We start from the raw sequence: 56,030 nt of genomic DNA on the forward strand, positions 1-56,030 counted from the left end.
GTCGCAAAGCGCAATGAAGACTGGGGAGCAGCCGGCGTGGCCGAGCGCCTCGCCGCGGCCTGGTCGCCCTTCGCGGAGGCGGCGGCCGGCTGGCTCACCGTGCGGCGTGAGCATGGCCCGGACGGTGTGACCGGGGCCTACCGGAGGCTGCTCGAAAACCGCGCCGACCCCGCCGAAGGACTCATCCTGTCGCTCTAGGAGACCATCGCATGAAGCCGCTCAATCGCCGTACCTTCACCCGGGGCCTCGCCACCGCCGGTATTACCGCTGCGGCGGGTCCGGGTCTTGCCGCCGCCAGCCGGGGAAAGGCAGATCTCGTCGTCCTCGGCGGCCGCATCTACAGCATGGACCCGGCGCAGCCGCAGCCGGAAGCCTTTGCCGTGCGCGGCAACCGCATCCTGGCGACAGGCAGCGCGGATGAGATTCGAAGTCTCGCGGGCCCGGCAACGGAGGTCATCGATGCCCGCGGCCTCACGGTGACGCCCGGCTTCATCGACGCCCACAGCCACCCGCTGGCTGCCAACGAGGTGGTCAGCGCCAACGTCGACCTGCGCAGCATCGCCGCCATCCAGGATGCGCTCCGCGAGCGGGCCCTGCGGACGCCGGCGGGCACCTGGGTGCTGGGACACATGTACGACGACACCAAGCTCGCCGAGGGCCGGCCGCTCAGCCGCCGCGACCTCGATGCCGTTTCCACCGATCACCCGATCTTCGTGAAGCACCGCGGCGGGCATACCGCCGTGGTGAACAGCCGCGCGTTTGACATCGCCGGTGTCACGCCGGCCACCCCGGACCCGGAAGGCGGCAGGTTCTACCGCGAGGACGGCGCTTTAACCGGCAAGGTGGCCGAGCACGCCGTCGACGTGTTCGAGGCCGTGGGCGACTGGCCGACGGTGGCCCGCGCGGGCCACGCCGAGAACGCGGCGCTCATCACCCGGCGCATGGCCGCGTCCGGGCTCACGTCCACGACCGATGCCTGGGGCGATGCCACGGGCTGGCAGGCTTACAACGACGCCTGTCGCGACGGCACCCTCGCACTCCGGGTTAGCTTCATGCCGGGCGGCAGGAACGAGATCTACCGCGCCATGAAGGCCGCCGGGCTGTATTCGGGCTTCGGTAATGCCATGCTGCGGGTCGGTGCCGTGAAATACGGCGCCGACGGCTCAGCCTCGGAACGCACCATGGCCATGAGCACGCCCTACCAGGGGCGGCCGGACGACTACGGTATCCTGACTATGAGCATGGAGGAGATCGACGCGGCGGTGGACGACGCGGTGGCCAACGGTTTCCGCATCGGCATCCATGCCAACGGCGACGTCGCGATCGACCGCGTGCTGAGGGCCTACGAACGCGTCCTGGACGGCTGGGAAGGGCAGAACCCGCGCTTCCGGATCGAGCACTGCTCCCTGGTCACGCCGTCCCTGCTCGAGCGTATCAAGGCGACCGGGTCCGTGCCGACGCCGTTTTATACCTATGCCCATTACCACGGCAACAAGTGGGGCGACTACGGTGAGGAAAAAATGCAGCGCATGTTCGCGCACCGCTCGTTCCTTGATTACGGCATTCCCGTGGCGCCGGCCTCCGATTTCACGCCCGGGCCCTATCAGCCGCTCATGGCGATCCAGAGCATGGTCACGCGCAAGGATTTCCAGGGGCGGGTGTGGGGCCCGTCGCAGCGCATCTCCGTGGCGGAGGCGTTGCGCATCTGTACCGTGAACGGCGCCTACGCGTCCTTCGAGGAAGAGCTCAAGGGTTCGATCTCGCCCGGCAAGCTGGCGGACTTCGTGCTGCTGGGCCAGGATCCGCACGAGGCGGAACCGGACCGGATCAAGGATATCCCCGTGCTGCGCACGGTGATGGATGGCCGCACTACCTTCGATGCCTGACCCGGGGCCTGCTCAGTCGCCCAGGCGGCTCCGTGCGAGGGCGCCCATGAGCCGGCGACGCAGCCAGCGGGGAAGATTGTCTGCCAGCAGGGTGCTGGCCCGGTTGAGCACACCGGGCACCACGATCGGGTCGCCGCGAAGCAGGCCGCGTACGCCGGCGCGGGCGACGTCCTCCGCGGTGCCGATGACCACCCGCGGCAGCTCCCCGAAGCCCGGTGCGTCGTCGGCCGCATGGGCGATCATGCTGGTGTCCGTGATGCCCGGGCAGAGCGTGGTGACGGTGACGCCGGAGCCGCGCAGCTCCTCGCCCAGCGCCTCGCCGAGGGAGAGGACGTAGGCCTTGGTGGCCGCGTAGGCGGCGAGGCCGACCACAGGCTGGAAAGCGGCAATGGAGGCCACGTTCAACACCCGGCCGCTGCCGCGCTTGCGCATGGCGGGCAGAAACTGCGCGGTGAGGTCAGTCAGCGTGCCGGTATTGAGCTGCACCATCCGCTGGAGTGCCTCCGGGTCCATGGCCATAAAATAGCCCGCCTCCAGCAGTCCCGCGTTGTTCACCAGCACGTCCACCGCCAGCCCCTCGCGCTCCAGGCGCCGGGCCAGGCGGGCGGCTGCACCGGCCTCCAGCAGGTCCGTGGTGCGCACATGGGCCTCGATGCCGTACTTTTCCTGCAGGCGCTTTGCCACGCTGCGCAGCTTCCCGGTGCGCCGGGCGACCAGCACCAGGTCGTGCCCGCTGGCGGCGAGTTCGGCAGCGATGGCTTCGCCGATGCCGGCGGAGGCACCGGTGACCAGCGCCAGGTGTCGTTCCTTGCTCATGCGGTTGTCTCCCGTTGCAGGCCCTGCTCAGGGCGAGAGGGCGAGGTACTCCACATCGATGCGCCGGCCTTCGTCCGGGTCGTAGCGGAACAGGCCGCGCACCGCGAGGCGCCGGCCGAGGTAGGGAGCGAGGTCGTCGCCCCAGGCGAGCTCGACGCGGTTGTAGCCGTCGTCCTCGATCCAGTAGTGCTCCGGGTCCGGGTGACTGCGCAGTGTGCCCACGGCGACGACCGTGCGACCGTCCCAGGCCGCCTGCTGGGTCACGAGCTGGTCGAGCGAGACCTCCACGGCCTCCCGGCCATTGCAGGCGGCCAGGGCCGCGAGGGTAAGGGCAAGCAGCAGCCGTTGCATGCGTCGCTCCCGCAGGAAGTTGGGTTCATTGTAGGAGGTCTGCGCTCGCAAGTCCCGGGGTCGTCACCGGTGACAGGGGACCGGGTGCCCCTTGCCCCGGGCCATCACGCCATGGATTCGCAGGCGACCGGCTACCTCGCTAGCCGGATGAGCTTACCCCGCTTTCGCCGTAGTCGACCGACGCTGCGTAACGTAAAGTCATGCCGGTGAGCTACTACGACCGCAACGCCGATGCCCTCAGCGAGCGCTACCTGGCCCTGGCGCCGGATGAGATCCATGCCAGCTGGGCAGGCGCCGTGCTGGCCGGCCGTGCGCCGGGGTTTGCCTGTGATGTCGGCGCGGGCAGCGGCCGGGATTCGAACTGGCTGGCGGGGCAGGGCTGGAAGGTCATTGCCGTCGAGCCCAGCCGGGGCATGCGGGAACGCGCCCGGCAGCGCAGTCATGCCCGCGTCAGCTGGCTCGATGACCGCCTGCCTGCGCTCCCCCGCCTGCGCGGCCTGGGTCACCGCTTCGACCTCATCCTCGTTTCTGCGGTATGGATGCACCTCCCGCCCGGTGCCCGTGAGCGGGCCTTCCGCGTGCTCAGCGACTGCCTGCGCCCGGGCGGCGCGCTGGTGATCACGCTGCGGCATGGCAAAGACGAGGCGGAGAATCGGGAGCGGGGCTTCCACGAGGTCTCCGGCGAGGAGTTACTGGCTCTCGCGCGGAGCCGCGCGCTGGTGCTCACGCAGCACAGCTGCGACGCAGACGGCGCCCGCCCTGCTATCGCGTGGGAAACACTCGCCTTTTCGGACCCCGGAATCTGAGACACGCTGCCGGGTGAGCTTGCGACCTGCGACAAACTGCAAGCCAGGATGTGACACCAATCCCGCTTTTTTGTGAATAGTGGTCTACGCTAAGTAACGGAACACGTTGCAGGTACTCTCCATGTATACCGCCTCCCGGCCAGGAAGCTTTCGAATCATCGATGACTGAGCCGGACTTACGCGACGGTATCCGGGGAGCGCTCATTGGCCTGGCCGTGGGGGATGCGCTGGGTACGACCCTCGAGTTCAAGGCACCGGGTTCTTTCCGGCCCATCGACGACCTCATGGGGGGCGGACCGTTCAACCTCGCCCCGGGGCAGTGGACCGACGACACCTCCATGGCGCTGTGCCTCGCCGACAGCCTGCTCGCCTGCGGCGGCCTGGATGCAGCCGACCAGCTGCGCCGCTACCTTCGCTGGTGGCGCGACGGTTACCGCAGCAGCACCGGCCGCTGCTTCGACATCGGCAATACGGTGGCCGATGCGCTGCTGCGGTTCCTCGAGACCGGCGATGCCGAGGCCGGCAGCACGGACCCGCTGGCGGCCGGCAACGGCAGCCTCATGCGCCTGGCGCCGGTGCCCATTTTCTACTGCGGCTCACCGCTGAACGCCATCGACGCCGCGGCGAGCATGTCACGTACGACCCACGGGGCGGCGGAGGCGGTCGATGCCTGCCGCTATTTCTGCGGCCTGCTGCTGGGCGCACTGGTGGGCGACAGCAAGGAAAGGCTGTGCGAGCCGCTCTACCATCCCACGCGCGGCCACTGGAACGACCAGGAACTCGCCCCGGCGGTGAGCGCGGTGGCCGCCGGCTCCTACCGGGAGAAACAGCCGCCGGCCATCCGCGGCACGGGCTACGTGGTGCGCTCGCTCGAGGCTGCGCTCTGGGCCTTCTGGCACAGCACGGATTTCCGCAGCGGCGCTATCGCCGCCGTCAACCTCGGTGACGATGCCGATACCACCGGCGCGATATACGGGCAGCTTGCCGGTGCCTACTACGGGGAGAGCGCCATCCCCCATCCCTGGTTCTACCGCCTCTACGATGGCGAGGGCATCCGCGCCCTCGCGGACGAGCTGTTTGCTACGGGGTGCCGGGTCGTCGGCACCACCGCCTTCGCCTCCTGAGGCTCGCTCAGCGCCGGTAGATCACCCGGTCCTCCTTGATCGTCTGCTCGACCACGATGTCGTCCAGCGCATCTTCGGGCACCTCCAGCGGGTTGGCCGAGAGCACGACAAAGTCGGCCAGCTTGCCCGGCTCGATGCTGCCTTTCGTGTCCTCTTCGAAGTGCTGCCAGGCCGGCCAGATGGTGAGTGCCTTGAGTGCGGTGGCCACGGGCACCCGGTGCTCCGGGCCGAGGATGTCGCCGCTGCGGGAACGGCGGGTGACCGTCGCCGAGAGTACGCGCATGGAGTCCGGCAGGGCCACGGGCGCATCGTGGTGGCTGCCGAACATCATGCCGCGCTCCAGCAGCCAGCCGGTGGGTGAGATGTTGTCGGCCCGCACCGGCCCGAGCACGGACTCCCGGTGCCAGTCACCCCAGTAGAAGGTGTGCATGGGGAAGAGGGAGGGGAAGATTTTCAGCGCCTTGAGGTCGTCGACCTGGTCGAGGCGGAGCGTCTGGCCGTGGATCAGCACCGGGCGCACCTCGACCTCGGGGTACTTCCCCCGTGCGGCGCGCACGGCATCGATGAACTGGTCGATGGCCGCGTCCCCGTTGGCGTGGCAGAGAATCTGCCAGCCGTTGGCGAAGGCCCGCTCCACCGAGGCCATGACGGTCGCCTCGTCGATGGCGCCATAGCCCCGGTAGTCCTCGTCCTGGCCGTGAGGCGGGTGGAAGTAGGGCTGGCTGAGATAGGCCGTCTTGCCCTGGGGTGAGCCGTCGATGGTCAGCTTGACGCCGCCGACGCGGTAGCGGTTGTCGTAGGCCGGGGAGGGCTCGATGTCCTTCACGGCCAGCATGTCCGGGTAGGCCACGAGATCCACGGCGAGTTCGCCGCGCCCGGCGACGCGGCGCATGGCATCCATGGCGTCCTGCTGGGCACGGCCTTCCTGCACGGTGGTGTAGCCGAAGGAGGCCGCGAACTGCGTCCCGGTGATGACCAGCTGGTCGTTCGTCGCCGCATCGAAACCGCCGGCGAGCTTCATCAGGACCGCGTAGAAGCCGTTCTCCTCGAGGACGCCATTGGGCTCCCGGGAGCCTGCCCGGCGCCGGTAGACCCCGCCGGGCGGATCGGCGGTCTCCGCACCGACACCGGCAAGTTCCAGCGCCTTGCTGTTGGCTACGCCGAGGTGCCCGGACTGGTGGATGATCAGCACCGGCACTTCCGTGGAGACCGCGTCCAGCTCGTCGCGGGTCGGGTGGCGCTGCTCGGCGAGCTGCGAGTCGTCGTAGCCGAAGCCGACGATCCAGCCGACCTTGTCCACGGTGCCCCTGTTCGTATCGGCCCAGCCTGCCAGCAGGCGCTGCAGCGCGGGGATATCGGCACCCTCGCCATCGGGCGGCGGCAGCAGGTTGGCGGTGCTCGCCTGCAGGCCGATAGCGAAGGCGTGGCCGTGGGAATCCACGAACCCCGGCAGCATGGTCCTGCCCGCGAGGTTGACCCGCTGCGTGCCGTCATCCGCCGTGGCCAGCACGGCAGCTTCCGTACCGACGGCGAGGATGCGCCCGTCAGCCACGGCCACGGCGTCGACCACGGGGTTGTCATCGTCGATGGTCAGGATCGTGCCGCCGTGGTAGATCGTGTCAGCGGGCTGTGCAGCCAATAGACCGGATCCGAGCAGGGCAGCTGCGCAAAGCGCAGCGCGAGGAAGGAGCGGCAGGCGTGTCATCGAAGCGTTCCCCGTTTCGTTCATCTGTCCGGATTATAGTGCCAGAAAACGCCGTCGGCTCACGTCCGCCGGTGGCAGCAAGATCCGGGGCGGCGGCCGTAAGCGTATTGAGAGTGGTTCGTTGGCTACGTGGTTTCCCTGCCAGCATGCGCTGCTGCTGGCACCGCCCGCGCAGCGGCTGTCACAATGAGCGCCCCCAGGAACAGGAGCCATAGCATGGAACAGCAACGGGACTTCGACATCGTCATCTACGGCGCCACCGGCTTTACCGGCCGCCTGGTCGCCGAGTACCTCGCCAGGCAGGGCGGCCACGGGCTCACCTGGGCCATGGCCGGCCGCAATGCCGACAAGCTCGCCGCCGTGCGCGATGAGATCGGAGCGCCGGCGGAGACACCGCTGGTCACCGCGGACGCCGGCGACCCGGCCAGCCTGGATGCCATGGCCGCAAGGGCGCGCTGCATCATCAGCACCGTGGGCCCCTACCAGCTTTACGGCGGCGACCTCGTGGCCGCCTGCGCCGGCCAGGGCACGGACTACGTCGACCTATGCGGCGAGCCGCTGTGGATGCGCGACATGATCGCTACCCACCAGGATGCCGCAAAGGCCAGCGGCGCGCGCATCGTCTTCAGCTGCGGCTTCGACTCCATCCCCTTCGACCTCGGCGTGCTCTACCTGCAGGACGCCGCCCGCGAGAAGTTCAGCAGCGCCTGCCCGCGCGTGCGCGGCCGCGTGCGCGCCATGAACGGCGAGTTCTCCGGCGGGACGGCGGCGTCGCTGGGCGCGACCATGGAGCGTATCAAGGGCGAACCGGACCTGCTGCAGGCGCTGGTGGACCCCTTCTGCCTCGCGGGTGGCTTTCGTGGCCCCGAGCAGCCGGCAGACAACAAGCCCTACGAGGACGAGCACCTGGGGCAGTGGGTGGCCCCCTTTATCATGGCCACCATCAACAGCAAGAACATCCACCGCTCCAATGCCCTCATGGGCCACCCCTACGGCGAGGACTTCCGCTACGACGAGATGATGCTGACCGGCCCCGGCGAGCAGGGCAAGGCGGCAGCCGAGTACGTGGCCAAGGCCGATCCCCTCGGCGGCGAGAACGCCCCCAGGCCCGGCGAAGGTCCCTCGAAGGAAGCCCGGGAAGCGGGTAACTACGACGTGCTTTTCGTGGGCACCAGCGCCGATGGCGAGGAGCTTCGCGCTTCCGTTAGCGGTGACATGGACCCGGGCTACGGCTCCACCTCGAAGATGATCGCCGAGAGCGCTGTGTGCCTCGTCACCGAGTGTGCTGACCTGCCCGGCGGCATCTACACCCCGGCGCCGGCGCTCGGCCAGAAGCTCATCGCGCGCCTGCAGGCGCACGCCGGCCTCACGTTTACCCTCGAATAGCCCCCTCGGAGGAGTGACCATGCGCGCGCTGTCCGTCAGCCACGCCCTTGCCGGGCTGATGCTCTGGAGCCTGTCGCTGCTGGCTCTCGCCGAGCCGGGCGGCCTGGTGGTCTCCACCGTGGATGCCGCCTCGGGCCGTCCGCTCGCCGGCGTGCGCGTGGAGGCGACGGACCGCGACGGCGCGTCGCAGGCGGCGGTGACCGATGACCGCGGCGAAGCGCGCTTCGAGGCCCTGGAAGAGGGCTTCTACCGGGTGGCCGCCGAAGCGGAGGGCCGGGCGCGGATCGAGGAGCCGGTGTTCCGGGTGCTCGGGCGCCGGGTGGCCACGCTCGAGCTGCAGCTGCCGGCGCTGGAGGTCGCGGCGTCGACGGACCTGGAGGAGGTGCGGGTCGTCGCCCGGGCGCGGCAGGCCGACAGCCTGGACGGGGTGAGCAGCAGCTACCGCAACCGCGACGAGCTGTTCAACGCCGTGGGCGCGGGCCCGGACGTGATGCGCGCCCTGGACGGCCTGCCCGGGCTCGCCTCCGATGGCGCCTTTGCCGGCTTCACCGTGCGCGGCCGGGGCCCGCGCAACAACCTGATTTTCGTCGATGACTTTCCCCTCGACAAGGTGGTGCATTTCGACCAGACCATCGGCGAGGAGGACGACATCGCCGGCGGCGGCCGCTTCTCCATCTTCGCGCCCAACTCCGTGGCCGGGGCGGAGTTCTCTCCCGGCGGCTGGGGGGCGGCCTACGGCGGCCGCGCCGGGTCGCTGCTGCGCCTGGAACTGGCGGAAGGCGGCCTGACCCCGGTCACCAGCCTGCGCCTGGACATCGCCGGCGCGGAGTTCACCTACGACGGCCCGTCGGGCATCGACGACGACACCTCCGTGTTCTTCACGGCGCGGCGCTTCGACTTCGGCAACGTCTTCGAGCTCATCGGCGAGGAGGACATCGGTACCCCGAAGGTGACCGACATCATCCTCAAGACCAGCACGCAGCTCACGGACCGCGACGAGCTGCAGTTCCTCCTCATTCACGCCCCCGAGGACTACACCCGCGATCTCGGCAACGTCGCCGAGGACGAGGATCTCGACGACACCTCGCTGATCCGGGCGGAGCAGGACCTGTCGCTGTTCGGCGTGACCTGGCGGCGCCTGGTCGGCGACAGCGGCGAATGGACCAACCGGCTTTACCTGCGCACGAGCGACAAGGAATCCTCCCAGGGCGAGGCCTTCCCCGACCTGCTGCCGCCCGGCGGCGACCCTGCCGCCATCCCCGTGCGCGAGGACATCTTCGCCATCTTCGAGAAGGAAGAGGAAATCGGCTGGCGCAGCGACTTCAGCACCTTCAACCGTTTCGGCGAGTTCTCCGCGGGCGTGCGCGTGGTGCGCCAGGACGCGGACTTCGAGACACGGCTGGACGGCCCCTGGGTGCGCTACGTGTACGAGAGCGACGACCCGCGCCCGCCCGGGCAGCAGTATATTGTGTGGCAGCCCGAGTTTATCGAGGCCAGCTTCGCAGAAACCGGTACCAACCTCTCGGCCTACGTCGAACAGGTGTTCGAGGTGGGCGCCTTCGAGTTCCGCCCGGGCCTGCGCGTGGACCGGGACGACTTCTCGGAGGAGACCTACACGGCGCCGCGCTTCTCGATGGGCTACAACGCGACGCCGGACCTGCGCTTCTCCTTCACCAGTGGCCTGTTCTATGAATCCCCGCGCTTCCTCACCCGCGCAGCGGACCCGGTGAACTTCGACCTCGCCAACGAGGAGATCGCCCACGTCAGCCTCGGCTTCGATTACGACCTCGGCGACCGCTGGCACCTGATGATCGAGGCCTACTACCAGCAGCTCGACGACCTGGTGGTGGACCAGAGCCGGGCCACCGGCGTGGCGCTGAACGCGGGGGAGGGCGAGAACCGCGGCGTCGACCTGGTGCTGCAGCGGGCCTTCGGCAATGGCTGGTCCGCCGACTTCACCTACAGCTGGAATGACGCCAGCCAGGACGACAACGACGGCCGTGGCAGCTACACGCCGGACTTCAGCCGCGAGCACTTCGCCACCCTGGGGGCGCGCTGGGAGATGACAGACCGGCTCCAGCTTGCCGCACGCTGGAAGTGGGGCAGCGGCCGCCCGGGGGACCGCTTCATCATCCACCGCGACGTGCTGCCGCCGGAATTCGGCTTGACCCGGGCCGCCAAGGAGATCACCGAGCTCAACGCCACCACCCTCGGCGACTACCAGTCCCTCAACGTGCGCGTGGACTACCGGCGCCGCTTCGCCGGCATGGACGTGGTGCTGTTCCTTGACGTGATCAACGTCTACGGCGCCGACCGCGGCGCGCCGCTGGAGTTCAACCCGATCAGCGGCGAGCAGATCGACGAGGATGCGAGCCCCTTCCCGCAGTTCGGCCTGATCCTGGAGCGCGCCTGGTAGCCTGGGTCAGCGGCCCTGCTCGCCTTCGAGCTGGTCGATTTTTGCGCGCAGGGCCTCGGCCTCTGCGGTGAGCGTGGAGTAGCCGCGGATGTCACCGTTGCGCTGCGCGTGGAAGGCTTTCTCGAGGAGTGCCTTGTGCTCCTCCTTGAGCTTCTTCGTCGGGGATTGCTTGAACAGGCCGAACACGGTGCCACCTCGAGATCAGGGGATTCCTCAACGATTACGCAGCGCCTCGCCGATGGGATTGCCGCTGTCGAGTGCCCCTGTGGCTGGCGCCCTGCAGGCATCGCTACGATGATGACGCGGACCGCCAAGTTGCCATCCGCCGGAGCGCTGCCATGTTGAAGGCCCTGTCCCTGCTTGCCACACTGTTCGCACCGTTCGTCGCCGTAGCGGAGGAATCTCACCTGAAACCCGATTACCCCTACGTGTACCACCTCGTGCAGGCCAGGCTCTGGGACCCGGTGGTAGAGAGCGATGGCACCTATTACCCACCGACCTACGCGGCGGACGGCTTCACCCACGCCACGGCCAACCCGGCGGCACTGATGAACGTCGCCAACCACTTCTACAAGGACGTGGACGGCACCTGGTACTGCCTGCGCATGACCGAAGAGAGCCTCGAGGCCACCGGGGTGGAAACCATCTGGGAGGGTACCGCGCCCGTGGGCGACATCGAGCCCGAGTTCGAGGGCTCCGACGACGAGCTGTTCCCGCATATCCTCGGTGGTATCACGCCGGCAGCGGTGCTCGAGGTCCTGCCGGTGGAGCGGTCTGAGGATGGTACCTTCCTCGGGGTGCCCGGCGTCACCGACTGAATCAGTCCCCCGCGTCGCTTCCCGGTCCTCCCTGTGGGAGCGGCGCCCTCGTCGACACGACCTGTTGAGACAGTCCCCACCGAGACAAAAGCGCGCACTCCCGGCGACACCCCGAAAAACCCGCGCGAAAATGCGACGTGTGCGCCTATACAGCATTTACCCACCGGTCCCACCAACTACGCTATGCATGAACCCGGCAAGAAAAGGTCATCCCATGCTTCGCAGCGCCCTGATCCTCCTCGCGACCATCGCGCTCCCGGTCACCGCCCAGGCCGACGACTACCTCGGCAACCTCAGCGCCAACCCCTACGCGCCCAATTCAACGGCGAACCCCTACGGTGCCGGCAGCCGCTATAACGCGAACAGCATCAACAACCCCTACGGTCGCTACGGCAGCCCCTACAGCAACGAGTCCGCGAACAACCCCTACGCCACCGAGGCACCGAAGCTCTACGACAGCCAGGGCAACTACCGCGGGCGCCTGAGCAGCAATCCCTACGACCCCGAGTCGGTGTCGAATCCCTATGGGCGCTACGGAAGTCCCTATTCACCTGACTCAATCAACAATCCCTATGGCGCGGGCAGCCCCTACAAACCGGACAGCCCAAACAACCCTTTCGGCAATGGTCTGCGCATTATTGGCGATGACTAGCCAGGAGCGCCGGGATCGCGCCCGCGGTGCTCTGCTCGGACTCGCGGCGGGCGATGCCCTGGGCACGACGCTCGAGTTCCGACGGCCCGGCAGCTTTCCCCCGATCGACGACATGGTCGGCGGCGGCCCCTTCGGTCTCGCAGCGGGGCAGTGGACGGACGACACTTCCATGGCGCTTTGCCTCGCAGACAGTCTTCTCGCCTGCGACGGCTTCGACGCCCACGACCAGCTCCGGCGCTACCTGCGCTGGTGGCGCGAGGGGTATCGCAGCAGCACCGGCCGCTGCTTCGATATCGGTAACACCGTGAGCGCTGCTTTGTTGCGCTACGAGGCCGGCGGTGAGCCGTTCCCCGGCAGCACCGACCCCGGCACTGCCGGCAACGGCAGCCTCATGCGCCTGGCGCCCGTGCCCATCCGCTACGCCATCGACGCGGACGAAGCCATCGACAAGGCGGCCCTCATGTCCCGCACTACCCACGGCGCCCGCGAGGCCGTGGACGCCTGCTGCTACTTCTGCGGCCTGGTCGTCGGCGCCCTGCGCGGCGAGCCCAGGGAAGTCCTTTGCGGCGATCGCTATCACCCCGATCGTGGCGCCTGGGAGGCCGGTGCCCTCGCACCGGCGGTGGATGCGGTAGCGGCGGGCTCCTACAAGACGAAGGCGCCGCCGGCGATACGTGGGACCGGTTACGTCGTGGACGCGCTGGAAGCGGCGCTCTGGGCTTTCTGGCACGCCGCGGACTTCCGCGCCGGGGCCCTGGCCGCCGTCAACCTCGGCGACGATGCCGATACCACCGGCGCGATCTACGGCCAGCTCGCCGGGGCCTGCTGGGGGGAGGAGGGCATCCCGGTGGGGTGGCGGGAGCGGCTGCATGACGCCGCCGAACTGCGCCGCTTGGCCGACGCCCTCGTCGACGCATGAGAACCAGCGCCAGCGATCCTCTGCGAATCGACACCGTCGCCCTCGACGGTGGCGGGCGTATCGGTATGACCCTCTGCCCTGGCAAGACCCAGCGCGGCGCCTGGAGCGGCGACTGGGCGAGGGACCTGGACGGCGACCTCGCCGTGATCGCGGCCTGGGGCGCTGATGCCATCGTCAACCTGCTGGAGGATCACGAGATGCACGCCCTCGGCGTCGCGGACACCGCCAGCCTCATGCCCTCGCGCATCGAGTACCTGCGACTGCCCATTGAGGACATGGGCATCCCCGGTGCTGCCTGGGAGGCGCAGTGGCAGGCGGACGGTAACCGGCTGCGCAGCCTGCTCATCGGCGGCGGCGCCGTCCTTCTCCACTGCAAGGGCGGCCTCGGCCGCACCGGGCTGGTTGCCGCGCGCCTGCTCATGGAACTGCGGCAGTGCCCGGCCGCGGAGGCCATGGCCACCGTGCGTGGCGCCCGCCGGCACGCGATCGAGACCGGGGCGCAGGAAGACTATCTGCGGCGCCTCGAGTGATGTCCAACCTGCCTGTTCAGGCGACAGGTAACCAGGGACGAATTTGACACCCGTATAGAAGCGTCCGATACTCGCAACCAGCATCAAGAGGGGCCCAGCCCCACCAACCGCCCGCTCCGGGAACGGTGGTCAAACGATGCGCCAGATCACTGGAACAATAGGAGACCGCCCATGGCATCCCCGTATTCTCCCGACACCGACTACTTCGCCGAGCTCGGCGTTTACGGTTTCGGCTCACTCCAGCTGCCGCTGCTCACGGCCCTCGTCACCGAGGACCCGCTGCTGCTCATCGGCGATTGCGGCACCGGCAAGACCTACCTGTTGAACCGCATCAGCGAGGCCCTCGGCCTCGAGCACCGGCACTACAATGCGAGCCTTGTCGCCTTCGACGACCTCGTGGGCTTCCCGTACCCGGATGACGACCGCACGGAAGTGCGCTTCCTGCAGACGCCGGCAACGGTGTGGGGCGCCGAGTCCGTCCTGATCGATGAGATCAGCCGCTGCAAGCCGGAGCACCAGAACCGGCTGTTCTCGCTGGTGCACGAGCGGCGGGTGCAGGGCCTGCTGCTGGAAAAACTGCGCTACCGCTGGGCGGCCATGAATCCCTGCGGCCCGGATCAGGATGGAGGCACGGCCTATGCCGGCAGCGAGCCTTTGGATCCGGCCCTGGCGGACCGCTTTGCGCTGGTCGTCAGCGCCGGGGACTGGGCCAGCTACGACGAAAGCGCACGCCGCAGCATCGCTGACCCTGGCGCATCGGGCCTGACAGACCCGGGCAGCCTGGCTGGCGCTATCAGCGACTGGCGGAGTGCGTTTGCCGTCCGCATCGCCCATGTGTCTGCCCGCCAGCTAGACTACGCCACGGCCTGGGTGACTGCGCTCAACGATGCCGGCGTGCGCATATCGCCGCGCCGGGCGCGCCTGCTTACCCGGAACCTGTGTGCGGCCTCGGTCATTGACGGTGACTTTACCGAGGGGGTGGCCAGCGCCATCACCGCTGTGTCGCTTCCGCAGCCCGCGTGGGGAGAAAGGGTAGCGCCGGAGACCCTCGCTGCGGCCCACCGGCTCGCCTGGCAGGCCGCTACCCTCGAGGGAGATGCGCAGTGGCTGCACCGCTTTCTCATGGCGGGCCCGCTGGCGGAGAAAGTGAAGCTACTGCACGAGAGCTGCCCCGACCCTGATACAGGCTCCCTGGCCGTGGAACAGCTGCTCGCCAGCGAGACCCGCGAGCGTGCCGCCGCCTTCGCCCTAGCGCTGTACCCGGCTGCGGTCGAAGGGGCTTTCTGCCTCGGTGCGGAGGGCGTTGCAGACCTTGCCCGCCTGGCGGGGCCGATGCTGCGGATCCACACAAAGGTGAGCTGGCGGGAGCCGGGCAGCGGCCCGCGGCTCGCAGCCCATCCCGACCGCACCCGGTTCCAGCGGGTGATCGGCGCGCTGCGCGGCGCACGGGCGGCGAGGGCGCGGCAGCTCCTTTACTGGTGCGTGGTGCACAGGGTGCCGGTGGCGGACCCGGAGGGCCTGGAGAAAGAACTCGAGGCCTGCGTCCGCGTAGTTCGCAGCGTGCGGCGGGCGGCGTGATGATCGAACTCGACCGTATTGAGCCGCGGCGGGCGAACATGGGCGGCCCCATGAGTCGCGCCCGGGACGAGGTGCTGCGGGCGATCGTGGTGGGTCGCGATGCCGATGCCATCCACTGCCCGCAGGTGTGCCAGGTGTGCATCGACTGGGGAGGGGAAGCACCCGTGTCAGCGCTGCCCCGCCTGTTCGCGCGCCACGGCATCGAGGATCCGGAGGCGCTGCGCACGCTGGCTACGGCCCCCGCGCGGCCGCTTCTCTGCGAGGCTCGCCCGCGTAAATATGCGCCGAAGCTTTCCATCGATGAACCCGGCCAGCAGGCCGAGGTGCTCACCGCCGTACTCATCCTTGCCCTCGCGACGGACCACCTCTACGACCCGGCGCGACCCCTCCTGCTTCTCGACAGTCGCCTCGAGCGCAACCTCTTCCTCTACGACGGGGAGGGCTTCTACGCATGAAGGAGAGCGCCTTTCGCGCCCTGCTTGGTGCAATGATCGACGAGAACCCGCTGGCTGTGCGCGCCCTGCTGCGCATCGTGAGCGTCGAGTTCACGGACACCGTGCCGACACTGGCGGTCACCGTCGAGGAGCGCCCCCGGCTGCTGGTGAACCTCGCCTTCATTGCGCGCCACTGCGCCAACGAGACCCAGGTGAAGGCCGTGGTGCTCCACGAGTTCCTGCATGTGTTGCTCCGCCATACGGAGCGCTTTACACCCGGTGATATCGCGCAGCATCTCGCCTTCGACGCGGTGATCAACGCAATCATCCACCGCAGCCTTGGCCCGGATTACAGCGCCATGATGGCGGCCTACTACGCGGACGTTGCATGGCCCTGGAAGCTGCTGCGCCCACCGCTCGACGAGGAGCGCTACGGAGGAGGGCCGCGCCACCACCTGCTGGCGCCCTGGCGCGATCTGTATGCGGGCCGTCTCTGCGCGGACGACATCGGGGCGCTGGCGCGCCAGCTGAAGCCGCGCACCCGCAGCCCGAAGCGTGTGCTTCTCGGAGGCCATCAGCGCTGCGAGGCTTCACGGATTGCCAAAGCTTCGCCTGCGCTGGGCGAAGCGCTGGATCGCGCACTTCGCGCCATGAACGGCCACGGTATCTGGCGCGGCCCGCGGCGTGGTGTGGGACCGCGTGCCCGAAGCCTGCGTGAGGCTGCCGCGAGCACGGCCCGGAAACGCTGGCGCCGGCAGGTGAGGCGTATCCTCGAGCAGCACCTGCAACCCGATCTGGAAGGGGCGCGAAGCTGGGTCCGCACCGATGATGCGCAACTGCCGGTGCTGAACGCCAGCGACCGCCGGGCCTTCAGCCGCGCCCTGTGGAGCCCGCTGCTGCCCGCCGTCGCCTGGCCCTCCGAGCGGCAGCGCCCCACCGGCCGCGCGCACGTCTACCTGGACGTGAGCGGCTCCATGAACGCCGAGATGCCTGAACTCATTGCGCTGCTGAACAGCCTTGGCCGCTACATCCGTCGACCGTTCTGGGCCTTTTCAGACAAGGTCTCCCCGGCGCTGATCAGAAACGGGGTGCTGGAGACAGACAGCTCCGGCGGCACCACCATGGCCTGCGTGCTGCGCCACCTGGCTCGCCACCGACCACCGGCGGCAGTCGTGTTGACAGATGGCTACATAGAGTCGCTCGAGCCGGCGCAAGTGAAGGATGCCTGTGCCACTGCGCGCCTGCACGCCATCGTCACGCGCAACGGCAGCGCACAGGCGCTTCGAGACGCCGGCATCCCCTACACGCAACTGGGAGGACTCCCGCAATGATCCGTTACGCCGAGATGGTGCTCCCCGGGCACCCGGACAAGTTCTGTGACTATGCCGCCGAGGCGATCGTCGAGGCCTGCCACGCCATTGACGATGACGCCTACTGCCAGGTCGAGATGGCCATCTGGCAGCGGAGGGTGTTCCTCACCGGCGGACTCTGCACCCGACGCCCGCTGCCGCAGACCCCGGAGCAACTCGTGCGCGAGACCGCCAGGCGCATCGGCTACCGCAAGGGCCACCCGGATCACCACGCTGCCTTACAGATAGACAGCCACGTCTGCGTGGAAGTGGGCGATCCGTCTCAATGGAGCCGCTTCGCCAATGACCAGTGCATCGCCGTGGGTTACGCTGGTTATGATGAAAAAGTCGATTTCCTGCCGCCGGAACACTGGCTGGCCCGCCAGTTCCACGACGCGCTGTGGGAAGCCTGCCGGCAGGGCGCGCTCGAGCACTGCGGCCCCGACGGCAAGCTCCTCCTGACCCTGCGCGAGAGCACCGACCGGTGGGACCTGGAGGAGATCCTGGTGAGCCTGGTTCACCCGCACGCGCTGGCCATCGACGAGCTGGCGGCCAGGCTCGAGGCCGTGCTGGGCAGCCACTATCGAAAGCTGGCGTACCGGGACCGGCGCTGGGCAGCGGCCTGGGAGGATGTGAAGTTGCTGGTGAACCCGAATGGACCCTGGCACGACGGGGGCAGCGTGGACGACAACGGCCAGACGGGCAGGAAGCTCGCCATGGATCATTACGGCACGCGTGTGCCCATCGGGGGCGGGGCGCTTTTCGGCAAGCACCGGCAGCACATAGACCGGGTCGCAGCGAAGCAGCTACGAAAGCGTGCGCTCGCTATGCATTCCTTTGGTAGCTCTCAAGAATCAATCGTGCTCGACCGCTGGGTGCCGGGGCAGCCACTGGATGAGGGCAATTCGGTCCGCAATGAAAAGCGAGATGAGATGCCGACTGAAGATGTGCTCGCTTAGGTGACTTGTATGTTCGTACAGCATTTACGAATGCAACACCGGGTCTAAGCTCTGTTCTTGGATAATCGATCGAGGCAGATAAACATGGCGTCCTGGAACAGCCTCAGCGATCTCGAACCCATCATTGAGCGTGGCTACCGTGATCTGGGGTATGCCGATTTAGCGGGCCTCGGTTACCGCTTTCTGTCGTCCCCGGAATCGACCTTGTGGTCAGATCACATGATTATGTCGATCAACCCCGCTGGGAACCGGCCCGACTTCGACAATGATTCGATGTTCACGGAAGAAGGCACGAGCGCCTTTGTGCACGAACGCTGGCTAGCTGCACCAGTCGGCAGCAGCAAGCTGCAGCAGCAATATCAGGCGTTGTTCCGCTTTCTGGGATGGGATCCACTGACCGTTTTACAAGCCCCGTTCTCGCCCTATCGGTATCCGAGTTGGGGCAAGCTGCCCGCTGGAGTCAGAGACCAGACGCTTGATTTCTGCCTCAGCCAAATCTGGCGTCCGTACTTTGCTACCCACTGTCCGACGAAGATCATTTGCGTAGGGAAACCCCAACTTGAAAGTATGATCGCGGCAATTCCCCATCAACTCGTTGAGCAGGCGTCAGTACCCACCGGCTGGAACAACCGCGCGTGCGACACGGCGAGCCTGTATGTCTTCGACAACGGCTGTCGAATAGTACAGATACCGCACCTCTCCAGATTCGGAATCATGACCGCGCCTGTGTGTCAGGAATACCTGCCGCGGATTTTCGCGGCTGTAGCGGGGGACTGATCGGATGAAACTCCTCGATACAAACCGGGATTGCCAGGAACTTGGAATGCCTCCCGACGCAGAAACCGACTATGTCAGCCGAATTTGAGGAGCACTATGAACGCCTGAAAGCCCGCCAGCGCTCGGAGCGGGATGGCTATCCCGAATCGCTTGGGCTGCGAGTCCATCGGGCGCTTTCCTGGTTGAACCGTGCAGAGCAGTGCGGCGACGACGTTGACGCCCGATTCATTTTTCTCTGGATCAGTTTTAATGCCGCCTATGCCCAGATGCTATCAATGGATGATAGGGCGCCCGAGACGGCCAAAGCGACGGCATTCGTGGAAAAACTGGTCAAGCTCGATGATCGGGGTTCGCTGCACAACCTTCTGTGGAACGAATTTCCTGGATCTATCCGAGTGCTGCTTGGCAACCACTACATTTTTCAGCCGTTCTGGGACGCGCACTCGAGTCTGACTTCGGCTGACGATTGGAAGCAGGCCTTCGAGGTCTCAAACGGATTCGCTCGCAAAGCGCTTGGGAAAGGCGACACCGCGGCGCTTCTCAGTGTGGTGTTGTCACGCCTTTACACGCTCCGGAACCAACTCGTCCATGGCGGCGCCACCTGGAACAGTAGCGTCAATCGCGACCAACTCAGGGATTGCACTCGCCTGCTCGGCCAACTCGTTCCCGCCATCATCGAGATCATGATGGACCACCCCGCGACGCTGTGGGGGGATGCGTGCTACCCCGTCGTTTGAGGACCCCGTGCACCCACAGAACTTTTGCGTGCACGATCGCTCGGCACTGGTGTAGAGTGACGAAATGCAACACTATGTTACATGACTCAGGGCCACAGGATTTGGCGATAAAGCTTCAAAATATCAAATACTTATCTCTCAGCGATGTGCTGGGTGAGATCGGTATCACCCGCCAGACCCTCTGGCGCTGGCGCCAGGAAGGCAAGGTCCCGGCGGGGCACCGGTTGCGGAACCGGATGGTGGTCTTCAGCCCAGAGGAAGTCGAAGAAATCAGGGCCTATGCAAACCAGCTGGAGCCCATCGCATCGCCTGCTGGCGCGATGCCCCAGTTGAGCCTGTTCGCTCGCGCCAACAATGGCGCCGGAGGAAAACCGTGACCCACAAACCTGCTGTAGTCCTTTTGAGCGGTGGCCTCGACTCCACCACGGCACTCGCCATTGCGCAGGCAGAGGGGTATGACTGCCACGCATTGTCGTTCCGTTACGGGCAGCGACACTCCCACGAGTTGGAGGCCGCAGCGCGCGTTGCGGCATCTGCGGACGTTAAGCAACACGTGGTTGCGGACATCGACCTGCGGGTTTTCGGTGGCTCCGCGCTCACGGCAGATATCGACGTACCGAAGGATCGGGGCTCGGAGGAAATGTCCGAGGGCATCCCGATTACCTACGTGCCTGCCAGAAACACCGTGTTCCTCTCCTTCGCACTCGCCTGGGCCGAGGTGCTGCAGGCCAGCGATGTGTTTATCGGCGTGAATGCGCTCGATTATTCCGGTTACCCCGATTGTCGCCCGGAATACATCGATGCCTACGAAAGAATGGCCAACCTGGCCACGAAAGCGGGGGTCGAGGGCACGCAGAAGCTCAAGATCCACACACCGCTTATCAATCTCACCAAGGCGCAGATCATCGAGAAAGGCCTGTCCCTGGGTGTGGACTACGGACTCACCAGTAGCTGCTACGATCCTGGACCCGATGGACGGCCCTGCGGGGCCTGCGATTCCTGCCTGTTGCGGGCCAAAGGGTTTGCGGAGGCGGGCTTTGCGGATCCCTTGATCGAGCGGGCGTCGGTCGTCGCATGACTGAGCGCTTGCTTTACAGTGCCGCTGCGCCGTTCGAGGCGGCCCGCGCCGTCTCGATCCTGCCGCAGGGCCATCGCGCGAGGAACCTACACGGCCACAGTTTTGTAGCGCGCGTTCGCGCTGAAGTCCCTGACGGCTGGGCTCCTTTCCCCGGTGACGAAGCAGCTACTTTAAGCGATGCTATTCTGTCGAGCGTGGCGCCACTGGATTACCAGCTGCTCAATGACCACCTGGCGACACCCACCGATGAGAATCTAGCCCGCTGGATCCGGGAGCGCTTGGATCTGCCCGGCATCGAGTTTGTCGGCGTGCAGAGCACCAAGGACCAGGGCGCAGACCTCGATCACGACAATCAAGCTCACGTCTGGCGGCGCTTCCGTTTTGAGGCCGCCCACCAACTCCCCAACGTGCCGGAAGGACACCAGTGCGGCCGCATGCATGGGCACGGCTTTGAGGTGATCTTGCACGCGAACCAGGCACTGAATGGCGACGACATGGGCGTCGATTTCGACCGGCTCGGCGAAATCTGGATGCCCTATCACCAGCAGCTGCACATGCGCTGCCTGAACGACATCCCAGGCCTGGAGAACCCCACCAGCGAGATGTTGGCCGCATGGCTATGGCAACGCATCAAGCCGGTGCTTCCGGAGCTCTCCTGGATTACGGTGTATGAGACGGTCACCGCCGGCTGTCACTATGACGGGCAGCATTACCGTATCTGGAAGGAGTTCCGCTTTGAGAGCGCGGTATCCCTGGCGCGCGCGCCCGACGGCCACGCCGCGCGACAGCTGCACGGGCACAGCTACCTCAGCCGCTTGCACTTGACGGCGCCCCTCGACGACGTGCTGGGCTGGACGGTGGATTACGGTGATGTGAAGGCGATCTTCAAGCCCACCTACAACCGCCTCGATCACTATTGCCTGAATGAGCTGCCAGGGCTTGAACACAGTGACGTGGCCAGCCTGCTGCGCTGGATCAAGGGGAACATCGCGCCTGAACTGCCAGCGCTGGACCGCATCGACCTCTTCGAGACACCGGGCTGCGGTGCGCTGTTGAGCTGGGGGGAGCAGCCCCCCGCATTGCCGACGTGACGTTATGACCTACTCGATCAAGGAGATCTTCTACACCATCCAGGGCGAAGGCTTTCATGCCGGTCGTGTGGCCGTCTTCTGCCGCTTTGCCGGCTGCAACCTCTGGTCTGGCCTCGAACGCGATCGGGCGTCGGCCGTGTGCAACTTCTGCGATACGGAGTTCGTGGGCACCGATGGCGTGGGTGGTGGGAAGTTCCGCACCGCTGATGCACTCGCGGATCGCATTGAGTCGGTCTGGCTGGCGGGGAATGGAGGCAAAGACGGTCGTTTTGTCGTCTGTACGGGGGGTGAGCCCCTACTGCAGCTGGATGATGACCTGGTGGATTCGCTGCACGCACGCGGGTTCTACATTGCTGTCGAAACTAATGGCACGCAGGCCGCTCCGCAGGGCGTCGATTGGCTGACGGTCAGCCCGAAAGCGAATGCGCAAGTGGTTCTAACACGCGGCAACGAAATGAAGCTGGTCTATCCGCAGATGCTGGCGCAACCGGAGGCGTTTGCCGGTCTCCAATTCGAGCATTTCTTTCTGCAGCCCATGGATGGCCCGTCGGTTGCGCAGAATACGCAGGCTGTGCTCGATTACTGCCGGGCGCATCCCCAGTGGCGGGTCAGTGTGCAGGCGCACAAGGTACTGGGGATTCCCTGACGTTGAGAAGAACGGAGGAGCGTCGATGGATGATTCGGTAACCCTGGAGGTTGAGGGGCAGGGCGGCGCGACAGCCTACCGTTCAGAAAACCCGCTCGACGACGTGCAGAGCCACCAGGACGATCGGCAGGTGCCCATAGAACGGGTGGGGGTATCGGGGCTGCGCTATCCCATTACGGTGCTCGACAAGCGCAGCGAGGTGCAGAATACCGTCGCGACGCTGAATCTCTCCGTTGGGCTGCCCCACGAGGCGAAGGGCACACACATGAGCCGGTTCGTCGAAGTGATTGAGCGGCACCGCGGGGAGCTTACAGTCCGAACGCTCCACGCAGTGCTGGATGACCTGCGATCAACGCTGGATGCCGATTCGGCGCAGATCGATGTGCAGTTTGACTATTTCCTCGAGCGCTCCGCGCCGGCGAGCAGAGCGACCGCGCTCATGGACTATCACTGCGAGTTCGTGGGGCGTTTGTCGCAGGATGAGTTTGATTTTGTCTTGTGTGTACAGGTGCCGGTCACGAGCCTCTGTCCTTGCAGCAAAGCCATCAGCGACTATGGGGCACACAACCAGCGCGGGGTGATTGCGATTCAGTGTCGCTCAGAGGAAATCGTTTAGATCGAAGACCTGATTGAAGTGGCCGAGGCCTCTGCCTCGTCGCCCGTTTATCCACTGATCAAACGGGATGATGAGCGCTTCGTCACGATGCAGGCCTATGACAATCCTGTTTTCGTCGAGGATATGGTAAGGAATGTTGCCGTGAAGCTCCGCCGGGATGAACGCATTACCTGGTTCCGGGTCCGCGCCGAAAACTACGAGAGCATTCATAACCATAACGCCTTTGCTGAGGTGAGTGAGGCACGTTGATGGAGAACATTCAGCCGATCATCGATATGCTCGAGCGAGATGATGCGCTGGAATTTGACGAGGATGCGCACACTTACACAGATGAGCAGGATCCCGTTGCCGTTGACTGGCCTGCCGTTTTTCCCACGGCGAGCTTAGGAAAAGGTAACCGAGACTGGGAACTGCTTGACGACCCGTGGCGGGACGAAATCCCTGAGGTTATTGTTGGTGAAGTGTTGGAGGGCCGCAGCGGTACGTCGAGTATTGCACCGAGTGAGAGACGTGAGTTCCCGGCGGATGTCGAAGATAGCGAAGGTGCCATTTGGGATGTGTGTGCCTGGTATCAGCCGATTCACTTTTTCGCGCACGACTGGGGAATTTTTGTCCGCGAAGACTGCCTGATCAGCCTGGCCGCCAGGATCGCGCCCCACACCGGTGTTCCGCTAGCTGCTCTTGACTATCGCTCACGGCAGATGCTCACGAAAGCCTGCCTTCGAGCGGCGTTTGCGGCCTTTTTTCTGCACGAACACTTCCACCATAAGGTTGAGTGCCTTGGTTTGCGACTCCACGTGGTCCAGGGGGCTTCTGCCTATCTGCCTTACAAGCGTAAAGTCTATCGCCCTCATTACCTGACCGACGACTGTCTTGAAGAAGCACTTGCCAACGCTGATGCCTATCGCCGGCTTTCAACGCAGCCCTACAGCTCGATCATGGGCCCGACGGTTCGCCGAGCCATCAAGAGCCTGCTCAAGACCACTTATCCATCCGAACCTCCTGGCTACAGGCGCGCCGACTGCTACTTGGCGGAGGGTGCCTTCTCGGCTGGCGAGAATCAGCTACAGGGGCAAGTGAAGGAAGCGAGGCTGAAACCCGCTCAACCTAAAGCTGACTGGGATGCGGCGAAGCGTTTGCTGCAGAGCTACTACAGCCTACGCTCGGACATCTACACAGTTGTTCCCAAAGGCGGGCGGCCGATTCTGCCGGCGAAGGTGCTTCCCAAAACGTGCAGCGCCGATGACATGGTCAAGATTTATCGGGCTCGGGGTTATTCGGTTGTGCCGGGCGGGAAAGGCTCTCATGTAAAGCTCAAGAAACCCGGTTCGCCAACGATGATTCTGCCCGGCAACAGAAAAGACCTTTCACCCGGGGTGCTCAGTAACGCCCTCAAAAATCTGGGCGACTACACCATTGACGACATCGATCGACTCCTACGGGCTGCTTGAGTTGTCTCTTATAGAGGTCCATTTGTGAGAATTCTGGTTGTTTCATCCTGCACTGGAGAGAAGTCAGTCACCCACGAGAAAGCGCTGACGAAAGAGGACTTTGCCCTAGGCAAAAGTCACGTGAAGCGACGTGAAAAGTCGCTGGCTAGCTCCCTGAGGCCGGCCGGAGAGCTCTACAGCGGGCTGCAGCACCAGCGACTGATGCGGGGCATTGGAGCGCTTCAGGGTCACAAGAAAATCGAAGTGGATTTCTGGATTCTTTCTGCAGGCTATGGACTAGTCCCGGCCTCGCAAAAACTCGCACCTTACGAGACCACGTTTGCGGGGATGAAGAAACCCGAGTTGCAAAGCTGGGCAAACCAATTGCAGGTTCCGCGGCAATTTCGAGACTTGGTCGCACAGCCCTATGACCTGGGCGTTGTGCTTTTGGGCAATGACTACCTGCAGGCGTGCAGCCTAGACGATCAGATTCACCTTGGCGGCCCCACACTCTTTCTGACCGGTAAGGCGTCTGCGGCGCGCATGCCGCGGATTCGAGGCGCGAGGGCCCTGGTGCTCTCGAATGCGGAGGCCAAGCGGTATCGGTGTGGTCTGGTTGGACTTAAGGGTGAGATCGCGGCGCGGCTGCTTGAGAGTATCGCAAACAACCCTGACTTGGCGCAGCAGGTTGCCGATCCAGGAGCAGATGTTTTTCACCTTTGCGATGATAATGGCACCACTTCTGCCTCCAGCCCGAAGGCGCAACCCAACCCCCTTGTCGATAAGGTGATCAAGCTTTCAAAGTGTTGGCTTGAAAAGCCACACAGATCCAAGCTGCGTTATTTCATACCAGAGTGGGACGATCTGGTTGATCCGGATTTTGATTTTGATACCGATACGCATTCAGGGGGCACTGGTGATTGGTCCAACCAAGTATACGCCCACCAGATGTACCCAACACCAAACTACGATGGAATCCTAATTTCTAAGGTTGTCGCTGAGAAGTCGAAAAAGAAGAAGGAGCGTATAAACACGCTCGGCGTGCATCGTTTTTTACGGGTCCCACGTGATTTTCCTGTAATGGGAGATTGTGGCGCCTTCGGTTACATCCAGGACAAGAACCCACCCTACACAACTCCCGAGATCGTCGACTACTACAGTCGCTTGAATTTTGATTACGGAGTGTCAATAGACCATCTCTGTGTATCGGGCAACCGAGACGAATGGGGACACCGCTATCAGTTAACCATCGAAAATGCTGCGGACTTTATTCGTGAGCATCGCTCGCAGAACCTTCATTGGACGCCTATCGGTGCGGTGCAAGGTTGGAGTCCAAAAACCTATGCTGAGGCGGCCGCGCAGATGGCTAAGATGGGTTACGAATACTTGGGACTGGGTGGGCTGGTCAGGTCGACAACGAGGGAAATCAACGAGATTGTTTACGCAGTACGTCAGCGAGTTCCAGAAAAGGTACAAATTCATGTATTTGGAGTCGCCCGAGCAAGCGCGGTACCAGATTTCCGGGAGCTGGGAGTTAACTCGGTAGACAGTGCGGGTGCACTTAGGCAAGCATGGATGCGAACAGCTCAGTCCTATCTCTTGGACGGCGAGGCCTATGCAGCAATAAGGATACCAGAGGCAGGCAAGAGCTTCCGTGCGAAACATATGGAGAAGAGTGGACTTAGCGGACGACAAATTCTAGAGCTGGAGCATGAGGCTCTTACAGCGATTCGAGGCTTTGATGCTGGCACTGTCTCGCTGGACAAATGCCTTGCGGCGCTGCTGAATTACGATCGGTTTGTGACGAGCGAACGGGCCGATATGGAGCCTCTATATCGTCGTGTACTAAAAGAGCAGCCCTGGAAAAAGTGTGGTTGCGCTATCTGTCAAAATGCTGGGGTGGAGGTCATTATCTTTCGCGGTAACAATAGGAACCGTCGTCGTGGATTCCATAATACCTATGATTTCTACAGATCTTTTCAGAAGGCAGTGCAGCACGGAAGGAGTGACATTCTTGATGAGATGAACCTCCGACAGGCGAGTCTTTTTGACTCGGAGGACGAAATCAATGCCGATTGATTTCGCGGTCAGGCGCGCAGCGCGCGAGCAAATTGCCGCTATGGCGATGGATATGGCGAGATGGGAGAACTCGCCGCGGGTCTCCGACGCGGAGCGGCGTTCCATTAGCGAGCGAATCATGGGATATGAGCCTGCCCTTGACCTTGTAGGCACGCTCTATTGCGGCGTGGATGGCACTGGAGATTACCCAGTGTTGGGCTACGCAGATTCGTTTGTATACGCCACAAAAGCGCAATGCGTCCAGTACGAAGCCGGCGGACAACAAGGACTCAGGCAAGTCGCGCCGCCAATGCCTCCGGTTTTCAACACAGCATGGATTCCAGAAGCGCCCGAGTCCCTTCGTCATGAACGATTTGATATGGCGTTGGAGGCAATGGTCGGGATGGCTCTTGAGACGATTATCGAGGAGTCTGACTACGCAGAGATCAAGTTTGCCGTGTTAGGAAAACGATATTCGACGGCACAGACATTAGCTAATCTCATACGTCCGCACGCCCATGATTCGGGGAACATCGGTATCCAATTCCGGTCAGTAGGCGAGTTGTCCGCTTTAGCTCGAGTCATCAAAGAGGGACGTTACTCCGATATAGCACTTATGGACGGCACTCTCTCACTTCCAATGGTAAGCCGTGACCGGCTAAGTCTGTTTTATGAGCACCTAAAACGTTGGTGCTGCGTAAAGGCGCGGGATCAAGGGATGGTGCCTGTATGGCTGAGCAAGTCGCATGGGCTGCCTGGTATTGAATCAATTGAAGGCATAGCGGCTGAGGTTCTGGGGAAAACTAACCCTTCGCATTGGTTTATTCGACTCCCGCTGGATTCGACAGACTGGTGTCTAGATATCGCTGGGCAGCGAAATCTCCCTCCTGCTGGTGCAGTAACCTATCTCTGGCGAACGCATGTCGCTATGCCCGTTTTTCGCGTCGATCTTGATCGGGTTTATTGGGGCAATGTCATACAAGATGAATCTGACTCCCACACGAGAGAAAACGAGATCAAATTCTTCAAGCAGCTCGACTACGCGAGTCGAGACATGAGGTGTCACGGGTACCCGTACCCGATCAAGGCGGCGCATGATGACGCCCATTGGACGAGCCAGGATCGCGTAATTCTTAGGAAGCAGATCATCGATGCTGCCGTCGCCGCAGGCATGAAGCGCAGCGCGTTCACTAGCGCAGGCCAGAAGACCGGGCATGGATGAAGAGGAATGTACATCGTTGAATAGCTTGCAAGACATCATTTCGTCGCTGGGCGGCTCTGCAGAGCGATTCGGGGTGCTTGCCGAAAGCTCAACTACGCAGCTACGCGTTATCGCGAGAAACAACGATGTGGCAGTCGGCGATCTCTTTCTAATACCGAGTCATCGGGGGTCGGAGCGTGTATACGTTTTTCGTACTACTCAGTACGCAAACGTTATGAACCGAACCTTAGAGATGAGTGACGTTGCTCGAAGCAAGCTGACGCTCCCAGATGCGTATTTCTCTGAGGACCTTGCCGAAGAAACGCTCCTCGAGCTATCTGGGCTTCTGCTTGGCTACGCAGAGGTGCGGTGTGCAGGAGGTTGGGAGTTCCTTCGCCCCCGACGACTCCCAGATCACCTGGCTGACGTGTATCGGGTAGATCCAGCTAACCCCCAGATCTCCATCGTCATGCAAGCGTTGCTGCAAGCTCAGCTAGGGGATGTCAATCAAGACCTAGTGTTGGGCACCCTGCTGGCTGGAGAGCAGTGCATTGATAATGTTCCTGTGACTTTGCCGGTAGCAGCGCTGAGCCACCATCTGGGCATCTTCGGTCGCACGGGCTCAGGAAAGTCAAACCTCATGATGGTGCTGATAAAGGCGGTTTTCGAGCACAACCGTCTGCGACATGCTGGATGTCGTAAGAGTCGCGCCGCCTCAATTTTGGCCATAGACCCACATGACGAGTTCCGAACCTGGCATTCGAGCATCGGTGGCGCAGATGGTGTGAGAGGCTTGGTCAACAGCCTTGATGACGAGGAGCGCATAGATCTGGTTGATCCCTTTTACTATCTGGCTGCTCGTGAGGTCAATGCACCATGTGAGCTCCAAGTCCGTTTTAGCCGGGCCGATATCGCTCCCGAAGACCTAATCAGTATTATGGACTTCAGCGAGCAGCAAGCAGCCTTTTGTCAGACCATCTATGCCCGTCTGGGCGAAGAGTGGATCTCGTCATTGCTTCGTGGGGAGGTGCCGGCCACTGAAGGCGAGGCAGAATATCTCCCCGGGACTGTAGCCGCCGTTCAGCGGCGATTGGGCTTTTTGGAAAAGAGCCGCACCCGTTTGGTGGGGCGATTTCTCCCAGGGGTTTTCGACTACGAGAGCCAGTTACCCGATCTACTTTGTGCCTTGGAGCAGGGGCGGGTGATCATTGTGGACACCACACTCCTCAGCGAGCTCGAGCAATTCTTGTTCACTACTGTGGTTGCGCGAACTCTATTTGCCGTACGCAAATCTTTACGCAGTGCGCCCGATGCGGCGGGTTTACCACGCTCTATCCAGCTTGCGTTGGCGCACGATGCCGACCCGCCAGGCAGCCTGGGACAGAAAAGCCTAGCTGATGAGTTGGTAAAACGACTGAGCGATGGTCGTTTGCCTTATGTGGCGAACAGGAAGCCGCGGAGCATAGATGAGCTGCCTCATGTGAACTTGGTCATCGAAGAAGCTCCGAGCATTTTAAACCCAGCTCGGCTGAAGTTCGGCTCAGTGTTTCGTGATATTTCACGCCAGGGACGCAAGTTTGGCATCGGCCTGTCGGTGATTAGTCAGCAAGTAACCGCGATTGATCCCGGTGTTCTAACCCAGCTCAGTACGGAGTTTACCATGGGGCTGGGGAATGAAGACGAGCGGCGGGCAGCTATACGAAATGCCAGTGGAGATCTGTCAAGTTTCGAGAGGGAGTTGCTTTTGCTCGGGAAGGGGCAAATTGTGTTGACGACCACCTTCAACGACGTCCCATTGCCGGTACAAGTACCTTCCTACGACATAACGGAAGCTTAGGGAAATGGCTGGTGAGAAGAAAGGGAAAGCCTATGAAGCCCTCGTTCATGTCGCACTAGAGCAGCTTGTTGCCACGAAGAAGCTTGCGGGTCCGCTCCATTGGAACGTCACCCCAAAAGACATGAGTATCGAGCCGGATTTCATGACTGGAGCGGACCCGGATGATCCGAAAACTATATTGCTTTTGAACCATAGTGGTTCCGCCAAGGAGTCAGAAAAGAAGATGTGGCGGAATCTTGGTGAATTGGTGGAAGCCAAGACTGTTCTGCCAACGATGCCGAGGGTTTATTGCCTGACATTTGGCATCATTAAGACTGATTTGGAACCTATCCAGCAGCACGCTTTTGATCAGTTCGTCTGGGTTCGTCAAGCAACCCATAGTTGGGCCAACGAATTGGATGCCTTTGTCTCTGGCTGCGTGCTCACTTTTCCGACGGGAAAGGATAATCAGACCGAATTCATGCGCGAAGAGCTAAAGCGCTCCTCGGCTACAGCAAAATCGGCCTATCGGAAGCTCAAGGCGTTGCTCGATGCGATGTATAAGGCCAAGTCGGTAGCACTAGACAATATGTGGACGGATCACCGGGCGAGAGCTATTCCGGCTGCCCCCGGAGCGAGAAATACCTCTCTGCGACGTGGCATTAGCAAGTTGAACTTGTTCCCAGATATCAGGGCTGCACATAAAGCATTTATGTCTAATTCTATGCTTGGGCCTGATGCAGCAAGCCTTCAAGTGCTTGACTTGGTCGTAAAGCGGCCTGCAGGAATATTCCCTTCTTTGGATCCGGAAGTGAAGAGTGCGTGTGCATTAGTATCTGAAGCAGAGGCAGTGGCAATTTGCGATAAAAAAACGCACACCGAAGGCTTTGTTTCTCAAGCTGATAAAGTAAAGAACATCAGTCTACTCGCAGTCTTGGTTCAATGGTGTAACTCGAATTGGACGAAACTAAGCACAGCTTCAGGAATGAAAGCAGTTCTCCAAGCGCAGCACAAAGATCCTTCAAGAGGGCTCACTATTCCGATGGGGTGTAGTCCACCCACGCAAATTTGGATAATGGATGTGATTGGGGCGGTGTTGCGTGGTGCGGCTGGGCTGAACCAGGGTTTTGGACTGAGTTCATTTACCAAGCATAAGAACGCAAATTCAAAAAAAATCGGGAATATGCCAGTCGGCGACTGGTGTGCTCGATTTATGACAGGCTACTTCACAAGGCGTCGCGGGTTTATTGCGCCCGCTGAAGCAATAGATTTTGTTGCGCAGGCGTTATCTGAAGCAGCAAAGTTGGCGGCCGCACAAACCGTTAGTGCGAATGTGATTGTGTCCGCTTATATCGCAAAAGAGTTCGAAGCGGTGTATCTAACCCACCGAGGTTTTGAGCCGATTTGGACTTTGTTGAAGTATCACCAAAAAGACCTGAAGAAGGTCAGCATATCGACGTGTTTTGCAGAATCAGCGAACATCAACAGTCAAGCAGGGCGGACAACGCTGGCGCAAGTGAATAGCACATTGATCAACTGGCAGTCATGCTCTGATGCGGGTCGGGATCATAAAAAAAAGGAGCTTTGTGGGCGGGCTATTGGTCTTCGTTACCACTGGAACGGGAAGGCGTTTGTGCGCAGGCCAGGAATCCAGAAAATGGTATTGGTCTTGGACGGAACATGGCGCCAGAATGACCTCAAATCGCTTCTTCGTGCGGGCTGGGACGAGATTTTCTATCCAGATGAAATGAACCATTTGGCGAAGGCGATCGTATGAGCGTCGATTATCAAGGGAACTTTCTCCCAGCTTACGATCAGGCCTTTGTTAAGAACGGGACTCCTCGTCCACGTCCGAACGCTGAACAGACAAACGGGATCATCTCGCCCGCCACTGCTCCGACGTATCTTGTCGCCGGACCAGGCACAGGTAAGACTACTGTCCTGACACTGCGAATTCTGAAGCTAGTAACCTGCGATCAGATTCCGCCAGGCGCCATTCTGGCGACTACCTTCACCGTCAAAGCAGCTGCAGAGCTCCGATCTCGAATCCTAGGGTGGGGCTATCCGCTGATCGAGGCCTTGCTCGCGGATGGCTCGCTTTCCGGAGCCGACCGTTTGTGGCTGGAGTCGGTCGACCTTAATCAGGTTGTTACCGGCACTCTGGACAGCCTGTGCGAGCAGGCCTTGAATCAGCATCGCGCGCCGGGTTTGCAGCCTCCGGTGATGATCGACACTTTTCTTTCGAATACTGTCATGGTCCGACAAGGCCTCTTCCCCAACAATCTGCACTCCGACGGTGATGTTGATGCTTGGCTACTTGGTCTGCGGAACGACGCCAAGTTTGGCTGGAACCTCGGAGCAAAACGCGACCTGATGATGAGCCTATGGGACCGGCTTCATCAGGACCAGGTTGGGGTGGGTCGATTGGGTTCTGCAGCTGTGCCTGCAAATGTCTCCACGGTGGTTCAAACGACCCTCAACGACTATCAGCAGTTTCTGTCGAGCCGCGGATGGCTCGACTTCGCGATGCTCGAGCACGAGACGCTCGAACGTCTGCGTGCGGGCGACCTGGATGACTGGGCTAAGTCGTTTCAGGTGGTGCTCGTCGATGAATATCAAGATTCGAACCTGTTGCAAGAGCAGATCTATTTCACGCTTTGCAAGCGCAGTGGCGCAGCGTTAACTGTGGTTGGTGATGACGACCAGAGCCTATATCGGTTTCGTGGGGCGACGGTTGAGATCTTTACTGAGTTTCCCAAGCGGTTTGCTAAGTTCTTCCGCCAGCCCGCGCCTGCCCCAATCTTCTTGAACACCAACTACCGGAGTACGAGTCAGGTCATTCAATTTGTTAACGACTTCATCGTCCGAGACCTTAGCTATCAGAAGGTGAGGGTGGCAGCGAAGCCGCCCATTGCCGAGCCGCAGCCCAAGCCTGGGTTGCCGATTCTGGGCATCTTTCGCGACACCCTGGCCGAGTTAGCGGATGACGTTGCCGACTTTCTGAGGCAGGTAAACGGCAGAGGCTATCGCCTTCCGGACGGAACGGTTCTGAAGTTAGGCGCCGGCGGGCAGCTTGGTGATTGTTGTCTTCTTGCCAGCTCCCCCCAGGAGTACAAACCAACCCCGATGCCTACAGCTCGCAATCCCGACCCGGAGCCAGAAGCGCGCCTACCCGGCCTGCTGCGAGAGGCACTCGATCAGCACAACCTGCCTGTGTTCAATCCGCGGGGCCGCCCTTTGGCGGATTTGCTGATTGTTCAGCAGCTGGGTGGTTTGCTTCTGGAGGCTCTGGATCCTCGTGGGATGGTGCAGGCCACCGATACTGTCCAGAAACGCATCGGTTCTGATGCGAGGCGGCACTTTCCAACATGGCGCGATGAGGGGAGACTCCTCGCACGCAGCAATCCAGCCCTGAAGGCATTAGTCGACGGCTGGGCCAGCCGTAATCCTGGCCGGTCCGGTTACGTCTGGCCCAACAGCGTTTCGGTGCTGGAACTTCTCTATGGCATCGTGCACTACCTGCCGGAGCTACACGATGATCCCGAGGGGCAGGTTTACCTAGAGGTGTTCACACGCCAGCTGACTGCAATGAGTCTCTTTTCCGGTTTCGAAGGCAGGGTCGTCTCTGACCCGTCCAAGCCAGACCTTTGTGAGGCCTCTGTGCGAGATCTATTGTGCGATTGGCTCGCTCCGATTGCAGACGGGGTTGTAGATGTCGACGAGGAGATGCTCGGGAGCTTTCCTAGTGGTTATCTGCCTGTGCTCTCCATTCACCAGTCGAAAGGACTGGAGTTCCCCTTAGTCCTCGTCGATGTAGGGGCCGATTTTAAATCCAACCACCATGCGCATAGGTTTAAGCGGTTCCCGAAGGAGGGTGGCGCTAGTCACAACCTAGAAGACCTACTGCGACCGCTCTCTGGTCTCAAGGGTACTACCAAGCGCAGTGGGATGGATCGCGCCTTTGACGACCTAGAAAGGCTCTATTTTGTTGCGTTCAGTCGCGCGCAAGAGGTGTTGGTTCTCGTTGGGCTCAACAAGACCCGACCCGACGGCGGAACGATTCCTAATGTGGCCTCGGGATGGGATCGTAACGAAATCCCCCACGGTACGAGCTGGCCGATCACCTATCTCGATTGAGGGCGTCCGCGTATGGCGACTATCAAGCTTTCTTCTAAACCAGGCGTGTACGAACTACCTAGCTATAGCCTTACGGGTGATTTGCTCGGCTATCTACGCTGCGGTTTGCAGTATCGATACACCCGCATCGGCAAGATGCCCAGCCGCGCGCCCGTGCAGCTTTGGTTCGGTAACTTCATTCACGGTGTGCTCGATGAGGGTTTTCGAATCTATGACGTAGAGCGCAAGGCAGGAAAGTCCTCAGCCGAAGCTCTTGCGGCCATCGATGCCGACGTCGTGATCGAAACCATCGAAAGCCGTCTAGCGGCTCAGGGCTTGGTAGCCTGGGAGCCTTGGCTCAAAACCCTGGGGTACGCGCGCGCGCGAGTGGGATTGGGTGAATTGGCCGAAGTGTTGTTCCCACTGATTCACCGCAGCGAAGTGCGGCTGACTGGCGCCCGAGAGCTGAAGCCACTCCCCCCTGGAACAGCATTTCGTGAGGCGGATCGGTACGAGATGGTTGGTGTGATCGATGTCGTTACCGATATCGAGCTGTCCAAGCCGGAGGTGGCGTCGAACCCCATCGTAAAGCTAGTCGAAGACTGCCTCGGTAAGGTCCCAGACCATTTCGAGGTGATCATCGATTACAAAGGCAGCCGGCGGCCAGCGCTACCACCGGGAAAGCCCACCCCTAAGCACCCCAGCCTTTGGGACCAATACGAGTGGCAAGTGCTGACCTATGCGGATTTGCGAGGCCGTCAGCCAGATGCCCATCCGGTGAAGGCTGGGCTGCTGCTTTACGTCAATGAGTTGCTTCCGCTTGCCAGCGATCTTGAAGAGCTGCGTAAAGAGGTGGCGGAGGGGAAGACAGATATCGGTGCCAGCGAGAAGGACATCAAGGCGTGGCTGAAGGTCTGCCGTGACCAGCGAAAGGAGGCTAGCGCGATACTCGATGCCGCGACTGGCCGCGATGGTGCCGCAGCCATGAAAGCCAGTCTAAACCTTCTGCCAAGCCCAGTGCCCTGGGACCTGCGGTTGAAACGCGCGTTACGTATTGTGCCCGTGGAAGACCCAGCTACTGGCAAGAGCCGAATTCCCGATGCGCTCAAGTCTTTCGATGACGTGGTTGAGTGGATCGAAACCTGTCGTGGTCGCGAATTTCACTCGGGTACTATAATAAAAGCATGGGATCGAAACTCTGCGGACGAGGGCACTTGCGCGGCTTGTGATGCCAGAACCTGGTGTCCCGATTTTTCGAATGAGACGAAACCGCGGTTACCCGCTGTAAAAGTCGCTCCATAGATTGGGTGAGAGGTGTGGCAGATGAAAACATTCGCTGTCATCGACTTTGAGACGACCGGTCTTGCGCCCGGTCAGGATCGCGTCATCGAGGTTGGCGTGGTGTTGGTGCGAGGCAGTCGCGTTGTCGACACGTTCGAATCCCTCATGGATCCGGGTTTTTCGATACCGTCATACATAACGGACCTTACGGGCATTTCCACGAGCATGGTGCGAGGTAAGCCCAGTCCCGAGTCCGTGATGCCGGAAGTTGCAAAGTTCATTGGTAACGCCCCCTGTGTGGCTCACAACGCATCGTTTGATCAGCGTTTCTTTACTGCTGAGACACGGCGTGCCGGTGTTTCCTGCAACCCTACATTCCTCTGCTCCATGCTATTGGCCAGGAGGCTCGTCCAAGATGCCAGCAACCACAAGCTAGGCAGCCTGGTCGCTCATCTTGGATTACGTGTACCTCGAGGCGCGAGGGCTCACCGCTCTTTGGCGGATTGTCTGGTGACCGTCGAACTCTGGAACTATCTGATGCTTGCTATTGAGTCTAAGATGCCTGGCTACGATCCCGACCCGGATTTCGTCGCCCAATTGGCGCGGGTGCCAAAGGCGAGCGTCAATTCGTTTTTCGTGCGCAGCGCGGCACGTCTAGGTTGCACTGCAATTACTTGAAGGTCAGCGCAGAGCTGCCCGGCAGAAGGCGACGATCTGCTTAGCAAAATCCCTTCTGATGCCAGCTGCGACAAGCTCATCAAGGCTCAATTCCAATAGCTGCGCCAGACTCGTTACCCCGGCGTCCTCAAGCTTTCGAAGGGTGTTCATGCCGACGCGACGTTTTCCATGTTGCTGTCTCAGACCTGGTAACAAGGCGCCCAGCGGTGAGCAGGTGCTGAGTGATCCGCAAGACGATAGTGCCTCGAAGCGAATATGGTTGAGCGCATGCTTGACGCGCGCCTTGCGAGGCTCGTCAACCTGCAGGACGTGATTGCAGTGCCAGGAAAGGAGGGGCCAATCGGCCAATTGGGCCACTCCATGGCTCAGCCAGATGCGGTTGTCTCTCAGCTCTTCTTCGATGCCGGCAAAAGAATTTAATCGCCACTGCCTCACAAGCTGATCGCTCGAGGCTCCGCGCATGCGCTCGCTCAACACGATTGTCCTTAGAATGGCCTGGCGCACCTGCTTCTGCGCAGCACTTCCGTGCAGTGGCCGATCGCGGGGGTCCGTGATGCCCAAGGACCCAATGATTTCTTCGCCTTTGCTATCTGACCGATAGAACCATTCGCGCCACAGCATGCTTTGATGGAAGGCTACGTTGCGTTCCATCCAGCTAAGATTGCCATCTGCGAGATCCGCACTGTCCCGCCGAAGAGTCGGGGCGCGGTCGGCCAGTAGCTCGATCAACAAGAGATGGTCAAAAGCCGACCAATCCCCTAGCAGCTGATCGGAAGAGTCTACCTGCAATAGGTCACGCCAGAGCTGCAGCGCGCCTCCGGCGATGCGTAGCGGCAGCCCGTGGGTTGCAGCCGTCCGTCCGCCAAGCGTGAGCCGCCACCGCCCGTCGTCATATTCGGAATGTGTTGTGGAGGCCAGCTTCCACCAATCGAGCCAGTCGAGAATGGCTGGCAGCTGGTCTGCGAGGTCGCCGCCACGAAGTGATCTTGCGCACCAGGCTCTCAGAAAGGGGAGATCGACTCCGCGTTCGTGGTAACGCAACAAGACGGCTGCTATGCGATCAGCAAGCCTTGGAAGATCTGGGGGCTGCTGCTGCCAGGTCGGAGCTTGCGGCAACGCGGCGGGCTCCGACGATGCAAGCTCTTGGGCCAGCGCCGCTGGTCCACGCTTATCCAGTTCCTGAACGAGCACCAAGGCCGTTCCCGGATGATCACCTCGCCCTGCGCGACCACACATCTGGCGAAGCTGATGTGTTGGGACCGGGCCCACGCCGGGATAATGCGTGTCCCGGACAATCACCGTCGTGCAGGGCAGGTTGACTCCCATTGCCAGCGCCGAGGAGGCCACGAGCACCCTATGTGTGCCATCAGCAAACGCCTCAATAGCTGCCGCTTTCGCCGCCGCCGGCATCTTGCTGTGCGCGTGACCCACTGGCTCACCAAGCTCGGCCGCCAGAGATTTCGCCAGGGCTCTGGCGTCGTCCGTCTTGTAGACGAAAATCAGCACGCTGGACGCAGGATTGGCAAGGGCCAGCCGGCACTCTTCGAGAATAGCGGATTCCGCTGCTGCTTTGTCGGGTGTGCGCTGTACCCAGCTACTTAGCGACGGATAGCGATCAGCTGAGGCGATATGCTTGGCGCCGCCTAGCCAAGTCGCAATGCGCTCAGGCTCGGGCAGGGTGGCCGAAAGCAGCGTCAGCCGCGGCGGTGTACGATGTTGGTCTTCTGCCAGTAGCAGTAGCCCTGTGACGAGTCCTTCCAGGGTTCGACCTCGCCGCTCATCAATCAGCAGGTGCGCCTCATCGACGACGACGCTGCCGATGCTGGCAATGAAGTCATCATGTGCGGGATTCCTCAAGAGGAGATCGAGGCGCTCCGGCGTTACCACCAGGATCTCACCCTCATCGGGTGGTGGGTCGGAGAGGAACTCATTGGTGTTGCGGAACTCTCCCGTGCTGAGTCGTACCGACGGCTTCTGTCCGAGTAATGGCGCCAAGCGCGCAATCAATTCGGTTAGCGTTTGGGTCTGCTCATTGGCGATAACTCGCATCGGCTCAATCAGCACGGCTCGTTGACCCGCCAGGCAGCAGCGCAGCAATTCGGCATGGGCGCATAGGCTTTTGCCCGAGTTCGTCGGTGCAGTGATGACGAGGTGCTGGTGACCTCCCACTATGCTGGGCAGGGACTGTGACTGGATTGGCCGGAGCCCATGGGGGCACCAGGCTCGCAGCAGTTGCGGCCACGGGTGGGGTAATGTGGGTAACTCGTGCGCGGGTCGCGTGTCAGTTCCCAGCTTGCCGGCAGGAATGCGGGTCAAGGTCTGCCACCCACGGAGAGACTTGCGCTGCGGGCAACGGCGGACAAAGGCAGATGGTCGGTGGCAGGATCAAGCAGGTGCGAAAGGTTCCTGAGTGCCAGTTGCATACGGCCCAGCGGGGTGAGCTCTTCTTCGGCTACAGGGGGAACACGTGGGTTCAGGTGGCGGCCGTTGGCTGCGTACTTTACGAACGAGCTGGAGTCGGTGCTGTCTGCGCCCCATTGGAGGCAATTTCGGACCATAGTGGGGCTGCCGACGCCAAACACGTGAATGGGTCCATCCCATTCGGTTCTTACGGCCTCGACCACTGTCTGGACATACTCCGGGTCACGCAGGCGCGGCACCATGCCTCCAATGGCTATGCCCGCAAAGGTCCGGTCGAAATGATGCATGGTGGCATAGCTACGGGCCGACTCCCGGGCGGAGTCTTTGTCCCAGCATTGCAGGCTGGCGTAGAGGCGTAGATCAGGCCGACGATTGTTCCTCAAAGCCCACTCGGCATTGGCAATGGTCGCTTCAAGTCTCCGTTTGCGCTCTTGCTTTGCTTCAAGGCCTGGCGGGATCGGGAAGTCGAGCGTCGCCCCAATTTCCGCATGCCGCATCTGTCTTTGCAGAACGAGGTCAGGCGTAATGAGGTCGCCGCTAGCTGTCCTGATGCCGAAAACCCCGTCTCTTTCGATGACTTCGGAGCCCTCGAAAAGCAGCGCAAAGCCTCCCGAATCGACGAATAGCGGCATGCCAGGGTGATCACCCGGGTATTCTTCGAGGTGAGCCGCGTAGTGGTGCGAGACCAATACACACTGGCACAGGCGCGGCAGGTAGGGGCGAATGAGATTGTCGAGCGGGTACTTGTCACCGAAGGTAGTCACCGGAAAGAACGTGGGCAGCAGTATCTTGCCCAACCGAGTCTGGAGTGTTCGCTGCCCGAAATCACTCATGGCACCACCTGCGTCCGAGGGCGAGATCGGCTAGATGCCCGGCAAGACTTGCCGGTGGTTTTAGCTCAGAAACTCTAGCTGCCAGCTCGCTGAGCGGGCTATCTTTGAGAAACAAACGGGTGGCCAGACGGTGCTTGCACCACCACCCCGATCCGTTCTGGATGTAATCGGCGCAATCGCAGCTGTCGTCGACTACCAGGTGCTCGTCCGCGCCTCCGGAGACACAGAACCCGTCGTTTGTGCGGATGACTCGTAACTGCATTGCTCGACGGAGTCGGCCGGGTTCGATATCAGGAGGCCAGCCGGGAGGGCAGGGTAGACTCCGGGGCTTTTTCTTCGGAGAGCTCGCCTCGTCGAATGGGCTCGTGTCCTTGACCAGCTCGTTCGCAGCCAGGATCCAGCCCGTCGCGCGTTTTGTTCCGATGCCAGGTATCTCAGCAAGTGTTGTGGGTTCCTCCAGGCAGAGATCCTCAAGGTCCTCGATGCCGGCTTCGAATAACCGTCTGGCGAGCTTGCCACCGCACCCTGGGATTCGTGTCAGCAGCACCGACTTCCCGGGTAATCCATACTCGAGCTGCAGAGCGAGTCGGCGCAAACGTCTATGGAGTCTGGGCCCAATGAACGCCTCAATCGTCTGCCCACTTCCCGACTCGACAGAGTCATCGAGAACAGTATGAAGCTCGGTACTGGCCAGCAGTAGCCTCACCAGATTCTCGCGTAGGAGGTTGGCATCGCTGGGGTAAAGATCGAGCTGCTGGCAAAGCTCACTGAGGTCGCCGTCTTGTAGGTAACGCCAGGCAGTCACTCCCATGACAACCCCCGCTGCTACTGCGCGGGGTGCGAGGTCAGTTGGGGGGGGCTTGTCGAGCAGTATGCTGGGAATGTCGGCAATCTCCCGTTCTAGCGCTTCGACAACCTCGATGGCAATGGGCAGCTGTGGTCGCAGGTCGATATCCCAGCAATGATGCAGGAGAAGGTCAAAGTCCGTCAGGTGCTCTGACGCTGTGATAGTTTGCAGGGCGATCATGTGCTTTGCCGTGGCGGGGGTGAGTTGATGGCGAACGGCAACCCAGCCGATCGACGTGGGGCGTAAGAAGCCTTTCTCGTCCTCTTCGATAAAGCCTGCTTCCAGCATTGCTGCCAGGCAGTCGTCCAGTCGGCCGCCGATCTCCGGGTCTTGACGCTGTGCCAGTGTGGCCGGCAAAAATGAGGCGCGGAGTTGCGCCCGGGTTCGGCAACATCTGCTAGCCACTTCGATTAGGATCTGCTCAGCGAGACGCGCCGGATGCGCAAGTTGACTACGGATAGGTTCGGGTTTGGCGCGCTCATAATCGGGCATCGACTTCGACCAGCAGGGCGCAAGCAAGATAGCTCTGCCCTCACCATCTTGTCCGGGACGTCCAGCACGACCGGCGCGCTGAAGGTAGTTCCAAACCGGGAGGGGGGCAAAGGTCTCACCGTTCCAGCGCGTGCTGTCTGCGATAATGACCGTGCGACAGGGCAGATTAAGGCCCATTTCTAACGTTGGTGTGGCGACGAGGCAGTTGAGAGCGCCTGCTCGGAACTTCGCCTCGATATCGCGACGAACCTCAATACTCAGGCCGGCGTGGTGGTGCGCCGCCAGAACACCCTTCGCCGTAAGCGTTTTCGCCATTTGTTCGGCTCGTCGTCTGCTAGAAGCAAATACGAGTGATTGACCCTTTTCGCTCGTGGTTTCTTTGACAAGATCTGTGACCAGAGTGGTTTTGTCTGCTAAGCGCTTGAAACGGCGAACCTCGTGCTTCAGGCGTACGGGGCGCCAGTTGCTGTGATAGGAAACGCCATCTAACCAGGCAGCCAGCTCCCGATGGTTACTGACGGTGGCAGATAACCCGAGCACCCTGCAGAAAGGGTTGACCCGGCTTAGCCTGGAGATTGTGCCCTCGAGGCGCGGGCCTCGGGTTGGGTCCATGAGCAGATGTAACTCATCGACGACAACAAGGCCAAGCTTGCTCAGCCAGCCTAGGTGACGTCGCCAATGGCGCAGGATGCCGTCCAGACGCTCATAAGTACAGATGATTACGTCCGCATCGCGGTAGGGCGCGGGCCCGCTCGAAGTTGCGTAGTCACCGGTAAAAATGCCGACCTTGCTCTCAGGCCACCGCGCGTCCCATGTCCGGATCTTTTCCTCCGCAAGTGCCTTGAGAGGCGTCAGGTAGGCAACCCGCTCGCCGCGGGCAAGAGCTCGATCCATGGCCATCTCGGCAATGGTTGTCTTGCCGGCCCCGGTGGGGAGGGACACCACCGCCGAAAAACCCAAATCAATGATGCCGTGATCGAGAATGGCTTGCTGCGGTGGGAAGAGGGCGCTTGTCATCGACTCGGCGAAATCTAAAGGGTGTAGAAAAGATCATATATCTATGCTTTTATGCGTCAATAGGCTTAGCTGAAAATGATTAAATAGTATCTGTGCTTGGACAGAATCTGCGTCTTATGCTCTGGCTTGAGGGGCTGCCACCGGACGCGTGGGCACGCCATGTTGCCGATATCGTCGGGTCTGGCCCGGCCGAGGCCAGGGCGTTACTCGAGTCCCGAATTGCCTCGCTGGCCACCCTGAAAAGGCTGGAGGCTCGCTTCGGCGTTGCTGGGGAGGAGTTACTGTACGCAGATCTCTTGGCTGAGAGCGGCAAAAATGTTCTGCGGGAGAACCTCCGTTATCTACTTCAGGAGCGCGGCAGCAAGAAGCGGATGGCGGATGCCCTAGATCTGAATGTCAATACGGTGTCAAAGTGGATGTCGGGACGATCGACACCGCAGGCATCGAATCTTCAGGCGATCCTACGGTACTTTGACTTTCCCACCTGGACTGATCTCACTAAAGAGCCAGTTTTTCTTAGTCTCGAACCCACATCCGTGCAGCAGCAGCGCGCCTGGCTAATCGAGCGGGTCCATGCCGTGGACGTGAGGGTGATTCGACGGCACTTTGCATCTTTGCATAAAATCTTGATAGATGGAGACGCGTAGCATCTCGAGCACGCAACCTCGTGTCATTTTTTGCCATAGGTGACCAAGTAAACCCTCAGCGCCTTGGGACAAGCAGGTGCCCGATGGTGCAAGGGCGACCCCAACTTCAATCAGCAGGGAATGAAGTTACCGATCTAGAAACTCGATTGCCGCGTAAAGCACGGCCGCCCCCTTCGTCAGCTCGCGCGCACTCGTAAATTCTCTCGGCGAATGACTCACCCCACTCCGACTAGGCACAAAGATCATCCCCGTCGGCCACCGCGCCGCCATGTTTTGCGCGTCATGCCCGGCACCGCTCGGCATTGCGAGGCTGCTGTAGCCCAACTCATCGGCCGCTGCCTGGATGGCCGCCTGAATCTCCGGATCCGTTGGCGCCGCGGCGTGGGTGAGGGTCGGCTCGATGGTGATCACTACCTCACCCGCGTCTGCGATCGCTGCTGCACGCTCCCGGATCTCTGCAATGGCTTCGGCCACGGGCGCGTGGTCCAGGTCCCGCATCTCCAGCACCAGCTCCACGCGGCCTGGCACGATGTTGGACACGTTCGGGTGCACTTTCAGTTCGCCCACGGTGCCTACCAGGCGGCCGCCGTTCACGTTCACGGTCTCATTCACGGCCACCACCAGCTTTGACGCGGCGAGGAGGGCATCCTGCCGCGCGTTCATAGGGGTAGTGCCGGCGTGGTTGGCGGTGCCCTGCACGGTGATCGCCCATTCGTCGATACCGACGATACCCTGGACCACGCCGATGTCGATGCCGGCATTGTCGAGGTAAGGGCCCTGCTCGATGTGCAGCTCTATGAAGGCGGCGAGTTCTGCCGGTGAGCGCTCGGCCATGGCGACGGCCTCGCTTACGCCGCCGAGGAAGTCGATGCCCTCGGCCACGCTGCGGCCGCTGTTGGTGACGAAGGCGAGGTCTTCCTCGCTGAGCTTGCCGATCATAGCGGCGCTCCCGAACAGGCCGTCCTCCTCGGCTACAAAGACCAGCAACTCCAGCGGGTGACGGGTGGTGATACCGGCGTCGTTGAGCATCGACATTATCTCCATCGCCGCCACCACGCCGGCCTGGCCGTCGTAGTTGCCGCCGTTCGGCACCGAGTCGATATGCGAGCCGAAGGCGATGGCCGGCAGCTTCGGGTTGCTGCCGCGCCGGGTTGCGATGATGTTGCCGGCGGCATCCATGCGGATGCTCAGGCCGAGCCCGGCGAGTTCGCCGAGCAGCCATTCCCGCGCCGCCTTGTCTGCCTCGCTGAAGCCCGGGCGCGAGGTGCCGCCTTCCGGCGTGCCGCCGAAGGTCGCGAGCTTGTCGATGCGGGCCTGGATGCGCGCGGGATCGGCGGTGACCTCGGCGAGGCTGGGCAGGGCGATGAGCGTTAGTAGTAGCGACAGAATTTTGAGCGTTCGCATGGGCATCGTGACTCTATGGGCTTTACAAGGGAGCATACACGTGATTGGTTTTGAGGGTTCTCGGGTGGGCATCGGGGACGCTTCCGTGGCGCACCTGCGGTGCTTCCCGGGTGGCTGTTAATGATGAAACTGAGGTTGTGACTGCCTGCTGGGCTCCCTGCAGAATACTGTATACGTATACAGACTCTTTGAGGGCCTACCCATGAACGCCGCCATCCCCCATGCGCCCCTTCACACCCTGGAAGACCAGATCGCTGAGCTTGCCGCTCACATCAGCGCAGCTACCTGGCGACTGCTGGCACTGATTCGCGAGTATGACCTCCGGGCCGGGTGGAACTGCGGTGCTGCCAAGTCCTGCGCCCATTGGCTCAACTGGAAGTGCGGCATCGGCCTGGGGGCGGCCCGCGAGAAGGTGCGGGTAGCGCATGCACTGGCGGAGTTGCCGCAGACCAGTGCCGCATTCCGCGAGGGCCGCATCAGCTATTCCAAAGTGCGTGCCATCACTCGCGTCGCGACGCCTGAGAACGAGGACTACTACCTCATGATTGCCCACCATGGTACCGCGGCTCATGTGGAGCGGCTGGTCTCGGCCATGCGGCGCCTGAGCCGCGAAGAGGCGCAGGAACAGCTCGCCCAGCGCAAACTCTCCTGGTACGTGGATAGTGACGGCTCCTATTTGGTCCGGGCCCGCCTTGCGCCGGAGCAGGGCGAGCGCCTGCTGCGAGCGCTTGAAGCCGCCGAGGAGGAGCTGCCGCTAGATGACACGGTCACCCGGTCGATGCGTCGTGTTGACGCGCTCGAGCGGATGGCCGACAGCTATCTTGCCAACGGTGCCGGCGACAGCAGCGGCGGCGACCGCTACACGGTGCACGTGCATACACGCGTCGAGGCGCTGGAAGCAGCCGCCGTGACGGAGGAAGACGTTTCCGCGGAGACGTCCCGCCGAGCCGCCTGTGATTGCGGGGTGGTGCACTGGCTGGAGAACGACCGTGGGCAGGCGCTGGATATCGGCCGGCGTTCCCGTAACATCACACCGGCCTTGCGGCGCGCCTTGGAGTACCGCGACGGCGGCTGCACCTTCCCGGGCTGCACCACGCGCCATCATGTCGATGCCCACCACGTGGTGCACTGGGCCGACGGGGGTGAGACAAAGCTCGACAACCTTGTGCTGCTCTGTCGGCACCACCATCGCCAGGTGCACGAGGGTGGCTACGGTGTGGCGTTGTCGCCGTCAGGGGAAAAGCGTTTCCGCGATCCCAAGGGCACTCTGGTGCCGACGGGCCCCGATACACGTTTCCGCGGAAACGTCCTTGCGCTGCCTTCCGCGCACAGCGTTGCAGGGCTCGAGATCGACGCGGGCACCCTGCCGCCGCGCTGGCAGGGAGAAATCATGGACCTTAGCCTTGCGGTTCAGGCGCTGGTACAGCGGGATGAGAGGAGTGGTGATCATGAAAACGGTCGACATCGGCCAGGCGATGGCGAAGCTTTTCGATCTGGTGGATAAGGTTGCCAATGGCGATTCTTTCTTGATTACCAGGGACGGTGAGCCGGTAGCTCGCGTTACGCCCATTGCTGACGCACGGTCTGGCGAAACAAGGCGACTGGGTTTTCTTGCCGGAGAGTTCAACGTTCCCGATGATTTCGATCGCATGCGGCCACGCTGCGGCCGTTATTGGTGACGAAGGCGCTGGCCTGGGCGTACGTATTGACGTACGCATTCCTTCGCTTAAGCTGTTGTCGTCAACCCCGGAGGGTGCCCAACATGACTGACATCAGCGCGACCGAAGCACGTAGCAAGCTTTACCGGCTCATCGATGAAGCGGCCGAGTCTCATCAGCCCATCGTTATCTCCGGCAAGCGCAACAGCGCGGTGCTGGTGGGCGAGGAGGACTGGGCGGCCATTCAGGAGACGCTGTTTCTGCTGTCAGTGCCGGGTATGCGTGAATCGCTTCGGGAAGGGCTGGAAACACCGGTCGAGGAATGCGCCGAGGAGCTCGATTGGTGAAATGGAGGCTGGTGTTCACGCGCCAGGCTCAGAAAGACGCGAAAAAACTGGCGGCGAGCGGCCTCAAGCCTCAGGCGCAACAGCTTCTTGAACTGCTAGCGGAGGATCCGTTCCGCAGGCCACCGCCCTTCGAGAAACTGGTGGGTGACCTTTCGGGGGCCTACTCGCGGCGGATCAACATCCAGCACCGGCTGGTCTACCAGGTGCTCACAGAAGAGCGCACGGTGAAGATTCTGCGCCTCTGGAGCCACTACGAATAAGCCGGCAGTGAGTAGGCCGACATAGCACGTACCGTTCAGGCATTCAGGTAGTGATGCCAGTACAACTGCGTCGCCACGCTCCGGTACGGCCGGTAGCACTCCCCCAGTTCCTCGAGCAGTGCAGGTCCTGGCCGTTCCTTGAGCCCCTTCACTGACTGCACCGCCTTAACCAGCGCCAGGTCGCCAACGGGCCAGAGGTCCGGGCGCTTGAGAGCCAGCATCAGGTAGCAGTCCGCCGTCCAGTGGCCGACCCCGGTGATGGCCGTGAGCAGGGCACGTACTTCGTCGTCGGGCTTGCGCTGTAGCGCGTTGATGGGCAGCTCGCCGGCCTCGATGGCCTCGGCCACCAGGCGGGTGTAGCGCAGCTTCTGCCGGCTGAGGCCGGCTGTGCGCAGCGTGTCGTCGCTGAGGGCCAGGTAGGCTCCCGGCGTCAGCGCCTCGACCAGCGCGAGCACCTTGTCGTAGGTGGCTTTCGCTGAGGCGAGGGAGACCTGCTGCTCCAGGATGATGTAGAGCAGGGTGGGGAAGCCCGCCGGCCGGCTGCGGAAGGCCGGCGGGCCATGGCGCTCGACGATGGCGGCGAGATCCGCATCCTCCGCCGCCAGCGTCTCTATCGCCGCCCGCTGCCCGGCGCGGGTCAGGGCTTTCACGGGGCGGTTTGCGCGCCTGCCGCCTTCTCCGCTTCGTCCATCCCGTGCTCTCGGTCGAACCAGGCCAGGATATGCCCCACCTTCTCCACCAGCTGGCTCGGCCGTTTCGCGATGTTATGCGAGGCGCCGGGCAGCTCCACGAGCACCGTGGGCACCTTGCGGTACTTGAGGGCGTGGTACAGCTGCTTGGCCTGGGAGGGCGGGGTGCGCAGGTCGTCGAGGCCGACCATGACCAGCGTTGGCGTGGTGACGTTGCCCACGAGGGAGATGGGCGAGAACTTCAGGTAGTCGTCCGGGTTGGTCCAGGGGGTGCCCGGGTAGCGTGTGTGGTAGTACCAGAACCAGTTGTCGGCGTTCAGGGTCTTGCTGTACCAGTTCATCACCGGCTTGATGACCGCCGCGCTCTTGAAGCGGTCGCTCTTGCCGATCATCCAGGCGCTCATGATGCCGCCGGCGCTGCCGCCGGTCACGTAGAGTTCGTCCGGGTCGACGTAGCCCCGGGCGATCACGGCGTCGACGCCGCTCATGATGTCGTCGTAATCCTCGCCCGGGTAGTTGTGGTAGAGGAGGTTGCCGAACTCCTCGCCGTAGCCGGTGCTGCCCCGCGGGTTGGGGTAGAACACGACGTAGCCGGCGGCGGCGTAGAGCTGGATCTCCGGGGAGAAGCGCTCGCCGTAGTTGCTGATGGGCCCGCCGTGGTTTTCCACCAGCAGCGGGTACTGCTTCTCCGGGTCGAAGTGCGGCGGCTTGACGATCCAGCCCTGGATGTCGCGCTCGTCGTGGGAGCTCTTCCACCAGAATTCCTCGACTTCGCCCAGGGCGCGGTGCGGCAGCAGGTCGCCGTTCAGGTCCGTGAGCAGCGTGAGGTCCTCGCCGCGCACCACCGCGAGCTCGCCCGGGTGCTCGGGCCGGGTGAGGTTGTAGGCCACTACGCCGGTGCGTGAGACGGAGAAGGAGCCGCCGCCGTAGGGCCGGCCGATGGTGGCGCCGCCCAGGTTGTCGGCCACGGGGGTGAAGTCCCCGGCGAGCGTCGTAAAGCTGATTTTCGAGCGGCCGCGGTCGTCGTACTGCACGTAGAGGCCGCTCGAGTCGCCGGCCCAGGCGATGGCGCTGATGGAGCGGTCGAGCCCCGGGAGCAGCTCGACCACGCCGGTGCCGTCGGGCCTGGCTACGCGCAGCCGCGTCACCTGGTAGGCCTCTTCCTTGTCCTTGAAACCGAGCCAGGCAACGTGTTCGCCGTCCGGAGAGGGCGCCGGGTGCGTGTCGGGGCCCGGGGTGCTGGTGATCGCGGTGGTCTTGCCGGTGCTGACATCCACGGCATAGACCTCGCTGTTGCGGTAGTCGTACTCCCAGTTGTCGCTGCGGTTGCCGGTCACGTAGAGCGTAGCGCCATCCGCCGACCAGGCGGGTGAACGGTGGTGGAAGTCGCCGCTGGTCACCTGGCGGGCCGTACCGCCGTCGGCGGGTACCACGAAGACGTGGGAGAAGCCCGGTTCCAGGTAACCCTGGCCGTCGCGCTCGTGGTAGAGGCGGTCCGTGATGCGGGCGGGCTCCGCCCATTCCGCGCCCTCGGGCTTGTCCAGCTTCTGCTCGCTGACGACGGGCGGCTCGGCATCGATCTGCATGGCGAAGGCCAGCTGCCGGCCGTCGGGGCTCCAGCGCAGGTGGTCCGGGCTGGCCGGCAGCTGCGTGATGCGCGCGTCCTGCCCCGTGGTCAGCCAGTGCACGAAGATCTCTGCGCCGTCCCTGTCGCCGGCGCTGCGCACGTAGGCGATGCGGCTCCCGTCCGGTGACCAGCGCGCGCCGCTTTCATTGCCGTCATGGCTGGTGAGCTTGTGCTGGCCGCTGCCGTCCGCTGCCGCCAGCCACAGGTTGCCGCGGCGCTGGTCGGTCATCACGTCGAAGCCCATGCGGCGGTACACCACCTGTGCGCCGTCGGGTGCTACCTGCGGCTCAGCCGCCCATTCCAGCGCGAACACGTCCATGGGCGCGAACGGTGGCTGGTCCGCGGCCTGCACCCCCGCGGAGCCGGCAAGCGCGCCGGCGAAGGCGAGGGCGGTGAGTGCGGGGGCAAGGCGATGGGGCACGGTCGTTTGCATCTCTCGGCTCCGGTTCAGCGTAGGGGGCAGATGCTAGCACGGCGTGGGGGGCGCTTTGACAGCCCCCCGGGCGCGGCTGTTACGGTGGAAGGCTGATTCATTCGACTGGGAGCAACGACAGCATGCCAAAGGTAAAACTGGCGATGACGACTTTCCTGCGTGGCGGCGCCCTTGCCGCGGCGCTCACGGCGCTCGGCGTGACCACCGCCCTGGCGCAGCCCATGATGCAGGGCGGCGCACCGGCGGCCGCGGGCGGTGGTGAGGCAGCGGCGCTCATGCAGCGGCTGCAGGAAAAGCGCGCACGCCTCGACGAGCTGAATGAGCAGCTCATGGCCCTGCAAGAGCAGGCCATCGATGCCAATCCGGACCTCGCCAGCGAGCGCGAGGCGCTGCAGGACTACGTCGAAGCCGGCATGAAAGACGCGGGCTACAACGTAGCCGAGGGCCGCGCGCGCATGGAGGAGCTGCAGGCAGACCTCGAGGACGACTCGCTCAGCACGAGCGAGCAGCAGGAGAGCCGCCAGGCGCTGCGCGCCGAGCTGGGCGAGATGCGCGAGGCGCAGCAGCAGGTGATGGCCGGTGACGAGTTCAAGAACAAGCGCAACGCGCTGAACGAGGGCGTGCTCGCCGCCATGGAAGAGCAGGACCCGGAAGTGCGCACGCTGCTCGCCGAGCTCCAGCGCGCCCAGGCCGAGTACCAGCTCATGGCCCAGCAGATCATGCAGCAACAGCAGGGCGGCGCAGCCACGCCCCCGCAGTAGCGCCACCCCCGCGGGCGGGCATCGCGCTCGCCCCGCTTTTTCCAGGAATCATTCCACGGTTTGTTTCCGTCTTTTTTCACTCAGCTATTCACTCAGCAAGTTCCGGGAGCTATACGATGTTCATGCGTAGGCACTTGCTAACGCTTTTCTTACTCCTTGCAAGCGCAGCTGCGCAGGCCGCCGGGCCGTCGGCGCCGGCGCTGCTGGCTTATCCCTTTCTCTGCCCGAGCTGCGACAGCGCGCAGGTCACGACGCTGCGTTACGGCGCCGATGGCCTCTCCCTGGCAGAGACCCACGCCACCGGCGAGCAGCCCATGCTTCACCCGGATGGCGATGCCGCCGCCGGGCATCCGGGCGAGTGGATCGCCGGGCCGCGCACCCGGGGGCAGCCCGGCCGGATCCAGCGCTGGGAGGGCGAAGTCGGCACGGACTTCATCGAGGTGCAGCTCGACAGCCCCATCGTCGAGGGTGAGCGCTATGCCGCCACGCGGCGCCTCGCGCTCGCGTCCGAGAAGCCCGGCAAGAAAAGCTGGAGCATCGACGGTGTCGCCGTCTCCGTGGTCCGGGGGGAGAAGGACCGGACGATCGCCGGTTATCCCGGTGACCACTGGCGTGCCTCCCTCACCTGGACCCGCACCACCTATGACCGCGACGGCGAGGCGACCGATAGCGAGGACAAGGCCGTGCGCTACGAGCTGTGGACCACCGGGGCGCTGCCGTTCTCGCCGCTGCCCTACGAATACGAGCCCTTCAAGGGCAACCACGTGAAGCCCTGGCTAGCAGGTCCCGTGGCGGACCACCTCATGCGCGAGCTCACCGGCGAACTCGCCGGCCACGGTGCGTTGCTGCGCGCCGAGGTCGTCGGCGAGAGCGATGCCACGCTCACCCTGGCGTCTGCGCTGCCGGCGCCGCCGCTGGAAGCCGACCGCTTCGCGGGGCTGCCGGTGGTGGCCAGTGAGCAGGTCGACGCGTTTGCCGGCCCGCTGTTCATGACCTCGCTGCTGCGCGACGGTATGCTCGGTGGCCCGGGTACCGCGACGCTGACTATCGGCGACCGGGAGCTGGCGGGCCGCTCGGCGTGGACGCTGAACAGCGCCGGTGACCTGGTCATTGCGCTGGCCGCGCGCGAGGAAAACACCACGGTGCTCCTGGTGCGGCCGGTGCTGGGTATGCCCGAGGCGGGCCGCCACGGCACAGCGACGCGCCCTGCCATGACCGCCCTGCAGGCGATGGATGAGGCGGCGCTTGAGGCTCATGCCCGGCGCTTTCAGCTCTATGGTGTGGCGGCAGGGGGCATGCTGCCGACCGTGTTGACCGGCTTTGACGGCGGCGAGGTGGTGCTGACGCAGGCGGAGGACGGACTGGTCGCCGGGCGCGTGTCCGGGCACATCGACACCTTGCCGACGGCCCAGCCGGGCAACCGGCGGCGCGTCCCGGTGGTGCTGCAGTTCGAGGCGCCCGAGGGTCTCGAGGCTTTCCGCTTTCGCAGCCCCGAGGCCCGCTTCTATTGAGCAGGGCGGCGGGCGCGGCGGTGCGCGCCGCGATGGAAGCGGTGCGCTCAGGCCCCGCGTGGCGCGTAGGCGTTACACCAGCCAGTGCGCTTCACCTGCTCGCCATTGAACAGCGGGCATGCGCCCCAGTCAGCGCTGCCGCCCTGGTACAGGGCGCAGTTCGCACACTGCTGGCCCTCCTCATAGCGCGGCTGCGCGTCGGGAGAAACGGTAGAGGCGTCGTGTACATAGGCGAGCTGCTTCGCCCGTGCGCTGTTCTCGTCGACCTTTGGCAGCTTGCCGGCGTCGCTCGCGATGGTGTCGGGTTCGGCCTCCTGCGCCCGGGCATCGGAACGATCCATGCTCATGCTGCTGTCACTGTCACTGGCCTGGTCGCTCCCGGCCATCCCGTTGTCCCCGGTGGCCATCTCGCTGCTCTCGGTGGTCGGTGGCGTGGGCTCGGCGTCCGGTTCCGGCTTGATCAGTGCCGGCCGCGGAGCCTCGTCGTCACCGCCACAGCCGGCGAGGCCCAGGATGGAAACGGCCGCCGCGCCGCCGCCCAGGAGGGCGAGCGCGCGCCGACGGTCGAGCGAGGTGCTCTTTCCGTTTTCCGGCATGAAATCGGTCATGGTTTTTCCCTCCGTTTTTTTCCGTGTATGGGCTAACCGTAGTAGACCGGGACGAGGGTTGCGAGGATGAACGGGCTTTGTCGAGGTGGGCGACAAGCGCCTACACTGAGTTAACAGGAGGATTATATGGCCACTACCCGCGACACTTTCCTGACCTTCGGCGAGCTGCTGGAAGAGCTGGCCGGCAACAGCCGCCGGGCGTTGTCGGCGCTCGAGCACCGTGAGCACGGGAGCCCCGGGCAGGCCGGCGGCGACCGTTACTCGAGCCTCGTCGACTGGGCTTGCGAGCGGCAGCGGTACCTTGTCGAGGGGTTGGAGGGGCTGGCCGAGCGCGGTTCACCAGCGCTCCTCGAGCGCTACCTGCAGTATCTTCCCGAGCTTGGCCCGGGCCCGTCGGCAGCGGATCGGGAGGCGGTCTTCAACTGGACCCTCGATGCCAACAACCTGGCGCTCGAAGTCCTCTCCGACCTGCAGCACAAGACGCTCGCCCCGGAAGTGGAAGCGACGATCGCGGACCTCGTGCGCCAGCTCGACGCCATCAACCGCAAGATCGCCATGGCCCTGAATACCGCGGGCGACGTCTGAAGGGCGGTTGCTGCAGGACATTCACTTCAACGCGAGACATTCACTTCACCGCGAAGAGGAGGTCGATCATGCGCGTTCAAGATGTCATGACGAAAAATGCCACTTATATCCCGGCAGCGATGACGCTCGACGATGCCGCCACCGTCGGCAAGACGGCCGCCGGTATCGCCGCCTAGCAGTGTCGTCAAAACAGTGAGCCAGCGCCGCTCCCGGCCCCCGGGGCGGCGCTTTTTTTGTGCCGAGCGTTCTTGCGCAGCCGGTCTAGAGGTCTGCGGCCATCCAGGTCGAGGGCTCCACCACGAAGCCGTTACGGGCATAGAAGCGCCGTGCCCGCGCGTTGTGCTCCTCCGTTTCGAGGAAAATGCGGGTGATGCCGCGGGCGCGCAGGTCGTCGTAGATCGCGGCGAGTGCCGCGCTGCCCAGGCCCCGGCCACGCTCGCGCAGGAAGATTTCATCGAGGAGCGCATCCCTGCCGCCGGATTCCAGGCTGTAGCTCCAGGTGAGTACGGCGTAGCCGCCGGGCGGGTCGCCGATCAGCCACACGACCCCATGGCTATCGTCGGCAAGGAGCGGGTCGAGGGCCGCGCGCACGCGGGCGTCGTCATAGGGGTGCTCGTCGATGGCGCAGAATGCCTTCACCAATGGCAGCAGCGTCTCGAGGTCCGCCGCCGTCGCCCGGCGCAGTACGGCGTCGGTCATGCTGTCAGGCGCCTAGGAGCCGCAAATTGATGACCTCGTCGATGGCGTCGAGGGCCGCCAGGGAATCTTCCCCGGGGCACTCGGCGAGGTCGATGATGTTGTAGGCCACGGCCTCCCGGCTCTGGTTGAGCATGTCGACGATGTTGATCTCGTGCTCGGCAATCACGGCGGTGATCTGGTTCAGCACCCGCGGCACGTTGCGGTTGCTGATGGTCAGCCGTACCGGTGTCGAGCGGGGCAGGGCGATAGTCGGGAAGTTCACCGAGTTGCGGATGTTGCCGTTCTCGAGGAAATCCATGAGCTGGTCGGCGGCCATGACAGCGCAGTTGTCCTCGGCCTCGCCGGTGCTCGCGCCGATGTGCGGCGTATGCAGGACCTTCGGGTGGCCGAGCGTCTCCGTCGTGGGGAAGTCGGTTACGTAGCGGTGCAGCCTGCCCGCTTCGAGGCCCCGCAGGACCGCCGCGGCATCGACGATCTCGCCGCGGGCGAAGTTCAGTAACACGAGACCCTCCCGGGCACCGGAGAGCAGGCCTTCACCGATCAGCCCCCGGGTACTCTCGAGTACCGGGAGGTGCAGGCTCACGTAGTCGGCGTGGGCGAAGACGCTGGAGAGGTTGTCCATCTTCTGCACGTCGGAGGAAAGCCGCCAGGCGGCCTCCACGCTGATCGCCGGGTCGTAGCCCACGACTTTCATGCCGAGGGCCAGGCCCATGTTGGCCACCAGCGAGCCGATGTTGCCGAGGCCGACCACGCCGAGGGTCCTTCCCATGAGTTCCGTGCCGGCGAAGCGCTTTTTCTCCGTCTCCAGGTAGGCGTCGAGGTCGTCGCGCGGGGTGAGTCCGTCCACGAATTGCATGCCCGCATAAATGTCCCGCGAACCCAGCAGCATGCCGGCGAGGACCAGTTCCTTCACCGCGTTGGCGTTGGCCCCCGGCGCATTGAATACCACGATGCCCCGCTCGTTGCAGCGCTCCAGCGGGATGTTGTTCACGCCGGCACCGGCGCGCGCGATAGCCTTCAGCGTGTCAGGGAACGGCTCCTCGTGAAGGTTATGGCTGCGCAGCAGGAAGGCGTCCGGGTGCGGCAGCTCGCTCGCTACCTCGTAGTGTTCCCGGTCGAAGCGGTTGAGGCCTTTTACCGAGAGCTGGTTGTAGGTGCGAATCTTGAGCATGGGCGCGGTCCGTTCACTTTTCCAGGCGGGCGTGGATTGTAACCGCAACGCCGCCGCCTGCGGTCATCGCTGCGTCATGCAGTGTTCACGAATCGGTCATGGCGCTGTCAACAGCCAGTCATGGAAGCGGCGCAGAATCGCCTGCGATGCGGGTCGAGACGAAGCCCGCCACCACCAGGAGAGAGGAAGACCATGACCGGCTACATTGCCAACGGCCCAAGGATGAAACGCCACCCCCTGACCCTTGCCTGCGCTGCGGTCCTTGCCGCCGCCGGGGCCTCTGCCCAGGACGCACCGCCGGCCGGTGCTGCCATCGAGGAGGTTTATGTCATTGCCGAGAGCCAGGTCTTCGGCAACAACACGGTGACGGAAAGCATGAAGATGCAGCAGTCGCCGATCACCAGCGTCAACGCGCTCATCGACAATCTTCCCGGCGTCTCCATCCAGGAGGGTGACAGCTACGGCTTCGACGACTGGTCCACGACCATCGCCGTGCGCGGCTTCCAGAACAGCCTGTCGGAGCAGCAGATCGGCACCACCATCGACGGCATCCCGAACGGTGGCTCCAACTACGGTGGTGGCGCCAAGGCCAACCGCTATCTCGATCCCTCCAACCTCGAGACCGTCACCGTGTCCCAGGGCACGGCGGATATCGCTTCCCGCGCCCTCGACGCGCTCGGCGGCACCATCGACTTCGTGAGCTCGGATCCGGAAGCCGAGCAGCGCATCCGCGTGCAGGGCAGCGTCGGTGAATTCGACGCCGAGCGCTACTACCTGCGCTACGACACGGGCACCCTGGGGGGGCACACGCGCGCCTGGGTCTCCCTGTCGCACCAGACGGCCAGCGACTGGATCAACGGCGCCGCCGAGAACGAGCGTGACCACGTGGCCGGCAAGCTCGTCTCGACCTTCGACGCGGTCGAGATCACGGCCTACGCATCCTATGATGACATCCACGAGGACAACTACCAGCGCCTGTTCTCCCCGGAAGAATTCGCCAGTAACGACGGCTGGGATCGGCTGACCGACACCTGGAGCGGCATTCCCTACGTCGACCAGGTCTACCGCCGGGGCTGGTCCACGCTGCGGGAGAACTTCCTCGGCTATGTGAAAGCAGCCTTCCGTCCCACGGAAGGGCTCGGCGTGACCGTTGGTGGCTACTACCACGACAACGAGGGTCGCGGCGACTGGATTCCGCCCTACCTGGTGGACGTGGTCGACGACCAGGGCGGGCCGGAATCCGAGGCCCTCGGCAATGCCGGTGTCAACGGCGGCTCGCTGCTCGGTCTCATCAACTTCGTGGATGGCGAGGGCAATCGCCTGTCGCCGGCGCCCGGCTGTGTGTCCTCGATCACCTTCCCCTACGGTGGCGCCGGGGCACAGTATGACCCGGCCTGCTACCCGGCGGGTGCCATCGCCGTGCAGTCCTACCGGCACACCAATTACTGGAAGGAGCGCACCGGCGCCTTCGTCGACGCCGACTGGACTCTCGATGTCGGCGGCGTTGCCAACACGCTGCGCGGCGGTGTGTGGTACGAAGACCAGGACCGCGACGAGACCCGTACCTGGCAGAAGATCACCGACACCCGCGTGGGCATCGAGTTCGACGAGACGCCCTACTGGACGCAGTATGACCGGACCTATCCGCAGGAAACCTTCAAGTGGTACCTCGAGGACAGCGTCGACATCGGCGGCCTGACGCTCACCCTGGGCGCCAAGAAGTTCCTCGTCGACGTCGAGCGTGAAGACAACTTCAACGAAACGCCCGACGCCTCGGTCAACTCCGACTCCGACCTGCTCTGGTCCGGTGGCGTGCTCTGGCAAACCCCGCTGGACGGTGTCGAGCTCTTCGCTGGTTACGCCGAGAACTTCAAGGCCATCGCCGACGAGATCCTCGAGCGCCCCGACTCGGACCTCACGTCCCTGGAGCCGGAGACCGCTGAGAACATCGAGGCCGGCATACGCTACCGCGGTGACCGCCTGGCGCTCACGGCGACCTACTACGAGATCGACTTCAGCAACCGCATCATCTTCCTGAGCCCGGAAAGCGCGGCGGGACCCGACTACATCATCGGCACCAACGGTACCTACTTCAATGCCGGCGGTATTGATTCCTCGGGCTTCGAACTGACCGCGGATCTCGATCTCACCGACAGCCTGTCGCTCTACAGCGCCTATACCTACAGCGACTCCACCTACGTCGGCACCGGTGACCCGGCGGTAGACGCCGGCCTCGGCGTGGTGCCGGGCAACGACGTCGTCGGCATCCCCGACCAGCAGCTGGTGGTCTCCCTGGACTGGCGCCGGGACAACCTGCTGGCGGGCATCAGCAGCAAGTACACCGGTGACCGGCCGGTCCGCCTCGACAACAGCTGGGTCGCCGGGGACTACATCACCACGGACGTCTACCTGACGCTCTTCGGTGAGTCGGGCATGGGCACGGTGAGCGGCTGGAGCGTCACCCTGCTGGTGAACAATGCCTTCGACGAGTCCTACCTCGGCGGGATCGCGGGGGAGGGTGCCTGGATCGGCGCGCCGCGCACGGTGTCAGCTTCCTTCACCCTGGACCTTTAACGAGACAGACAAGCATGCATGGCACCCCTCTTGCCGGCGTTCTGCGCCGGCTTTTTTTTGGTTCTTCGAAGGTTTCCGGGGACGTTGAGCCCCTGACCTCACCCGCCGTATTGTGCCCGAGACCGCATGGGAATGGGGCACGGCAATGTTTGATCGCAAGACGGTGGGTAAGCTGGGCGGCTGGACGGGCTA

The 56,030-nt window shown here is 63.1% G+C and carries 50 protein-coding genes, 1 pseudogene and 1 riboswitch (1 of these 52 running past the window's edge); of the genes and pseudogenes, 38 read left to right on the top strand and 13 right to left on the bottom strand.

The genetic code is table 11. The features are described from left to right. Together ACX93N_RS06625 and ACX93N_RS06630 are read left to right on the top strand one after the other, a co-directional pair. Positions 1-198: the 3' end of a DUF2855 family protein gene (locus ACX93N_RS06625; protein ID WP_459427612.1), read on the top strand. It extends 894 nt beyond the left edge of the window; only the last 198 of its 1,092 coding nucleotides appear in the window; its start codon lies beyond the left edge, outside the window; its stop codon occupies positions 196-198. 11 nt (positions 199-209) lie between these two features. Continuing rightward, the gene (locus ACX93N_RS06630; RefSeq protein ID WP_459427613.1) at positions 210-1,886 is read left to right on the top strand and encodes an amidohydrolase; all 1,677 of its coding nucleotides are present in this window, start codon (positions 210-212) and stop codon (positions 1,884-1,886) included. A gap of 12 nt (positions 1,887-1,898) precedes the next feature. On the opposite strand, the gene ACX93N_RS06635 is transcribed toward ACX93N_RS06630, so the two are convergent. Further along, the gene (locus tag ACX93N_RS06635) at positions 1,899-2,702 is read right to left on the bottom strand and encodes an SDR family NAD(P)-dependent oxidoreductase (protein ID WP_459427614.1); all 804 of its coding nucleotides are present in this window, start codon (positions 2,700-2,702) and stop codon (positions 1,899-1,901) included. A 27-nt stretch (positions 2,703-2,729) separates the two neighbouring features. Next, entirely contained in the window at positions 2,730-3,053 is a 324-nt protein-coding gene (locus ACX93N_RS06640; RefSeq protein WP_459427615.1) for a hypothetical protein, read from the bottom strand. Between the two features lie 206 nt (positions 3,054-3,259). Between ACX93N_RS06640 and ACX93N_RS06645 the strand changes: the two genes are divergently transcribed. Further along, positions 3,260-3,859: a class I SAM-dependent methyltransferase gene (locus ACX93N_RS06645; RefSeq protein ID WP_459427616.1), complete on the top strand. Its 600-nt coding sequence runs from the start codon at positions 3,260-3,262 to the stop codon at positions 3,857-3,859. A gap of 161 nt (positions 3,860-4,020) precedes the next feature. Further along, on the top strand, positions 4,021-4,983 hold the full coding sequence (locus ACX93N_RS06650; protein WP_459427617.1) for an ADP-ribosylglycohydrolase family protein: 963 nt from the start codon (positions 4,021-4,023) through the stop codon (positions 4,981-4,983). Positions 4,984-4,990: 7 nt separating this feature from the next. Here ACX93N_RS06650 and ACX93N_RS06655 read toward each other — a convergent pair whose 3' ends face one another. After that, entirely contained in the window at positions 4,991-6,622 is a 1,632-nt protein-coding gene (locus ACX93N_RS06655) for an amidohydrolase (protein WP_459427618.1), read from the bottom strand. Positions 6,623-6,904: 282 nt separating this feature from the next. On the opposite strand from ACX93N_RS06655, the gene ACX93N_RS06660 reads away from it, so the two are divergent. Beyond that, entirely contained in the window at positions 6,905-8,074 is a 1,170-nt protein-coding gene (locus tag ACX93N_RS06660; RefSeq protein ID WP_459427619.1) for a saccharopine dehydrogenase family protein, read from the top strand. Between the two features lie 19 nt (positions 8,075-8,093). Continuing rightward, the gene (locus ACX93N_RS06665) at positions 8,094-10,490 is read left to right on the top strand and encodes a TonB-dependent receptor (RefSeq protein ID WP_459427620.1); all 2,397 of its coding nucleotides are present in this window, start codon (positions 8,094-8,096) and stop codon (positions 10,488-10,490) included. Positions 10,491-10,496: 6 nt separating this feature from the next. On the opposite strand, the gene ACX93N_RS06670 is transcribed toward ACX93N_RS06665, so the two are convergent. Then, positions 10,497-10,676, bottom strand: a complete 180-nt coding sequence (locus tag ACX93N_RS06670; protein WP_459427621.1) for a DUF6435 family protein — start codon at positions 10,674-10,676, stop codon at positions 10,497-10,499. Between the two features lie 152 nt (positions 10,677-10,828). Between ACX93N_RS06670 and ACX93N_RS06675 the strand changes: the two genes are divergently transcribed. From ACX93N_RS06675 to ACX93N_RS06785, 23 genes and pseudogenes are all read left to right on the top strand, one after another. Continuing rightward, complete coding sequence (locus tag ACX93N_RS06675; RefSeq protein WP_459427622.1) at positions 10,829-11,308, top strand: DUF952 domain-containing protein; 480 nt, start codon at positions 10,829-10,831, stop codon at positions 11,306-11,308. Positions 11,309-11,522: 214 nt separating this feature from the next. Beyond that, positions 11,523-11,960, top strand: coding sequence for a hypothetical protein (locus ACX93N_RS06680; protein ID WP_459427623.1), 438 nt, complete (start codon positions 11,523-11,525; stop codon positions 11,958-11,960). Continuing rightward, entirely contained in the window at positions 11,953-12,879 is a 927-nt protein-coding gene (locus tag ACX93N_RS06685; RefSeq protein ID WP_459427624.1) for an ADP-ribosylglycohydrolase family protein, read from the top strand. The genes ACX93N_RS06680 and ACX93N_RS06685 overlap by 8 nt, the downstream gene beginning before the upstream one ends. Continuing rightward, positions 12,876-13,409: a phosphatase domain-containing putative toxin gene (locus ACX93N_RS06690; RefSeq protein WP_459427625.1), complete on the top strand. Its 534-nt coding sequence runs from the start codon at positions 12,876-12,878 to the stop codon at positions 13,407-13,409. Before ACX93N_RS06685 ends, ACX93N_RS06690 begins: the two co-directional genes overlap by 4 nt. Positions 13,410-13,484: 75 nt before the next feature. Beyond that, positions 13,485-13,578, top strand: a riboswitch (SAM-I-IV-variant riboswitch). Positions 13,579-13,580: 2 nt separating this feature from the next. After that, entirely contained in the window at positions 13,581-14,987 is a 1,407-nt protein-coding gene (locus tag ACX93N_RS06695) for an AAA family ATPase (protein WP_459427626.1), read from the top strand. Further along, positions 14,984-15,442: a hypothetical protein gene (locus ACX93N_RS06700; protein ID WP_459427627.1), complete on the top strand. Its 459-nt coding sequence runs from the start codon at positions 14,984-14,986 to the stop codon at positions 15,440-15,442. Before ACX93N_RS06695 ends, ACX93N_RS06700 begins: the two co-directional genes overlap by 4 nt. Further along, positions 15,439-16,752 carry a hypothetical protein gene (locus ACX93N_RS06705; protein ID WP_459427628.1) on the top strand — a complete coding sequence of 438 codons (1,314 nt, stop codon included), beginning with the start codon at positions 15,439-15,441 and terminating at the stop codon, positions 16,750-16,752. The genes ACX93N_RS06700 and ACX93N_RS06705 overlap by 4 nt, the downstream gene beginning before the upstream one ends. Then, positions 16,749-17,729: a methionine adenosyltransferase domain-containing protein gene (locus tag ACX93N_RS06710; protein ID WP_459427629.1), complete on the top strand. Its 981-nt coding sequence runs from the start codon at positions 16,749-16,751 to the stop codon at positions 17,727-17,729. The genes ACX93N_RS06705 and ACX93N_RS06710 overlap by 4 nt, the downstream gene beginning before the upstream one ends. Positions 17,730-17,813: 84 nt before the next feature. Then, complete coding sequence (locus ACX93N_RS06715) at positions 17,814-18,506, top strand: hypothetical protein (RefSeq protein ID WP_459427630.1); 693 nt, start codon at positions 17,814-17,816, stop codon at positions 18,504-18,506. A 71-nt stretch (positions 18,507-18,577) separates the two neighbouring features. Next, on the top strand, positions 18,578-19,243 hold the full coding sequence (locus ACX93N_RS06720; RefSeq protein ID WP_459427631.1) for a hypothetical protein: 666 nt from the start codon (positions 18,578-18,580) through the stop codon (positions 19,241-19,243). A gap of 101 nt (positions 19,244-19,344) precedes the next feature. Then, a complete protein-coding gene (locus ACX93N_RS06725; RefSeq protein WP_459427632.1) occupies positions 19,345-19,620 on the top strand; it encodes a helix-turn-helix transcriptional regulator in 276 nt (91 codons plus the stop codon). Continuing rightward, positions 19,617-20,321 carry a 7-cyano-7-deazaguanine synthase QueC gene (gene queC, locus ACX93N_RS06730; protein WP_459427633.1) on the top strand — a complete coding sequence of 235 codons (705 nt, stop codon included), beginning with the start codon at positions 19,617-19,619 and terminating at the stop codon, positions 20,319-20,321. Before ACX93N_RS06725 ends, queC begins: the two co-directional genes overlap by 4 nt. Next, positions 20,318-21,412 (top strand): 6-carboxytetrahydropterin synthase, encoded by a 1,095-nt coding sequence (locus ACX93N_RS06735; protein ID WP_459427634.1) that lies wholly within the window; start codon positions 20,318-20,320, stop codon positions 21,410-21,412. The genes queC and ACX93N_RS06735 overlap by 4 nt, the downstream gene beginning before the upstream one ends. 4 nt (positions 21,413-21,416) lie before the next feature. Beyond that, the gene (gene queE / locus ACX93N_RS06740) at positions 21,417-22,058 is read left to right on the top strand and encodes a 7-carboxy-7-deazaguanine synthase (protein WP_459427635.1); all 642 of its coding nucleotides are present in this window, start codon (positions 21,417-21,419) and stop codon (positions 22,056-22,058) included. Positions 22,059-22,083: 25 nt separating this feature from the next. Next, positions 22,084-22,923, top strand: a pseudogene (folE2, locus tag ACX93N_RS06745) (GTP cyclohydrolase FolE2). Continuing rightward, entirely contained in the window at positions 22,923-24,125 is a 1,203-nt protein-coding gene (locus ACX93N_RS06750; RefSeq protein WP_459427636.1) for a type II toxin-antitoxin system HicA family toxin, read from the top strand. Before folE2 ends, ACX93N_RS06750 begins: the two are co-directional and overlap by 1 nt. Positions 24,126-24,245: 120 nt before the next feature. Further along, on the top strand, positions 24,246-26,183 hold the full coding sequence (gene dpdA / locus ACX93N_RS06755) for a tRNA-guanine transglycosylase DpdA (RefSeq protein WP_459427637.1): 1,938 nt from the start codon (positions 24,246-24,248) through the stop codon (positions 26,181-26,183). Beyond that, complete coding sequence (locus ACX93N_RS06760) at positions 26,173-27,384, top strand: hypothetical protein (RefSeq protein WP_459427638.1); 1,212 nt, start codon at positions 26,173-26,175, stop codon at positions 27,382-27,384. Before dpdA ends, ACX93N_RS06760 begins: the two co-directional genes overlap by 11 nt. Beyond that, positions 27,377-29,200, top strand: a complete 1,824-nt coding sequence (locus tag ACX93N_RS06765; protein WP_459427639.1) for an ATP-binding protein — start codon at positions 27,377-27,379, stop codon at positions 29,198-29,200. The genes ACX93N_RS06760 and ACX93N_RS06765 overlap by 8 nt, the downstream gene beginning before the upstream one ends. Positions 29,201-29,204: 4 nt before the next feature. Continuing rightward, positions 29,205-30,956, top strand: coding sequence for a hypothetical protein (locus tag ACX93N_RS06770; RefSeq protein ID WP_459427640.1), 1,752 nt, complete (start codon positions 29,205-29,207; stop codon positions 30,954-30,956). Next, complete coding sequence (locus ACX93N_RS06775; RefSeq protein ID WP_459427641.1) at positions 30,953-33,316, top strand: UvrD-helicase domain-containing protein; 2,364 nt, start codon at positions 30,953-30,955, stop codon at positions 33,314-33,316. The genes ACX93N_RS06770 and ACX93N_RS06775 overlap by 4 nt, the downstream gene beginning before the upstream one ends. A gap of 12 nt (positions 33,317-33,328) precedes the next feature. Then, on the top strand, positions 33,329-34,597 hold the full coding sequence (locus ACX93N_RS06780; protein WP_459427642.1) for a PD-(D/E)XK nuclease family protein: 1,269 nt from the start codon (positions 33,329-33,331) through the stop codon (positions 34,595-34,597). A 21-nt stretch (positions 34,598-34,618) separates the two neighbouring features. Continuing rightward, entirely contained in the window at positions 34,619-35,254 is a 636-nt protein-coding gene (locus ACX93N_RS06785; RefSeq protein WP_459427643.1) for a 3'-5' exonuclease, read from the top strand. Positions 35,255-35,257: 3 nt separating this feature from the next. Here the strand turns inward: ACX93N_RS06785 and ACX93N_RS06790 are convergent, their stop codons facing one another. From ACX93N_RS06790 to ACX93N_RS06800, 3 genes are read right to left on the bottom strand one after another with little or no spacing between them, the layout of a single operon-like run. Next, positions 35,258-37,570: a DEAD/DEAH box helicase gene (locus ACX93N_RS06790; RefSeq protein ID WP_459427644.1), complete on the bottom strand. Its 2,313-nt coding sequence runs from the start codon at positions 37,568-37,570 to the stop codon at positions 35,258-35,260. Then, positions 37,567-38,508 (bottom strand): tRNA-guanine transglycosylase, encoded by a 942-nt coding sequence (locus ACX93N_RS06795; protein ID WP_459427645.1) that lies wholly within the window; start codon positions 38,506-38,508, stop codon positions 37,567-37,569. The genes ACX93N_RS06790 and ACX93N_RS06795 overlap by 4 nt, the downstream gene beginning before the upstream one ends. Next, positions 38,501-40,864, bottom strand: a complete 2,364-nt coding sequence (locus ACX93N_RS06800) for a DEAD/DEAH box helicase (RefSeq protein ID WP_459427646.1) — start codon at positions 40,862-40,864, stop codon at positions 38,501-38,503. Before ACX93N_RS06800 ends, ACX93N_RS06795 begins: the two co-directional genes overlap by 8 nt. A 116-nt stretch (positions 40,865-40,980) precedes the next feature. Here ACX93N_RS06800 and ACX93N_RS06805 point away from each other — a divergent pair, with 116 nt between their 5' ends. Further along, positions 40,981-41,511, top strand: coding sequence for a helix-turn-helix domain-containing protein (locus ACX93N_RS06805; protein WP_459427647.1), 531 nt, complete (start codon positions 40,981-40,983; stop codon positions 41,509-41,511). A 126-nt stretch (positions 41,512-41,637) separates the two neighbouring features. Here the strand turns inward: ACX93N_RS06805 and ACX93N_RS06810 are convergent, their stop codons facing one another. After that, positions 41,638-42,915 (bottom strand): allantoate amidohydrolase, encoded by a 1,278-nt coding sequence (locus tag ACX93N_RS06810; RefSeq protein WP_459427648.1) that lies wholly within the window; start codon positions 42,913-42,915, stop codon positions 41,638-41,640. Positions 42,916-43,117: 202 nt separating this feature from the next. On the opposite strand from ACX93N_RS06810, the gene ACX93N_RS06815 reads away from it, so the two are divergent. From ACX93N_RS06815 to ACX93N_RS06830, 4 genes are all read left to right on the top strand, one after another. Beyond that, entirely contained in the window at positions 43,118-44,419 is a 1,302-nt protein-coding gene (locus ACX93N_RS06815; protein WP_459427649.1) for an HNH endonuclease signature motif containing protein, read from the top strand. Then, positions 44,364-44,594 carry a type II toxin-antitoxin system Phd/YefM family antitoxin gene (locus ACX93N_RS06820; protein WP_459427650.1) on the top strand — a complete coding sequence of 77 codons (231 nt, stop codon included), beginning with the start codon at positions 44,364-44,366 and terminating at the stop codon, positions 44,592-44,594. The genes ACX93N_RS06815 and ACX93N_RS06820 overlap by 56 nt, the downstream gene beginning before the upstream one ends. An 83-nt stretch (positions 44,595-44,677) precedes the next feature. Beyond that, positions 44,678-44,920, top strand: a complete 243-nt coding sequence (locus tag ACX93N_RS06825) for a type II toxin-antitoxin system Phd/YefM family antitoxin (protein ID WP_459427651.1) — start codon at positions 44,678-44,680, stop codon at positions 44,918-44,920. Continuing rightward, the gene (locus tag ACX93N_RS06830; protein ID WP_459427652.1) at positions 44,917-45,180 is read left to right on the top strand and encodes a Txe/YoeB family addiction module toxin; all 264 of its coding nucleotides are present in this window, start codon (positions 44,917-44,919) and stop codon (positions 45,178-45,180) included. Before ACX93N_RS06825 ends, ACX93N_RS06830 begins: the two co-directional genes overlap by 4 nt. Positions 45,181-45,215: 35 nt before the next feature. Here the strand turns inward: ACX93N_RS06830 and ACX93N_RS06835 are convergent, their stop codons facing one another. Beyond that, positions 45,216-45,830, bottom strand: coding sequence for a DNA-3-methyladenine glycosylase family protein (locus ACX93N_RS06835; RefSeq protein ID WP_459427653.1), 615 nt, complete (start codon positions 45,828-45,830; stop codon positions 45,216-45,218). Continuing rightward, positions 45,827-47,929, bottom strand: coding sequence for a S9 family peptidase (locus tag ACX93N_RS06840; protein WP_459427654.1), 2,103 nt, complete (start codon positions 47,927-47,929; stop codon positions 45,827-45,829). Before ACX93N_RS06840 ends, ACX93N_RS06835 begins: the two co-directional genes overlap by 4 nt. Before the next feature lie 122 nt (positions 47,930-48,051). Between ACX93N_RS06840 and ACX93N_RS06845 the strand changes: the two genes are divergently transcribed. Together ACX93N_RS06845 and ACX93N_RS06850 are read left to right on the top strand one after the other, a co-directional pair. Beyond that, positions 48,052-48,690 (top strand): hypothetical protein, encoded by a 639-nt coding sequence (locus tag ACX93N_RS06845; protein WP_459427655.1) that lies wholly within the window; start codon positions 48,052-48,054, stop codon positions 48,688-48,690. A gap of 134 nt (positions 48,691-48,824) precedes the next feature. Then, the gene (locus ACX93N_RS06850; protein ID WP_459427656.1) at positions 48,825-50,201 is read left to right on the top strand and encodes a hypothetical protein; all 1,377 of its coding nucleotides are present in this window, start codon (positions 48,825-48,827) and stop codon (positions 50,199-50,201) included. 47 nt (positions 50,202-50,248) lie between these two features. Here the strand turns inward: ACX93N_RS06850 and ACX93N_RS06855 are convergent, their stop codons facing one another. Further along, positions 50,249-50,809, bottom strand: a complete 561-nt coding sequence (locus ACX93N_RS06855; protein ID WP_459427657.1) for a high-potential iron-sulfur protein — start codon at positions 50,807-50,809, stop codon at positions 50,249-50,251. Positions 50,810-50,935: 126 nt separating this feature from the next. Between ACX93N_RS06855 and ACX93N_RS06860 the strand changes: the two genes are divergently transcribed. Further along, positions 50,936-51,394, top strand: a complete 459-nt coding sequence (locus ACX93N_RS06860; RefSeq protein ID WP_459427658.1) for a hypothetical protein — start codon at positions 50,936-50,938, stop codon at positions 51,392-51,394. Between the two features lie 261 nt (positions 51,395-51,655). Here ACX93N_RS06860 and ACX93N_RS06865 read toward each other — a convergent pair whose 3' ends face one another. Next, entirely contained in the window at positions 51,656-52,093 is a 438-nt protein-coding gene (locus tag ACX93N_RS06865; RefSeq protein ID WP_459427659.1) for a GNAT family N-acetyltransferase, read from the bottom strand. 4 nt (positions 52,094-52,097) lie between these two features. Further along, positions 52,098-53,264, bottom strand: coding sequence for a phosphoglycerate dehydrogenase (locus ACX93N_RS06870; RefSeq protein WP_459427660.1), 1,167 nt, complete (start codon positions 53,262-53,264; stop codon positions 52,098-52,100). Between the two features lie 192 nt (positions 53,265-53,456). On the opposite strand from ACX93N_RS06870, the gene ACX93N_RS06875 reads away from it, so the two are divergent. Next, positions 53,457-55,838 (top strand): TonB-dependent receptor domain-containing protein, encoded by a 2,382-nt coding sequence (locus ACX93N_RS06875; RefSeq protein ID WP_459427661.1) that lies wholly within the window; start codon positions 53,457-53,459, stop codon positions 55,836-55,838. The last annotated feature ends 192 nt before the right edge of the window (positions 55,839-56,030 follow it).

It is taken from the genome of Pseudohaliea sp. (genome assembly GCF_054552115.1).

What these genes read in the sequence shown, in the direction of transcription:
- ACX93N_RS06750 (WP_459427636.1), top strand. Translation starts at nt 22,923, where the DNA reads ATGGAGAACATTCAGCCGATCATCGATATGCTCGAGCGAGATGATGCG.
- ACX93N_RS06630 (WP_459427613.1), top strand. Translation starts at nt 210, where the DNA reads ATGAAGCCGCTCAATCGCCGTACCTTCACCCGGGGCCTCGCCACCGCC.
- ACX93N_RS06870 (WP_459427660.1), bottom strand. Translation starts at nt 53,264, where the DNA reads ATGCTCAAGATTCGCACCTACAACCAGCTCTCGGTAAAAGGCCTCAAC.
- ACX93N_RS06690 (WP_459427625.1), top strand. Translation starts at nt 12,876, where the DNA reads ATGAGAACCAGCGCCAGCGATCCTCTGCGAATCGACACCGTCGCCCTC.
- ACX93N_RS06765 (WP_459427639.1), top strand. Translation starts at nt 27,377, where the DNA reads ATGGATGAAGAGGAATGTACATCGTTGAATAGCTTGCAAGACATCATT.
- ACX93N_RS06675 (WP_459427622.1), top strand. Translation starts at nt 10,829, where the DNA reads ATGTTGAAGGCCCTGTCCCTGCTTGCCACACTGTTCGCACCGTTCGTC.
- ACX93N_RS06735 (WP_459427634.1), top strand. Translation starts at nt 20,318, where the DNA reads ATGACTGAGCGCTTGCTTTACAGTGCCGCTGCGCCGTTCGAGGCGGCC.
- ACX93N_RS06860 (WP_459427658.1), top strand. Translation starts at nt 50,936, where the DNA reads ATGGCCACTACCCGCGACACTTTCCTGACCTTCGGCGAGCTGCTGGAA.
- ACX93N_RS06820 (WP_459427650.1), top strand. Translation starts at nt 44,364, where the DNA reads ATGAAAACGGTCGACATCGGCCAGGCGATGGCGAAGCTTTTCGATCTG.
- ACX93N_RS06795 (WP_459427645.1), bottom strand. Translation starts at nt 38,508, where the DNA reads ATGAGTGATTTCGGGCAGCGAACACTCCAGACTCGGTTGGGCAAGATA.
- ACX93N_RS06840 (WP_459427654.1), bottom strand. Translation starts at nt 47,929, where the DNA reads ATGCAAACGACCGTGCCCCATCGCCTTGCCCCCGCACTCACCGCCCTC.
- ACX93N_RS06785 (WP_459427643.1), top strand. Translation starts at nt 34,619, where the DNA reads ATGAAAACATTCGCTGTCATCGACTTTGAGACGACCGGTCTTGCGCCC.
- ACX93N_RS06770 (WP_459427640.1), top strand. Translation starts at nt 29,205, where the DNA reads ATGGCTGGTGAGAAGAAAGGGAAAGCCTATGAAGCCCTCGTTCATGTC.
- ACX93N_RS06845 (WP_459427655.1), top strand. Translation starts at nt 48,052, where the DNA reads ATGCCAAAGGTAAAACTGGCGATGACGACTTTCCTGCGTGGCGGCGCC.
- ACX93N_RS06805 (WP_459427647.1), top strand. Translation starts at nt 40,981, where the DNA reads ATGCTCTGGCTTGAGGGGCTGCCACCGGACGCGTGGGCACGCCATGTT.
- ACX93N_RS06650 (WP_459427617.1), top strand. Translation starts at nt 4,021, where the DNA reads ATGACTGAGCCGGACTTACGCGACGGTATCCGGGGAGCGCTCATTGGC.
- ACX93N_RS06855 (WP_459427657.1), bottom strand. Translation starts at nt 50,809, where the DNA reads ATGACCGATTTCATGCCGGAAAACGGAAAGAGCACCTCGCTCGACCGT.
- ACX93N_RS06715 (WP_459427630.1), top strand. Translation starts at nt 17,814, where the DNA reads ATGGCGTCCTGGAACAGCCTCAGCGATCTCGAACCCATCATTGAGCGT.
- ACX93N_RS06665 (WP_459427620.1), top strand. Translation starts at nt 8,094, where the DNA reads ATGCGCGCGCTGTCCGTCAGCCACGCCCTTGCCGGGCTGATGCTCTGG.
- ACX93N_RS06660 (WP_459427619.1), top strand. Translation starts at nt 6,905, where the DNA reads ATGGAACAGCAACGGGACTTCGACATCGTCATCTACGGCGCCACCGGC.
- ACX93N_RS06685 (WP_459427624.1), top strand. Translation starts at nt 11,953, where the DNA reads ATGACTAGCCAGGAGCGCCGGGATCGCGCCCGCGGTGCTCTGCTCGGA.
- ACX93N_RS06710 (WP_459427629.1), top strand. Translation starts at nt 16,749, where the DNA reads ATGATCCGTTACGCCGAGATGGTGCTCCCCGGGCACCCGGACAAGTTC.
- ACX93N_RS06640 (WP_459427615.1), bottom strand. Translation starts at nt 3,053, where the DNA reads ATGCAACGGCTGCTGCTTGCCCTTACCCTCGCGGCCCTGGCCGCCTGC.
- ACX93N_RS06695 (WP_459427626.1), top strand. Translation starts at nt 13,581, where the DNA reads ATGGCATCCCCGTATTCTCCCGACACCGACTACTTCGCCGAGCTCGGC.
- ACX93N_RS06810 (WP_459427648.1), bottom strand. Translation starts at nt 42,915, where the DNA reads ATGCGAACGCTCAAAATTCTGTCGCTACTACTAACGCTCATCGCCCTG.
- queE (WP_459427635.1), top strand. Translation starts at nt 21,417, where the DNA reads ATGACCTACTCGATCAAGGAGATCTTCTACACCATCCAGGGCGAAGGC.
- ACX93N_RS06705 (WP_459427628.1), top strand. Translation starts at nt 15,439, where the DNA reads ATGAAGGAGAGCGCCTTTCGCGCCCTGCTTGGTGCAATGATCGACGAG.
- ACX93N_RS06800 (WP_459427646.1), bottom strand. Translation starts at nt 40,864, where the DNA reads ATGACAAGCGCCCTCTTCCCACCGCAGCAAGCCATTCTCGATCACGGC.
- ACX93N_RS06775 (WP_459427641.1), top strand. Translation starts at nt 30,953, where the DNA reads ATGAGCGTCGATTATCAAGGGAACTTTCTCCCAGCTTACGATCAGGCC.
- ACX93N_RS06825 (WP_459427651.1), top strand. Translation starts at nt 44,678, where the DNA reads ATGACTGACATCAGCGCGACCGAAGCACGTAGCAAGCTTTACCGGCTC.
- ACX93N_RS06815 (WP_459427649.1), top strand. Translation starts at nt 43,118, where the DNA reads ATGAACGCCGCCATCCCCCATGCGCCCCTTCACACCCTGGAAGACCAG.
- ACX93N_RS06635 (WP_459427614.1), bottom strand. Translation starts at nt 2,702, where the DNA reads ATGAGCAAGGAACGACACCTGGCGCTGGTCACCGGTGCCTCCGCCGGC.
- ACX93N_RS06780 (WP_459427642.1), top strand. Translation starts at nt 33,329, where the DNA reads ATGGCGACTATCAAGCTTTCTTCTAAACCAGGCGTGTACGAACTACCT.
- ACX93N_RS06875 (WP_459427661.1), top strand. Translation starts at nt 53,457, where the DNA reads ATGACCGGCTACATTGCCAACGGCCCAAGGATGAAACGCCACCCCCTG.
- ACX93N_RS06760 (WP_459427638.1), top strand. Translation starts at nt 26,173, where the DNA reads ATGCCGATTGATTTCGCGGTCAGGCGCGCAGCGCGCGAGCAAATTGCC.
- ACX93N_RS06680 (WP_459427623.1), top strand. Translation starts at nt 11,523, where the DNA reads ATGCTTCGCAGCGCCCTGATCCTCCTCGCGACCATCGCGCTCCCGGTC.
- ACX93N_RS06720 (WP_459427631.1), top strand. Translation starts at nt 18,578, where the DNA reads ATGTCAGCCGAATTTGAGGAGCACTATGAACGCCTGAAAGCCCGCCAG.
- ACX93N_RS06865 (WP_459427659.1), bottom strand. Translation starts at nt 52,093, where the DNA reads ATGACCGACGCCGTACTGCGCCGGGCGACGGCGGCGGACCTCGAGACG.